The 53,147-nt window shown below is 57.5% G+C and carries 63 protein-coding genes (2 of these 63 cut by a window edge); 31 read left to right on the top strand and 32 right to left on the bottom strand.

Annotation, left to right across the window (positions count from 1 at the left end; genetic code table 11):
- Positions 1-369, top strand: the 3' portion of a protein-coding gene (locus QUE89_RS13550) for a DnaJ domain-containing protein (RefSeq protein ID WP_434784112.1). Its footprint begins 315 nt before the window's first position; only the last 369 of its 684 coding nucleotides appear in the window; the start codon falls outside the window, past its left edge; it ends in the stop codon at positions 367-369.
- Between the two features lie 24 nt (positions 370-393).
- Here the strand turns inward: QUE89_RS13550 and QUE89_RS13545 are convergent, their stop codons facing one another.
- A complete protein-coding gene (locus QUE89_RS13545; protein ID WP_286220603.1) occupies positions 394-885 on the bottom strand; it encodes an MOSC domain-containing protein in 492 nt (163 codons plus the stop codon).
- The gene (locus QUE89_RS13540) at positions 878-1,720 is read right to left on the bottom strand and encodes an alpha/beta hydrolase (protein WP_353506793.1); all 843 of its coding nucleotides are present in this window, start codon (positions 1,718-1,720) and stop codon (positions 878-880) included. Before QUE89_RS13540 ends, QUE89_RS13545 begins: the two co-directional genes overlap by 8 nt.
- A gap of 33 nt (positions 1,721-1,753) precedes the next feature.
- Here QUE89_RS13540 and QUE89_RS17390 point away from each other — a divergent pair, with 33 nt between their 5' ends.
- Both QUE89_RS17390 and QUE89_RS13535 read left to right on the top strand, forming a co-directional pair.
- Complete coding sequence (locus QUE89_RS17390; protein ID WP_353506792.1) at positions 1,754-2,113, top strand: hypothetical protein; 360 nt, start codon at positions 1,754-1,756, stop codon at positions 2,111-2,113.
- 41 nt (positions 2,114-2,154) lie between these two features.
- Entirely contained in the window at positions 2,155-2,787 is a 633-nt protein-coding gene (locus QUE89_RS13535; RefSeq protein WP_286220601.1) for a cold shock and DUF1294 domain-containing protein, read from the top strand.
- 30 nt (positions 2,788-2,817) lie between these two features.
- On the opposite strand, the gene QUE89_RS13530 is transcribed toward QUE89_RS13535, so the two are convergent.
- Positions 2,818-3,246 (bottom strand): VOC family protein, encoded by a 429-nt coding sequence (locus QUE89_RS13530; protein WP_286220600.1) that lies wholly within the window; start codon positions 3,244-3,246, stop codon positions 2,818-2,820.
- A 49-nt stretch (positions 3,247-3,295) separates the two neighbouring features.
- Positions 3,296-3,739 (bottom strand): YtoQ family protein, encoded by a 444-nt coding sequence (locus QUE89_RS13525; RefSeq protein WP_286220599.1) that lies wholly within the window; start codon positions 3,737-3,739, stop codon positions 3,296-3,298.
- Positions 3,740-3,990: 251 nt separating this feature from the next.
- Between QUE89_RS13525 and QUE89_RS13520 the strand changes: the two genes are divergently transcribed.
- Entirely contained in the window at positions 3,991-4,986 is a 996-nt protein-coding gene (locus QUE89_RS13520; protein ID WP_286220598.1) for an NADP-dependent oxidoreductase, read from the top strand.
- Here the strand turns inward: QUE89_RS13520 and QUE89_RS13515 are convergent.
- The 6 genes from QUE89_RS13515 to QUE89_RS13490 form a co-directional block, all read right to left on the bottom strand.
- Entirely contained in the window at positions 4,976-5,599 is a 624-nt protein-coding gene (locus tag QUE89_RS13515; RefSeq protein WP_286220597.1) for an HPP family protein, read from the bottom strand. The genes QUE89_RS13520 and QUE89_RS13515 overlap by 11 nt on opposite strands.
- Positions 5,600-5,720: 121 nt before the next feature.
- Entirely contained in the window at positions 5,721-6,389 is a 669-nt protein-coding gene (gene tenA, locus QUE89_RS13510) for a thiaminase II (RefSeq protein WP_286220596.1), read from the bottom strand.
- 30 nt (positions 6,390-6,419) lie between these two features.
- Entirely contained in the window at positions 6,420-6,632 is a 213-nt protein-coding gene (locus tag QUE89_RS13505) for a penicillin-binding protein (protein WP_286220595.1), read from the bottom strand.
- A gap of 77 nt (positions 6,633-6,709) precedes the next feature.
- Positions 6,710-8,605: a PHA/PHB synthase family protein gene (locus tag QUE89_RS13500; RefSeq protein ID WP_286220594.1), complete on the bottom strand. Its 1,896-nt coding sequence runs from the start codon at positions 8,603-8,605 to the stop codon at positions 6,710-6,712.
- Between the two features lie 24 nt (positions 8,606-8,629).
- Positions 8,630-9,373, bottom strand: a complete 744-nt coding sequence (gene fabG / locus QUE89_RS13495; RefSeq protein ID WP_286220593.1) for a 3-oxoacyl-[acyl-carrier-protein] reductase — start codon at positions 9,371-9,373, stop codon at positions 8,630-8,632.
- A 120-nt stretch (positions 9,374-9,493) separates the two neighbouring features.
- The gene (locus QUE89_RS13490) at positions 9,494-10,711 is read right to left on the bottom strand and encodes a polyhydroxyalkanoate depolymerase (protein WP_286220592.1); all 1,218 of its coding nucleotides are present in this window, start codon (positions 10,709-10,711) and stop codon (positions 9,494-9,496) included.
- 163 nt (positions 10,712-10,874) lie between these two features.
- Here QUE89_RS13490 and QUE89_RS13485 point away from each other — a divergent pair, with 163 nt between their 5' ends.
- Positions 10,875-11,309 (top strand): SRPBCC family protein, encoded by a 435-nt coding sequence (locus tag QUE89_RS13485; RefSeq protein WP_286220591.1) that lies wholly within the window; start codon positions 10,875-10,877, stop codon positions 11,307-11,309.
- Between the two features lie 32 nt (positions 11,310-11,341).
- Here the strand turns inward: QUE89_RS13485 and QUE89_RS13480 are convergent, their stop codons facing one another.
- Complete coding sequence (locus QUE89_RS13480) at positions 11,342-11,794, bottom strand: MgtC/SapB family protein (protein WP_286220590.1); 453 nt, start codon at positions 11,792-11,794, stop codon at positions 11,342-11,344.
- Positions 11,795-11,949: 155 nt separating this feature from the next.
- Between QUE89_RS13480 and QUE89_RS13475 the strand changes: the two genes are divergently transcribed.
- The 3 genes from QUE89_RS13475 to QUE89_RS13465 all read left to right on the top strand — a co-directional run bounded on the left by QUE89_RS13475 (position 11,950) and on the right by QUE89_RS13465 (position 14,306).
- Complete coding sequence (locus QUE89_RS13475; protein WP_286220589.1) at positions 11,950-12,477, top strand: Crp/Fnr family transcriptional regulator; 528 nt, start codon at positions 11,950-11,952, stop codon at positions 12,475-12,477.
- A 93-nt stretch (positions 12,478-12,570) separates the two neighbouring features.
- Positions 12,571-13,854 carry an MFS transporter gene (locus tag QUE89_RS13470; RefSeq protein WP_286220588.1) on the top strand — a complete coding sequence of 428 codons (1,284 nt, stop codon included), beginning with the start codon at positions 12,571-12,573 and terminating at the stop codon, positions 13,852-13,854.
- Positions 13,851-14,306, top strand: coding sequence for a DUF4112 domain-containing protein (locus QUE89_RS13465; protein WP_286220587.1), 456 nt, complete (start codon positions 13,851-13,853; stop codon positions 14,304-14,306). The genes QUE89_RS13470 and QUE89_RS13465 overlap by 4 nt, the downstream gene beginning before the upstream one ends.
- 12 nt (positions 14,307-14,318) lie before the next feature.
- On the opposite strand, the gene QUE89_RS13460 is transcribed toward QUE89_RS13465, so the two are convergent.
- On the bottom strand, positions 14,319-15,056 hold the full coding sequence (locus QUE89_RS13460; protein WP_286220586.1) for a maleate cis-trans isomerase family protein: 738 nt from the start codon (positions 15,054-15,056) through the stop codon (positions 14,319-14,321).
- Between the two features lie 82 nt (positions 15,057-15,138).
- A complete protein-coding gene (locus tag QUE89_RS13455; RefSeq protein WP_286220585.1) occupies positions 15,139-16,089 on the bottom strand; it encodes a DMT family transporter in 951 nt (316 codons plus the stop codon).
- 125 nt (positions 16,090-16,214) lie between these two features.
- On the opposite strand from QUE89_RS13455, the gene QUE89_RS13450 reads away from it, so the two are divergent.
- The 3 genes from QUE89_RS13450 to QUE89_RS13440 all read left to right on the top strand — a co-directional run bounded on the left by QUE89_RS13450 (position 16,215) and on the right by QUE89_RS13440 (position 18,327).
- On the top strand, positions 16,215-17,111 hold the full coding sequence (locus QUE89_RS13450) for a LysR family transcriptional regulator (protein ID WP_286220584.1): 897 nt from the start codon (positions 16,215-16,217) through the stop codon (positions 17,109-17,111).
- 137 nt (positions 17,112-17,248) lie between these two features.
- Positions 17,249-17,947 (top strand): nitroreductase family protein, encoded by a 699-nt coding sequence (locus tag QUE89_RS13445; protein ID WP_286220583.1) that lies wholly within the window; start codon positions 17,249-17,251, stop codon positions 17,945-17,947.
- An 83-nt stretch (positions 17,948-18,030) separates the two neighbouring features.
- Positions 18,031-18,327 carry an antibiotic biosynthesis monooxygenase family protein gene (locus QUE89_RS13440; RefSeq protein WP_286220582.1) on the top strand — a complete coding sequence of 99 codons (297 nt, stop codon included), beginning with the start codon at positions 18,031-18,033 and terminating at the stop codon, positions 18,325-18,327.
- Positions 18,328-18,516: 189 nt separating this feature from the next.
- Here QUE89_RS13440 and QUE89_RS13435 read toward each other — a convergent pair whose 3' ends face one another.
- Together QUE89_RS13435 and QUE89_RS13430 are read right to left on the bottom strand one after the other, a co-directional pair.
- Positions 18,517-19,188 carry a DVUA0089 family protein gene (locus tag QUE89_RS13435; protein WP_286220581.1) on the bottom strand — a complete coding sequence of 224 codons (672 nt, stop codon included), beginning with the start codon at positions 19,186-19,188 and terminating at the stop codon, positions 18,517-18,519.
- Positions 19,189-19,543: 355 nt separating this feature from the next.
- Positions 19,544-20,107, bottom strand: a complete 564-nt coding sequence (locus QUE89_RS13430; RefSeq protein WP_286220580.1) for a nucleoside 2-deoxyribosyltransferase — start codon at positions 20,105-20,107, stop codon at positions 19,544-19,546.
- A gap of 158 nt (positions 20,108-20,265) precedes the next feature.
- Between QUE89_RS13430 and QUE89_RS13425 the strand changes: the two genes are divergently transcribed.
- Positions 20,266-21,426, top strand: a complete 1,161-nt coding sequence (locus QUE89_RS13425) for a sterol desaturase family protein (protein ID WP_286220579.1) — start codon at positions 20,266-20,268, stop codon at positions 21,424-21,426.
- A gap of 78 nt (positions 21,427-21,504) precedes the next feature.
- The gene (locus tag QUE89_RS17385; protein WP_353506791.1) at positions 21,505-21,654 is read left to right on the top strand and encodes a universal stress protein; all 150 of its coding nucleotides are present in this window, start codon (positions 21,505-21,507) and stop codon (positions 21,652-21,654) included.
- Between the two features lie 71 nt (positions 21,655-21,725).
- Here the strand turns inward: QUE89_RS17385 and QUE89_RS13420 are convergent, their stop codons facing one another.
- Genes QUE89_RS13420 through QUE89_RS13410 form a run of 3 tightly spaced genes read right to left on the bottom strand, consistent with a single transcriptional unit; the run spans position 21,726 to position 24,851 of the window.
- On the bottom strand, positions 21,726-22,784 hold the full coding sequence (locus QUE89_RS13420) for an ABC transporter substrate-binding protein (RefSeq protein ID WP_286220578.1): 1,059 nt from the start codon (positions 22,782-22,784) through the stop codon (positions 21,726-21,728).
- 1 nt (position 22,785) lies between these two features.
- On the bottom strand, positions 22,786-24,186 hold the full coding sequence (locus tag QUE89_RS13415) for a sensor histidine kinase (protein ID WP_286220577.1): 1,401 nt from the start codon (positions 24,184-24,186) through the stop codon (positions 22,786-22,788).
- Positions 24,183-24,851, bottom strand: a complete 669-nt coding sequence (locus QUE89_RS13410) for a response regulator transcription factor (RefSeq protein ID WP_286220576.1) — start codon at positions 24,849-24,851, stop codon at positions 24,183-24,185. The genes QUE89_RS13415 and QUE89_RS13410 overlap by 4 nt, the downstream gene beginning before the upstream one ends.
- 152 nt (positions 24,852-25,003) lie before the next feature.
- On the opposite strand from QUE89_RS13410, the gene QUE89_RS13405 reads away from it, so the two are divergent.
- From QUE89_RS13405 to QUE89_RS13390, 4 genes are read left to right on the top strand one after another with little or no spacing between them, the layout of a single operon-like run.
- Positions 25,004-25,990 carry a Bug family tripartite tricarboxylate transporter substrate binding protein gene (locus QUE89_RS13405; protein WP_286220575.1) on the top strand — a complete coding sequence of 329 codons (987 nt, stop codon included), beginning with the start codon at positions 25,004-25,006 and terminating at the stop codon, positions 25,988-25,990.
- Positions 25,987-26,436 (top strand): tripartite tricarboxylate transporter TctB family protein, encoded by a 450-nt coding sequence (locus tag QUE89_RS13400; protein WP_286220574.1) that lies wholly within the window; start codon positions 25,987-25,989, stop codon positions 26,434-26,436. Before QUE89_RS13405 ends, QUE89_RS13400 begins: the two co-directional genes overlap by 4 nt.
- 10 nt (positions 26,437-26,446) lie before the next feature.
- On the top strand, positions 26,447-27,952 hold the full coding sequence (locus tag QUE89_RS13395) for a tripartite tricarboxylate transporter permease (protein WP_286220573.1): 1,506 nt from the start codon (positions 26,447-26,449) through the stop codon (positions 27,950-27,952).
- 19 nt (positions 27,953-27,971) lie between these two features.
- Entirely contained in the window at positions 27,972-29,039 is a 1,068-nt protein-coding gene (locus QUE89_RS13390) for an AbrB family transcriptional regulator (protein ID WP_286220572.1), read from the top strand.
- A 63-nt stretch (positions 29,040-29,102) separates the two neighbouring features.
- On the opposite strand, the gene QUE89_RS13385 is transcribed toward QUE89_RS13390, so the two are convergent.
- Positions 29,103-30,845, bottom strand: a complete 1,743-nt coding sequence (locus QUE89_RS13385) for an extracellular catalytic domain type 1 short-chain-length polyhydroxyalkanoate depolymerase (RefSeq protein ID WP_286220571.1) — start codon at positions 30,843-30,845, stop codon at positions 29,103-29,105.
- Positions 30,846-31,108: 263 nt separating this feature from the next.
- Here QUE89_RS13385 and QUE89_RS13380 point away from each other — a divergent pair, with 263 nt between their 5' ends.
- From QUE89_RS13380 to QUE89_RS13365, 4 genes are all read left to right on the top strand, one after another.
- Positions 31,109-31,453: a PBPRA1643 family SWIM/SEC-C metal-binding motif protein gene (locus QUE89_RS13380; protein WP_286220570.1), complete on the top strand. Its 345-nt coding sequence runs from the start codon at positions 31,109-31,111 to the stop codon at positions 31,451-31,453.
- Positions 31,454-31,472: 19 nt separating this feature from the next.
- Positions 31,473-31,904 (top strand): DUF3010 family protein, encoded by a 432-nt coding sequence (locus QUE89_RS13375; protein ID WP_286220569.1) that lies wholly within the window; start codon positions 31,473-31,475, stop codon positions 31,902-31,904.
- 58 nt (positions 31,905-31,962) lie between these two features.
- A complete protein-coding gene (locus QUE89_RS13370) occupies positions 31,963-32,271 on the top strand; it encodes a hypothetical protein (RefSeq protein WP_286220568.1) in 309 nt (102 codons plus the stop codon).
- Positions 32,272-32,444: 173 nt separating this feature from the next.
- Positions 32,445-33,089, top strand: coding sequence for a hypothetical protein (locus QUE89_RS13365; RefSeq protein ID WP_286220567.1), 645 nt, complete (start codon positions 32,445-32,447; stop codon positions 33,087-33,089).
- A gap of 63 nt (positions 33,090-33,152) precedes the next feature.
- On the opposite strand, the gene QUE89_RS13360 is transcribed toward QUE89_RS13365, so the two are convergent.
- A complete protein-coding gene (locus QUE89_RS13360) occupies positions 33,153-33,350 on the bottom strand; it encodes a hypothetical protein (protein WP_286222893.1) in 198 nt (65 codons plus the stop codon).
- 146 nt (positions 33,351-33,496) lie between these two features.
- On the opposite strand from QUE89_RS13360, the gene QUE89_RS13355 reads away from it, so the two are divergent.
- The gene (locus QUE89_RS13355; protein ID WP_286220566.1) at positions 33,497-34,405 is read left to right on the top strand and encodes a homocysteine S-methyltransferase family protein; all 909 of its coding nucleotides are present in this window, start codon (positions 33,497-33,499) and stop codon (positions 34,403-34,405) included.
- A 3-nt stretch (positions 34,406-34,408) separates the two neighbouring features.
- On the opposite strand, the gene QUE89_RS13350 is transcribed toward QUE89_RS13355, so the two are convergent.
- A complete protein-coding gene (locus tag QUE89_RS13350) occupies positions 34,409-34,663 on the bottom strand; it encodes a hypothetical protein (RefSeq protein ID WP_286220565.1) in 255 nt (84 codons plus the stop codon).
- A gap of 193 nt (positions 34,664-34,856) precedes the next feature.
- On the opposite strand from QUE89_RS13350, the gene QUE89_RS13345 reads away from it, so the two are divergent.
- Positions 34,857-35,711 (top strand): LysR substrate-binding domain-containing protein, encoded by an 855-nt coding sequence (locus QUE89_RS13345; RefSeq protein ID WP_286222892.1) that lies wholly within the window; start codon positions 34,857-34,859, stop codon positions 35,709-35,711.
- A 31-nt stretch (positions 35,712-35,742) separates the two neighbouring features.
- On the opposite strand, the gene QUE89_RS13340 is transcribed toward QUE89_RS13345, so the two are convergent.
- From QUE89_RS13340 to QUE89_RS13325, 5 genes are all read right to left on the bottom strand, one after another.
- Positions 35,743-36,498 carry a sterol desaturase family protein gene (locus tag QUE89_RS13340; RefSeq protein ID WP_286220564.1) on the bottom strand — a complete coding sequence of 252 codons (756 nt, stop codon included), beginning with the start codon at positions 36,496-36,498 and terminating at the stop codon, positions 35,743-35,745.
- 74 nt (positions 36,499-36,572) lie between these two features.
- On the bottom strand, positions 36,573-36,650 hold the full coding sequence (locus tag QUE89_RS17380; protein WP_353506809.1) for a PEP-CTERM sorting domain-containing protein: 78 nt from the start codon (positions 36,648-36,650) through the stop codon (positions 36,573-36,575).
- Between the two features lie 292 nt (positions 36,651-36,942).
- A complete protein-coding gene (locus tag QUE89_RS13335; RefSeq protein WP_286220563.1) occupies positions 36,943-37,146 on the bottom strand; it encodes a DUF3185 family protein in 204 nt (67 codons plus the stop codon).
- A gap of 260 nt (positions 37,147-37,406) precedes the next feature.
- Positions 37,407-38,429 carry a low-specificity L-threonine aldolase gene (gene ltaE, locus QUE89_RS13330; RefSeq protein ID WP_286220562.1) on the bottom strand — a complete coding sequence of 341 codons (1,023 nt, stop codon included), beginning with the start codon at positions 38,427-38,429 and terminating at the stop codon, positions 37,407-37,409.
- A gap of 123 nt (positions 38,430-38,552) precedes the next feature.
- Entirely contained in the window at positions 38,553-39,851 is a 1,299-nt protein-coding gene (locus tag QUE89_RS13325; protein WP_286220561.1) for a methyl-accepting chemotaxis protein, read from the bottom strand.
- Between the two features lie 247 nt (positions 39,852-40,098).
- On the opposite strand from QUE89_RS13325, the gene QUE89_RS13320 reads away from it, so the two are divergent.
- The 5 genes from QUE89_RS13320 to QUE89_RS13300 all read left to right on the top strand — a co-directional run bounded on the left by QUE89_RS13320 (position 40,099) and on the right by QUE89_RS13300 (position 43,119).
- The gene (locus tag QUE89_RS13320) at positions 40,099-40,473 is read left to right on the top strand and encodes a hypothetical protein (RefSeq protein WP_286220560.1); all 375 of its coding nucleotides are present in this window, start codon (positions 40,099-40,101) and stop codon (positions 40,471-40,473) included.
- Between the two features lie 42 nt (positions 40,474-40,515).
- A complete protein-coding gene (locus tag QUE89_RS13315) occupies positions 40,516-40,839 on the top strand; it encodes a hypothetical protein (RefSeq protein WP_286220559.1) in 324 nt (107 codons plus the stop codon).
- 30 nt (positions 40,840-40,869) lie between these two features.
- On the top strand, positions 40,870-41,997 hold the full coding sequence (locus QUE89_RS13310; RefSeq protein WP_286220558.1) for an endonuclease/exonuclease/phosphatase family protein: 1,128 nt from the start codon (positions 40,870-40,872) through the stop codon (positions 41,995-41,997).
- Between the two features lie 232 nt (positions 41,998-42,229).
- A complete protein-coding gene (locus QUE89_RS13305) occupies positions 42,230-42,553 on the top strand; it encodes an ElaB/YgaM/YqjD family protein (protein WP_286220557.1) in 324 nt (107 codons plus the stop codon).
- A 2-nt stretch (positions 42,554-42,555) separates the two neighbouring features.
- Positions 42,556-43,119: a hypothetical protein gene (locus QUE89_RS13300; RefSeq protein WP_286220556.1), complete on the top strand. Its 564-nt coding sequence runs from the start codon at positions 42,556-42,558 to the stop codon at positions 43,117-43,119.
- Here the strand turns inward: QUE89_RS13300 and QUE89_RS13295 are convergent.
- Together QUE89_RS13295 and QUE89_RS13290 are read right to left on the bottom strand one after the other, a co-directional pair.
- Positions 43,092-43,889 carry a DUF1206 domain-containing protein gene (locus tag QUE89_RS13295; protein WP_286220555.1) on the bottom strand — a complete coding sequence of 266 codons (798 nt, stop codon included), beginning with the start codon at positions 43,887-43,889 and terminating at the stop codon, positions 43,092-43,094. The genes QUE89_RS13300 and QUE89_RS13295 overlap by 28 nt on opposite strands.
- Positions 43,890-43,908: 19 nt before the next feature.
- Positions 43,909-45,084, bottom strand: coding sequence for an AI-2E family transporter (locus QUE89_RS13290; RefSeq protein WP_286220554.1), 1,176 nt, complete (start codon positions 45,082-45,084; stop codon positions 43,909-43,911).
- Between the two features lie 222 nt (positions 45,085-45,306).
- Between QUE89_RS13290 and QUE89_RS13285 the strand changes: the two genes are divergently transcribed.
- On the top strand, positions 45,307-45,861 hold the full coding sequence (locus QUE89_RS13285) for a fasciclin domain-containing protein (RefSeq protein WP_286220553.1): 555 nt from the start codon (positions 45,307-45,309) through the stop codon (positions 45,859-45,861).
- A gap of 66 nt (positions 45,862-45,927) precedes the next feature.
- Here the strand turns inward: QUE89_RS13285 and QUE89_RS13280 are convergent, their stop codons facing one another.
- Entirely contained in the window at positions 45,928-47,550 is a 1,623-nt protein-coding gene (locus QUE89_RS13280) for a M28 family metallopeptidase (RefSeq protein WP_286220552.1), read from the bottom strand.
- Between the two features lie 234 nt (positions 47,551-47,784).
- Between QUE89_RS13280 and QUE89_RS13275 the strand changes: the two genes are divergently transcribed.
- Both QUE89_RS13275 and QUE89_RS13270 read left to right on the top strand, forming a co-directional pair.
- Positions 47,785-48,168, top strand: a complete 384-nt coding sequence (locus tag QUE89_RS13275) for a DUF2750 domain-containing protein (RefSeq protein ID WP_286220551.1) — start codon at positions 47,785-47,787, stop codon at positions 48,166-48,168.
- Positions 48,169-48,213: 45 nt separating this feature from the next.
- A complete protein-coding gene (locus tag QUE89_RS13270; RefSeq protein ID WP_286220550.1) occupies positions 48,214-49,179 on the top strand; it encodes a zinc-binding metallopeptidase family protein in 966 nt (321 codons plus the stop codon).
- Positions 49,180-49,330: 151 nt separating this feature from the next.
- Here the strand turns inward: QUE89_RS13270 and QUE89_RS13265 are convergent, their stop codons facing one another.
- The 3 genes from QUE89_RS13265 to QUE89_RS13255 all read right to left on the bottom strand — a co-directional run.
- Entirely contained in the window at positions 49,331-50,338 is a 1,008-nt protein-coding gene (locus tag QUE89_RS13265; RefSeq protein ID WP_286220549.1) for a zinc-dependent alcohol dehydrogenase family protein, read from the bottom strand.
- A gap of 86 nt (positions 50,339-50,424) precedes the next feature.
- Positions 50,425-51,672: a cation:proton antiporter gene (locus tag QUE89_RS13260; protein ID WP_286220548.1), complete on the bottom strand. Its 1,248-nt coding sequence runs from the start codon at positions 51,670-51,672 to the stop codon at positions 50,425-50,427.
- Between the two features lie 28 nt (positions 51,673-51,700).
- Positions 51,701-53,147 carry the 3' portion of a M17 family metallopeptidase gene (locus QUE89_RS13255; protein ID WP_286220547.1) on the bottom strand. Its footprint extends 41 nt past the window's final position, so 1,447 of the gene's 1,488 nt are visible here — the last part of the coding sequence; its start codon lies beyond the right edge, outside the window — the gene reads right to left on this strand; the stop codon is at positions 51,701-51,703.

The raw sequence follows: 53,147 nt of genomic DNA, 5'->3' as shown, positions 1-53,147 counted from the left end.
CCCATGGCGGGCCGGACACTGTCGGACCTGGGCGAAAGCGAGTTCCTTGAGCTGTTACGCTATTGTCGGGCGCAGGATGAGGACTCGGCCCGGTTGCTGGAATCCTACCTTGATCGACGGTTTGGTGACTCCTGGCGCGCGGATGACGAGGCTGGTCCTGAAAGCGGAGAATCCGCTGGGGGCGGCAATGCCAGTGGCCCGCTGACCGAGAGCGAAGCCCTGGACATTCTGGGCCTGGAACCCGGTGCCAGTCGGGAAGAAATTATTCAGGCGCACCGCCGGATGATGCAGAAATTGCACCCGGATCATGGTGGCAGTAACTACCTGGCCGCGCGCATCAATGAAGCGAAAGAGTGCCTGTTGAGGTGATGTTGCTGAGTTGATTCATTCTGTTCAAAGGCAGGCCTGCACTGAATCCCCAAGCGCCAGTTTCCCGCCTTCCACCACCCGAGTGGTGATGCCCCCATGCCCGCGCATGGCGTTGTAGCCGCCTGGCCCGAGCGTGGTTTCCATCTTGCTGCAGGGATGGCACAGGCCGGTGTATTCCAGAACCACGTCGCCAATGCGGAAGGTTTTACCTTTCAGTGCCAGCAGGTTCAGGCCGGAAATCACGATGTTGCGCCGGAACACCTCCGGCGCGATGGCCTCGCGCTGCAGGCAGGAGGCAATAGCATGCAGGTGCTCCTGCTGAATCAGCGTTACTTGTCGCTTGCTCGTTTCGCGGCCCTTGAAGCGGTCCCCCTCCAGGCCTGTGCCGGGGCTGACAGTCACTCGCTCAAGCATTTCCATAGCCTGGCCTCGGGCAGGGCGAATGCCTATCCATTCCACCCGGCCGGTTTGTGGCAGGGTGTCCAGCAGGATTTGCATGGGGGTTGGTTCAGCCATGGGCTCTCTCCACTCGATTCAGAAATGCGCCGATGTGCTCGAACGCCTCTTCCGCTTCTGGCAACAACGGCGTGAACAGATGCCAGACATGCACCATGTCTGGCCAGGTTTTCAGTTCTACCGGCGAGCCAGCAGCCCGCGCTTTCTCAACGTAGCGCTGCGCGTTCTCCAGTAACAGTTCCGATTCGCTGACGTGAATCAGCGTGGGCGGCAGCCCGTGTAATCGTCCCCGCAGGGGTGATGCTATCGGGCTGGTGGGCAGTACCCGCATGCCCAGCACGGTTCCCCACCACAGCAGTGGCATGGGTATTCGGGCCATTTTTTTCACGGTCGGCCCCAGCATGACATCGGATTCCAGATTGGCCCGGCTGCCCAGGGAAGTCAGCATCAGCTCGGTGGACGGTGACAGGGCAATCGCGGCGGTCGGTGCTTGCAGGCCCTGGTCCCGTATCCAGGCGATAAGGCCCAGGGTATGGCTGCCACCGGCAGAGTCGCCCGCAACCACCAGGAAATCGGCTGAAGCCTTACCATCCGGACCGTTGTCCAGTAGCCAGCGATAGGCCCGCTGGCAATCGATGATGCCGTCCAGGTAGCGGTTTTCTGGCATCAGCCGGTAATCGATTGCGAATACGCAGGCCTGGGTTAGCCGGGACAACCGGTCGGTAATGGCGCGATGGCTTTTGGGGCTGCCAGCAATCCAGGAACCACCGTGAATGTAGAGAATGCGCCGCTCGGGTTTTGCCCCGGGTGCGATAACCCACTCGCCTCTGGGTGAACCACTGGCCGGTGAACGGTTGTCCGAGGCCAGTTCCAGGCCATCGCTCATGCTGTCCATGTACCTCCGCAACGCTTTGACTCGGGCAAGCCCATGCAGGCCGTCAGCGGCTGCGTGCATGCCCTGAACTATTTCCAGAACCTGTTGGCGAGCGTCATCGTGTTGCTGGGGAGGAGGTGCCTCAGTTTGATCCCTAGTGCTTCGCTTCCGGCGAATGAAAAACACCACGGCAGCGATCAGCGCGACCATGAACAGGCCAAACCACATCATTGCGAACCAGGCCATTCCGAATATCATAGTCAGTCCTTAATTGGCGGCATCCCGGAGATGGGCTACTTTGCCATACTAATTCAGTTGCTCAGTATCGCATCAATGCAATACTCAGGCCTGTCTGGATTTCGATGCGTGGCATCTGCAAAATACGCTTCTTTGTTAACAGTTTTGCCAGAATAGCTGAGTGGCGGGACCGATTTTATCAGTAGGGATTAGAGACATTGGATCATCGAGGATTGCTTGCCGCCTGGAGCGACGATAAGGGCTTCGGCTTCATAACCCCTGCTATCGGCGGCGAGCGCGTTTTCGCCCATATCAGCGCCTATGCCGGGCGTGGCCGGCCATCGGCAAACCGGGAAGTGAGGTACTCGCTCACGGAAGACTCTCAGGGCCGAATACGGGCTGGGCAGTTTCAGTACACAGGTATTGGAAAACTCGGTGCGAGTGTCGCGCCAGGTTTCTGGCTGGCTCTGCTGGTGGCTGTCGGCGTGATTGGTGGCCTGAGCAGCGCGTATGAGTTCGGCTATGTGCCCGTGATCGTGCCGGCGGCTTACGCGGCAATGAGTCTGCTCGCATTGATCATGTACGCGATCGACAAAGCGGCTGCCGTGAAAGGCCGACGGCGTGTGCCGGAGAATCGCCTGCACCTGTTCGAATTGCTCGGTGGTTGGCCTGGAGCCTTGATCGGCCAGCAGCTATTTCGCCACAAAACCCGTAAGGGGTCGTTTCAGCTCGGCTTCTGGCTGTGTGTCATCCTGAACGTTGGTGTGCTTGGCTGGCTACTCCTTTGCCCGGAGGCGGCGCTTGCTCGGGGGACGCTCGGAATCAATCCTTTGGAATTGGGTTGGTGGTGACATCCCTGTCCGCCAACCCGCCAATGAGCCCTAGTTTTTGGCGAACAACTGGCCCATGTCCTTGAAGGCTTTGAACTCAAGGGCATTGCCGCAGGGGTCGAACAGGAACATGGTGGCCTGTTCGCCCACCTGTCCCTGGAACCGCACATAGGGCTCGATCACGAACTTTGTGCCCCTGGCCTTCAATCGCTCGGCCAGCGCCTCCCACCTGTCCCAGTCCAGCACCACGCCAAAATGCGGCACCGGTACGTCGTGCCCGTCCACGGAGTTGCTTTGGGCGTTCTCCTGGGACGCGGTTTTCGGGTGTTCGTGGATGACCAGCTGGTGGCCGTAAAAGTTGAAGTCTACCCAATGGTCGCTGGAGCGCCCTTCTTCAAGGCCAAACACCTCGCCGTAAAAGGTCCGGGCAGCAGCCAGGTCGTACACGGGAATTGCCAGGTGGAACGGTGACAGGCTCATGGATAACTCCTTCAGACCTGGTTGTTTAGGCCTGGTTGTTTAGACCCAGTTACTTGGCGCTGGTAACGTATTTCAGGACTTCAACCACTTGCTCAGGTGTTTGCGCCCAGGCCATGGCCGCAGCGTCTACTTCCTTGAGCGGGTGGATGATGTCGTCGTTGTGCAGGGTGACATAGGGCGTGCCCATGGCCGCGCAGTAGCCTGCATCAAAGGCGGCATTCCATTGCTTGTACTTGTCGCCAAAACGAATGATGGCCAGGTCGCATTGCTCCAGCATGGTCTTGGTGCGAATGCTGTTCACCTTTGAGGACTGGTGGTCGCGCCAGAAGGACACGTCTGGCTTGCCCAGGACATCACCGGCGGCATCGCTGGCCTCGTGATTGGTAACCGGGGCGGTGAATTCCACCGGCAGTCCGGCGGCCTCTGCGCCGGCCTGAATCTGCTCGCGCCAGTCGGTGTGGATTTCGCCGGAAAGATAAACGGTCCAGATCATGGAGGTTTCCTCAGTTGGTGTCGGAACGGGTCGGTCTGCGACCCGGGAAAAGTGGGGCCCTATCATACGTGAGCCGGAGACCGGATGCCCATGCCGGGGTTAACCTCCACCCAACACTAATCAAATCGTGCCTACGGCCATGAGCGCTTTAAGTCGCGGCGCGAGCCGTCCATAGTGAGAGGTGTTGGAAATACCATTGATCACTACGTATCCCCCCTATCACCGTCTATCACGAAAGGAGACATGTGCCGATGAGTACCTACAAAGCGATAAACCTTGTGAAGCGGCCTGCCGGGAAGATTGGTCCGGAGCTGTTCGAAGTAGTGGAAAAGACCGTCCCGGAACCCACTGATGGCGAGATCTTGGTTCGGCAGACTTACATGTCCCTGGATCCGGCCATGATGGGCTGGATGAGCGAAGACACCGACAGCTACATTCCACGGGTGGAACTCGGCGATGTAATGCGCTCATCGGGCATTGGTGAAGTGGTGGCCTCCCGCCATCCGGATTTTGCCGAGGGTGATCAGGTTATCGGGATGTTTGGCTGGCAGGAAATGGCCCTGATGGATGGTGCGGGTGTGAATAAGGTGGACAAAAACCTGCCGCCGGAAATGGCGCTGTCGGTGTTTGCCCTGCCAGGTCTGACGGCTACTCAGGGGCTGTACGGTTATGGCCACCCCAAGAAGGGTGAGACCCTTGTGGTGTCCGGCGCGGCCGGCTCCGTTGGTTCAATCGTGGGCCAGCTGGCCAAAGCCGATGGTCTGCGAGTGATTGGCGTGGTTGGCAGCGACGAGAAGGCCGACTGGATCGTCAACGAGCTTGGTTTTGACGGCGCGGTGAACTACAAGACCGACGATTTGGGTGCGAAACTGGACGAATTGACGCCGCAAGGAATCGACGTCTACTTCGAGAACACCGGTGGCCCGATCCAGGACTATGTGTTCGAGCGGATGAATGCCCATGGCCGTGTGGTGGTGTGTGGCATGATCGCCGACTACACCGCGGCTACTCCGCGCCCGGGCCCGAACTGGATGCGCATCATCAAGAAGCGCCTGTCGATTCAGGGCTTCACCATGCCCGATCACCGGGACAAGACCAAAGAGCTTCACGCCAAGCTCACGCCCTATGTTCAGAATGGCCAGATCAAGTACCGGACTCACGTTCTGGAAGGCCTGGAATCGGCCATGAGTGGTCTGTCGCTGTTCCTGACCGGCGACAACAAGGGCAAGCTGATGGTTAAGTTCTAGCGTGCATCGATTTGGCCCCCTGGTGTCTGGATGACCAAAGGGGGTAAGCGATCCCGGCCAGGCGGTTGATCGCAAAGGCGTGTGCAAGCAGTAGAAATACGCCAGCCATCAACACCGGGAGTTGTTCAAGGTGAGGCATGAGACCCAAGGACACGATCAGGGCCGTTGCGCCGGCTGGTGGATGCACCATGTCGAGCGCCACCATCAAGCACCCCGTCAGGCCCATTGCCATCGCAACAGCGCCGACACGGGCAACATCCACACCGGTTAGGAACGCTGATGGAGCATCATGCAATCCGAATGTATAAAGGCTGGCAAGCCCCATGACGGCGCCGATAAAGTGCCCGCACAAAACATTGCGCGGTGATGCGGCCTGGGCCATCGGTACATGAAACAGGATGAACGCCGTGGCGCCGAGCGACGGGAAGATGAAGGCTTCCTGCGTTACCAGAGCCAACACGGCGACTAGTGCGATACTGAAGCCACTGTTCACCAGGTTGAACACAGCCATGACCGCGGTGGCGCTATATTTTGCCGTCAATCGCTCAAGGTGAAGCGTTTGAAGCACGCCGCTGACGAGTTGCCAACGTAGTTTCTCGTTCCTTCGACTCATACAGCCTCTTTTGCACCAAAAGAGTGCGAGAGGCTAGGTCAGGCCTTGCGTTAAAGCAACCCGTAATTGTCGATATCGTTTATCGATTCGATGCCCAATACCGTTTCTGGCCAGTGCCGCGTCAATCGCTCTGTTTCAACCCCATCTCCCAGAAGTCGATCTCAAGCCGGGTGGCGTCGCTGAAGATACGGGTGAGTTGCTGGAACCGGGTGTCGGAGACATCGGCGAGTCGCGAATCCAACCACTGAACCTCCGCCTGCATGGCGTCCTGAAAGTCTTCACTTTCGTACATGGCAATCCAGGCATCGTAGGGATTGTTGTTGCCCCGAACGGTAGTGGCCCGGCTGTTTAGCCAGTTGGCGATTTCACCATAACCGACCATGCAAGGCGAGAGCGCCACGTGCAGGTCCAGCAGATCGCCCCGGTTGCCGGTGTCGAGCACATACCGTGTGTAGGCGAGGGTGGCGCGGGCTTCTGGCAGGTTGGCCAGCTCTTCCTCAGAAATTCCCCACTCCTGGCAGTAGCTGATGTGTAGATCCAGCTCTACGTCCACGATGGCTTGCAGTCCTTCCTTGGCATGTTTCAGGTCCGACAGGGTCGGGCTTTTGTAAGCCGCCAGGGCATAGGCGCGGGCGAACTGGATCAGGAACAGGTAGTCTTGCTTGAGGTAATGCTGGAACGCCTCCGGGGCCAGTGAGGCATCGCCCAGCTGCTTTACAAAACTGTGTTCGATGTAGTCACGCCATTCGGCCTGGCAAGTTTTCTTGAGGTCTTCAAACTGGTAGGGCATTGGGGCTCCTGAGTAGGGGGCTGGCGAGTGTCAGTAGCAGGAATTGGGTGACGAATCCGGATTGATGTCGCCGGCCACCTCTTCCGGATCGATGCCGTGGCTGATAAGGACTTCCCGCACAAAGTTAACCTGGGCCAGGATGCGGTCGGCATCGTCGCTGTACTCGAATCGATTGATCTCTACCGGTTGCGGCATGAAGGTAAAGGCGGTTTTCAGTGCAGTGAGAGTGTCTTCGTCGGCCATTGGGAATACTCCTTGTCATGCTGTTTGTGTGGCTGCATGGAAGGAGTATACCCAAGCCTGTGGTCTGGATCAGGGGGTCAATGGGTGACTTTGGTATCAGCCGTTGCCCGTTTGCGTGGAGCGGAGTTTTTACGTGAAGAGGCGCGGCGTTTCTGCCTGATCGGGGTCGGAGGTGCTGGCTCGTTGCGCACGTAGGCTCCGGGCGCCGGCTCGATTACCGGTAGTTCGCCATCCTCGACGGTGCGGGCGGGCACTTTGCCATCACCAAACTGTTCAGCCCAGGCGACCCAATCCGGCCACCAGGAACCTTCGCTCTGCTTGGCACCCCGCAACCATACCTCTGGATCCGGATCGTTGTCATCGTTGAGCCGGTAGCCATACTTTTTCTTCTCCGGCGGATTGATGATGCCTGCGATGTGTCCGGAGCCGCCCAGTACAAACCGTACGGGGCCGCCGAGATTGCGTGAACCCTTGTAACAGGACGTCCAGGGGGCGATGTGGTCCTCAATGGCCGAGGCAAAGTAGGTTGGGATTTTTACCTTGCCCAGATCAATCGGTGTGCCCGCCAGTTCAATCGCGCCGGGTTCCCGCATCCGGTTGTTCTGGTACATGTTGCGCAGGTAGAAGCTGTGCATGGCAGCCGGCATTCGGGTGGCGTCGGCGTTCCAGTACAACAGGTCAAATGGTGCGCTATCACGGCCCATTAGGTAGTTGTTGACGAAGAACGACCAGATCAGGCTGTTGGCCCGAAGCATGTTGAAGGCGGTCGCCATCGAAGCACCATCGAGATAGCCCTGCTTGTTCATGACCTTCTCGAGTTTGTTGATGGCGTCTTCATCAATGAACACTTCCAGGTCGCCCACGTCTGAGAAGTCCATCAGGCAGTTCAGGAAGGTGGCGCTCTTGACACGGTTGTCGCCGCGGGCCGCCATCCAGGCCAGGGTGCAGCCGAGCAGGGTGCCGCCGATGCAATAGCCAACCGTATTCAGCTCACGCTCGCCAGTGGTTTCTTCGATGGCGTTCATGGCGGCGATGGGGCCTTCGAGCATGTAGTCTTCGAAGCTCTTGTGGGCCAGCTCCGGCCCGGGGTTCACCCAGGACACCACGAATACCGTGTGGCCTTGTTCTACCCAATAGCGGATGAAGGATTTTTTCTCGCCCAGATCGAGGATGTAGTACTTGTTGATCCACGGTGGGATCACCAGCAGCGGCCGGCGGTGCACGGTGTCGGTGGTTGGCTTGTATTGGATCAGCTGCATCAGCTCGTTCTGGAAAATCACATCGCCCGGTGTGTTGGCCAGATTTTCTCCCACCGTAAAGGCGTCCGGGTCGGACATACGGAAGGGCATGGGGCCTGAGCCCTCATCCAGATCTCGTAGCAGGTTGGCCAGGCCTCGCAACAGGTTTCTGCCTCGCGTGCGAATGGTTGCCTGCAGCACTTCAGGGTTGCTCAGGATGAAGTTGCTTGGGGCCAGAGCGTCGGTCATCTGGCCGGTGAAGAACTTCAGTTTGCGCCGGGTGTGGTCGTCCATGCCGCGGACATCATCAAGGGTGTCTATGATCCAGCGATTGGACAACAGGTAGGCCTGTTTGATGACGTTGAACGCCATAACCTCATTCCAGGCCTGGTCGCGAAAGCGTCCGTCACCCGGTTCCGGCTCCACTACGCTCAGCGGCTTATTGCCTATGCTGCTGGCCAACAGGCCCGACCAGAATTCGGTGGAGTCTTTGATCAGTCGGATCTGGGCAAAGAGCAGCGTGTCGGGCTGGGTGGCTAGCCGGCCAGTCAGGGACAAAAACGGCTTGGCCATGCTCTTGATGCTGGCCGGGTTGGGCTCGCCGCCGCGTAATCGCCGCAGGATTGAGCGTTTCAGCAGTCGGCCGCCGTGCTTGCCGGCCCGCACCAGGGACCGGCTTACAACGTTGGGTTCGAACTCTGACGGCGATGGTGTCTTGATCGGTTTATCTGCCATGGTTCTGCTCTTAACCTCTCGTTGTTACATGTACACGCCGCCGTTCACATTGATCTGTTGGCCGGTGATGTAGTCCCCTTCCGCTGCCAGGAAGACCACCGCGCGGGCGATTTCCTCGGGCTTGCCAAAGCGGCCCATGGGCACTCGCGAAATAATGTGTTGGCGAATGTTCTCGGGCACCTGGGCCAGCATTTCGGTTTCGGTGAAGCCCGGAGCAATGGCGTTAACGGTGATGTTGTACTTGGCCATTTCCAGCGCCAGAGTCTTTGTGAACGCGATGATGCCGCCTTTACTGGCAGCGTAGTTGGCCTGACCGAAGTTGCCGGCCTGGCCGACGAAGGAGGTGATGTTGATGATGCGGCCGTACTCCTGGTCCATCATGATTTTCAGTACTTCAGAGCAAGTGGCGTAGACACTCCCGAGGTTGGTATCGAGGACGTCATTCCAGTCCTCGTCGGTGAGTTTTTTCATCGACTTGTCTTTGGTGATGCCGGCGTTGTTCACCAGTATGTCGATACGCCCCCATTTCTCATGGACCTGGCGTATCAGGTTTCGGGCCTCTGGCATTTGGGATAGGTCGGCCTGGAAGGCCAGGGACCGAACGCCGTTCGCCTCGATTTCTTTGACGACCTCATCGGCCTCGGACTGACGTGAACGGTAATTGATGGCGACATCGGCGCCGCGCTGGGCTAGCTGAAGTGCAATGTGCCGACCGATGCCGCGAGAGGCACCGGTGACGATGGCAACCTTGCCTTTAAGGTCTTGCATGAGGCGCTCCTTGCGATCTTCTTGTGGGCTGGCTTGAGTGGTTTTTGAACATTCAAAAACCCCTATTTCAAGCTAGCAGAGCGCCCATGAGGCCACAAGAAATCAGCGCAAAGAGCGCACTCAGGCGCTGCGGATGAAGCCCTTCAACTGTGGCGCAATTTCCTCGCGCCAGCGGCTGCCATTGAATACTCCATAATGGCCAGCATTCGGCTGCAGGTGATGCAGGCGCCGGGAGTCAGGCACGTTGACGCACAGATCGTGGGCGGCCCGGGTTTGACCTGGGCTGGAAATGTCGTCTTTCTCACCTTCGATGGTCATCAGGGCGGTATCGCGGATGGCGGCCGGATTCACCAGCCGGCCACGGTGTTTGAAGCAACCGCGGGCCAGGTGAAATTCCTGGAAGACACGCTGGATAGTATCCAGATAGTAGGTTGCCGGCAGATCCATCACCGCCAGGTACTCGTCGTAGAATTCGCGGTGGCGATCGACCTTTTCGGCTTCGTCATCGCGAATGGATCGGTACAGCCCGCGATACGCATCCACGTGGCGATCGAAGTTCATGTTCACAAACCCGGTCAGTTGCAGGAACCCCGGATATACCTGACGCATCACGCCAGGGTAGGGCGCGGGCACCGGGTGTACCAGATTGCGTTTGAACCAGGCCAGGTTGTGTTTGGTGGCCAGTTTGCACGGTGCGGTGGGATCAACACGTCCGTCGATTGGGCCACTCATCAGCGCCAGCGAGCGCGGTGACGACGGATGGTTGTCCTCGGCCATGATGGCGGTGGCGGCGAGTACTGGAACTACTGGCTGGCAGACCGCCAGTACGTGAGTGTCCGGCCCCAGGTGGTCAATGAAATCAATGACGTAATCGATGTAGTCGTCGAGGCCAAAATCGCCCGCCGACAGCGGAACCTTACAGGCATCGCGCCAATCGGTGATGTACACGTCGTGATCGGGCAGCATGGCTTCAACGGTGCCGCGCAGCAGTGAGGCAAAGTGCCCGGACAGCGGCGCAACAATCAGCAGCTTAGGATCATCGGGCCGCTCTACATTGCGCTCAAAATGCTTCAACTGGGCAAAAGATTTGCGTTTGACGATGGCTTCATTAACTTCGACCTGCTGACCGTCGCAGGTCGTGAATGGCAGATCGAACGCTGGCTTGGGGTAGCGGCGGGTGAGGTCGTTGAACACCTCGTAGGCCGAGGCAACGCTGCGGGCGCCGGGAAGCCGGGAAAAGGGGCTTAGCCGGTGTTGTAGCAAGGTGCTCTGGGTGGCGCTCATCATGCGCATGGGCATCAGCGCTGCGCGGCTCATCTCGTGGGCAAAGTACATCATAGTCTTGTCCTGCTTGAGTTCTGGATTGCGGTATCTTCGAGCCGATCCCTTGCCTCATGCACCACCTGATGATCTATCAGGGTATTACCCGTGATCAGCAGATTATCATACTTTGGTCGCTGTGCGTTTGGTAAGCTTTTGACTTCACCCAAGAGGAGTCTCCATGTTTCGCATTCAGGTTGAACGCACGCTCGCCAAGGACATCGATGCTGTTTTTGAGGCCATTACCGACCATGCCCGCTACGAGCGGTTTCCCGGTGTTGATAAGTCAGTACTGGTAGAGCATGGCTCGCAGGAGAAGAATGGCGCCGGTGCGCTGCGGATTATTGGCGCTGGGCCGTTGGAGCTGTACGAACGCATTACCCGGTTTGAACGGCCGACGCTGATGCACTACCGCATTGAGCAATCGAGCCCGTTCTCGGTACAGCATGATAAGGGCGAGATTCAGTTGCAGCCGGTGGGCGAGCATACCAGGGTGACTTGGATATCCGAGGGCCGAGTGCGGGTTCCGGTACTGGGCCGGCTGTTGGATCGGTTTGCCGAGCGCACGTTTATCAAGGCGTTCAATTCCTTGCTGAAGGCGGTTGAGCGGCTGTAGGTGAGGCCGCTCAACCGATCGTGCCCGATGCGCTAACCCTCGATGACTTCGCGCTCGAATCGGCCAAGTACGGTCACGATGATGAGGGCTAGCAAAGTCACCATGCCCGCCAGTGCCAGGGTGCCGATGCCGCAGGCCACACCGATGGCACCCGCGATCCAGATGGAAGCTCCAGTGGTGATGCCCTGAACATTGCCACGGCTCTGGATAATGCAGCCCGCACCCAGAAAACCGATGCCGCCGATGATGCCTTCCACGATGCGGGTGGGGTCGATACGGGCGGATGGGTCGCCCTCAGCGGTGGCAAGCAGGATGTGCATGCCCATGATGATGAATGAGGCAGCGCCCAGCGATACCAGCATGTGAGAGCGCAGGCCCGCCGGTTTACCCCGCAGTTCTCGCTCTAGCCCCAGCAGCAGGGCTAAACCGGCCGCTGCCAGAAGCCGGATGGCCATCTGCATAAACGGAATTTCGCTCTCAAACACTGCCTACCTCCTGTTTTCTTGTAATGGTGTCCATATGGCCGCGACATCCGCAGACCTGGGGTCATGGGCCAGTTGAGGAGATTAGCACCTCCAAGCCGCATGATGGGATTCCGCGCTATAATTAGAGAGCAATAACACGGTCAGGTGGCAATTCCATGCGCGAGAATGACGCCCTCGACTATTGGCACGGCCAGGGCCCCGACTATTTCCGTGAGCTTTCCACTTTCGGTGCATTACCGGACGAAGCGGTGTTGCGCATGCTCCAGAAAGGCCGCGTTATCAGCCTTGAGGCCGGCGAGCGCCTCTACTCCAAGGGTGAGAGCAGTGAAGAGTTCTACATTGTTCTCAGTGGCAGGATGAATTCCTGGATGCCGAGGCGAGACGGCGGCTGGACGCTTGCCCGTTGCCATGAGCCCGGCGACGATATGGGCTTTGTACCGATGATTGCGCTGGTTGATCGGCCAGCCAGCACCCAGGCCGAAGTTAATTCGGTTGTCCTCGAAATCAGTTGCGGCCAGTTCCTGGACTTGCAGCAAAAAGAGCCGGACGTTTTTGGCCTGATGTTGCTAAACCTGGTCCGGGGTATGGCCAGAACCGTTATCACCATGGTGTCGATCATGGCTGAGCGGGATTCCCAATTGCACAAGGTATATTCCAAGGCACCCAAGCCCATACAAAAGTGACCTGATCCCCTGGTCAGTATGGGGCTGGTTGCGCGCCGACATTGTCATGTTACGCTGACCGAGACTGATGTTAGAGCTGTCGGAGAGGTCGTTTTGACGTCCATATCGAGCACAAAATTTGCTCTTTTTGGCGCTGCACTGATTGCGATCAGCTACGGGCTTGCGCGCTTTGCTTTCGGCTTGTTTGTCCCACCTATCCGCGCCGACTTGGCGTTGTCCCCGGATTTGATCGGTGTTATCGGTGCCCTGCCGCTGATTAGTTTCGTGTTGTCGACCTTGATTGCGCCTTTGGCAGCTGTGCGTCTTGGTGCCCGCAATACTGCCGTGTTATCGGGCGCTTTCGGTGCGGCCGGGCTGGCCTTGATAAGTCAGGCTGCTGGGGCTTGGTCGTTGGGCATCGGTGTTTTCGCTTGCGGTATCTGTACGGGCTTGATGATGCCTGCCCTGACCGCGGCCATGCAGGTACTTGTGGACCGAAGCGTACACGGGCGGGTCAGTTCTGTGATGAATGCGGGCACCAGTATTGGTGTCGCCTGTGCAGTGCCTGCGGTCCTGTTTCTGGCCGGAATCTGGCGGTACGCGTACATGGTGTTCGCTATTCTGGCGGTGATAGGAATGGTTGGTGCCTGGTATGTAATTCCCTCGGTGTCTCGGGTTACACCATCGGATGCGGCGCCGCCTGCGCCCATCACCACCGTGCAATGGTGGCGGCTATTCAGGCTTTCGCTGTTTGCGTTTGCGATGGGCTTTGTCTCGGCCGCGTACTGGATCTTTGCTCCGGATCTGGTAGTCAGCCTAGGCGAGATGCCTCCCAGCGCGACCGGGTGGTTATGGCTGGCAGTAGGCATCGCCGGACTTGGCGGTGCCGTGATAGCTGACCTTGCAGATCGCAACAACCCGCCTATTACACAGGCGCTGATGCTGATGATGCTGGCGACGAGCCTCGCGCTGCTGGCAGCCAGTCCCGACCAACTGATTCTGTCTGCTTTTTCCGCGATGGTTTTCGGATTGGCCTATATGAGTCTGACTGGCCTGTACCTGATGACCGGCATCCGGCTGTTGCCGGGCCGGTTGTCGATGGGCCCCGTATTGCCTTTCCTGGCCGTCTCCCTTGGCCAAGCCGTCGGTTCGCCTATTGTGGGCGTGTTGGTAAACAATTTCGGTTACAGTGACGCGTTTGCCATCTTCTGTGTGATTGGCATTCTGGTGGCGCTGCTGTCGCCCCTGTATCCGGATTACATTGCTGAGGAGACTGGAGAGGCTGTGGAGGAAGAAACTGGCTTGCAAGCGGCGTATGACTATCAGCTTCAAGATGATGAGGGTGAACCCTACAGCTACGACACTCCGGCCGACGGCCCCGAAAAGGAACCACAATGACGAAGCCAAGTGAAGCCAGGCAGCGGGCGATCCTTGAGCGATTGGACAAGTTCAGTCGCTTTACCGACAGCAGCATTGGCATTCCCTTCACCAAATTCAAGATTGGCGCCGAAGCCGTCATCGGCCTGTTGCCGGTAGTGGGTGACATGGCCGGACTGGTGTTGTCTGGGTACGTGCTGGTTGAGGCGCAACGAGCGGGAGCCAGCAAGGACGTGAAGCTGCGGATGCTGCGCAACATGGGCATCGATTTTCTCGGCGGCCTGCTGCCTGTGGTAGGCGACGCCTTTGATGCCATCTTCAAGGCCAATACCCGCAACACCCGCTTGCTGAGAAACTATCTGGAAGAACAGTTGGCGGTGGAGCCGCCTCCGCCGCCGTTCCCCTGGATGACTTTGATCTGGCTGTCGGTTCTGTTTGCCATCGTCACCGGCGGGCTGTCGCTGGTCCTTTGATCGTTTTCCCCTTTACTCAACCACTTTGAATAGCTTGCCCAGACCGGTTTGTGGCTTCAATTTTCCGCACAGTCGCAAGGCTTCCCAAAAACTGACCTGATTGGCGGTCAGAACGGGTTTACCAATGGCCTGCTCCAACTCCGTCAGCCAGGCGGCGGAATGCAGCGCGGTGTCGGGAATGAGTAAGGCGTCTGCCTTCTCGCGTGTGTTGGTGATGGCGAAATCAATCACATCTTGCCTGCCCAAGGTGCCCACCTCGGCGGCAGTGGCAATGCCCTGGCTGGATAGGTGCACCACGTCGATGTCGAAATGATTCAGGAACTGGTGGAACCGTTGCGCCACATCCTCGGGGTAGGTCGCTGCAATGGCCACGGTTTTCGCATCGATTGCCTTCACAGCCCGGGCGAATGCCATAGCGGTGGTTGATGCAGGTACGCCGAGGAGTTTCTCCAGGGTGTCGATCTGCTGGCGAATGCCGTCCAGGCCAAGCACGAAGCTGGCACTGGTAGAGGTCCATAGCACCGACTCAATGCCGGAGCCTGCAAGCGCCCCAGCCCCGGCTGTCAGCCTCCCGACACTGCCCATTTCACTGAGCGCTTCCACTGTGTGGGCATCTTCCTGAAACTCCGTGTGAACGAGATGAATCTCGGCATGCGGCTCTGTCATGGAGCCCATCCGTGGGTAGTCGTCTTCGGCGGCGTGGCCGGGGTAGAGGAAGCCGAGTCTGGCCGGTGGTGATGTGTGGGTCATGTTCAGCTATGCCCTCGTTTCTTCTCTGCTAAGTGACTGGAATGAGCCTAGCCCAGTCCAGTCACTTACGCCTGTGATCGTCTTAGCTATTTCTCAGTTTGACCGAGGTAACCCGGTTTCGCGAACTCTCAGGCTGACGTTCACGGTTACTCATACGAAGACCTGCAATGACCGTCAGTGCCCCCAGCCAGATGGCCATGGAATAGCGTTCGTCAAACCAGACGACGCCGATGGCCAGCCCAAACATCGCCGCGACGGCGCCAAGCTGGCTATAGAACACAGGGTTGGAACGTTTTTGTAGCTCGAATGCGCAGTAGTAAGTCAGAGCGGTCAGCAGGCCTTGAGGAATAATGATGGTAAGAAACTGTGTCCCGTACTCTGTTGAGACCAAAGGCGTTCTGAGTGCCACAGCCAGCGCACCCAGAGTCACGGCAGAGGCGAGCAGAGTGCCGGCGGCCAACGTCATGGGCATGGTGTCGGTTGGCCACGCCACTGAACGATAGACATTACCGATGGATAGTGAGACTGGAATCAAAAGGCCGAGGGCGAACCAGAGCCCACTAGGTTGATGCATCTCCGTATGTCGCTGGAGCACAATCCAGGCGCAAGCAGAGACCGCAATTGCCAGACCTGTGAGCTTTGCCCAGTTCCGGGATTCCAATCCCATTGTAGTCGCAATGAGGAATGTGAATATGGGCGGCAGGGCATACATGATGCCGGTGAAGCCGGCGCCCAGTTTGGTCACCAGATAAAACGCGATGGCGTTGGGAATGGCTATGCCGGTCAGACCGCTAATCAGAAAATACTTGGTCAGCCGCCGCTTGAAAATAGCGCAAGGCCGCCCGGGCCAAAGAAGCAGAACCGCGCCTGCTATGAGTGTTTGCCAGAACGCATAGGTGATAGCTGGAACCCCCTGAGCTGTAGCCGCTTTTGCCAAGGCCAGCATCAGTGCAATGAGGAAACCATTAGCCAGCAGTAAACCCCAGATAATTGCCTTGGGTGGCAACGGTCGGTTCGCGATCAGGGCAGTCATGGTCCGCCTCCTAAAGTGTGCGGGGGTGAAATATCTGATGCTCAGTCTGCCTGATACTATTCATTTGATAACTGGGTCTATTCGAATAATACTTGTTCCACTTTGGAAACTATTCAGGAGCAACTATGGCCACTGACAAACTGGTTGCCATGAAGGTTTTTCGGCGTGTTGCGGAAGTGGGCAGTTTCACCCGAGCGGCAGACGATCTGGGTGTAACCGCTGCGACGGTCAGCAAGCACATCGCTTTCCTGGAACAAGACGTAGGTACTCGACTAATCAGCCGGACGACACGGCGCATGCATTTGACCGATGCGGGGCTGGCGTTTCTGAAGCGAACCCAGGCCATTCTGGACGATCTTGAGGAAGCGGAGTTGGAGGCCAGAGGATTTCAGGCTGAGCCCAAGGGGATCATCCGGATCAACGTGCCTATGTCATTCGGTCTGACTCACATTACCGAGGCCATCGATAGTTTTCTCATTCGTTACCCGGAAATAGAAGTGGACCTTCAGCTCAGCGATCAGATGGTTGATCTTGTCGAGCAGGGTGTTGATATCGCGATTCGGGTCCGTAGTGCGCTCCCTGACTCGAGCATGCTCGCCAAGCCTTTGCGGCAGTCGCGGAATATTGTCTGCGCGTCACCGGGGTATCTTGCAAATGCCGCGGAGATCAAACGCCCTACTGATCTTGTCCAGCACAATTGCCTGGCTTTTACCCATCATGATCGTCCCAGAGTCTGGGAGCTGGGAGAGAAACAAGTCACGGTTAATGGCAATTTCAGAACTGATAGCAGCCTGGCCATTCGTCAGAGCCTGTTGCGAGGTTTGGGGGTGGGGTTTCTCCCGCGCTTTCTGGTACAGACGGATATAGAAAACGGGACGCTGGTTCCGTTGCTTGAGGAATTTCCTCCCAAGCCTTACACCGTGTTTGCCATCTTCCCTCCTGGGCGGAAACAGCCAACGAAAGTCCGCCTTTTGCTGGAGCATGTGGATCAGCATTTGGGGGAAAAGCCCTATTGGGAGTAGCGTCTTGATGGCAAGGCGTTAATCGGTTTCGGCCTGATTGTTTCAAAAATGGAAAGTATAAAGTTCCATACTGTCCGTTTATTAGTGTTGGCCTGTTTCATAGAGTGAAAACCTCCTATCCAAACGAGGTGAGATCCATGAAACGTTATTCAGTAGTGCCCCAGATCACGATGCCGTCCGGTCACCATCCCTTTAAAGGGGGAGAAATAATGGATATCCACTCCGCTCTGGATTGGCGCTACGCCGTCCGTGAGTTTTCTCCGGAGAAACTGGATACCAAAATCGTTGAAAACCTACTGGACGCCACGCGCAAAAGTGCTTCCTCCTACGGCCTTCAGCCTTACAAAGTAATCATGATCGAATCTCAGGATCTGCGCAGGGATTTGCTGCCGCACTCCTATGGACAGCATAAGGTTCTGAACTGTTCTCATTTGATCGTCTTTGCCGTAGAGACTCGCGTTGGTGACCACACCGTTGATCGTTACATCACGAAGTACCAGAACGTCAGGGATGTTTCTTATTCAGATATTGCGGGTTACGCCGATCATATGAAAAAGGCTTTAGCCGCAAAATCGGAAGCGGAACAGACGGGTTGGGCGCATCAACAAGCCTACATTGCGCTCGGGACGCTGCTTGCGGCAGCGGCTTCTATGAGAATTGACAGTTGTCCCATGACCGGGATTGACGCCCGTGCCTATAACCAGATTCTGGGGCTCAACGATCTAGGGCTGGAAACCAGCGCCATTGTCGCGCTGGGGCTCCGGAGCCCGAGAGACCATAGCTCGGATTTACCCAAGGTCCGCTTCGATTTTGACGACTTCGTGATTCGACGCTAGGAATTGTGAACCGGAACCCATACCGCTGAAACCGGGAAGCAGTGATCGCGTCGGTGAGCATCAGGACGATATAAGGGGGAAATGTGATCAGGGTCATTTATCGCTGGCGAGTGTCGTCGGAGAACTTTGAGGCCTTCAAGGTCGCCTGGCGTCATACAACCAACCAAATTCATGAGCAAGTTCCCGGCGCTTTGGGCAGTTTCATGCTTAAGGCCTCAGAGGCCGAGGAAGAAATTCTAACGATCGCAAAGTGGGAATCGCTGGAGGCCTGGCAGGCGTTCTGGGGGGCTCAAAACCCGGAGCAGATGGAGGGCATGCGAAAGCTGGGTACGCAGCTTTCCGTTCAGGCCTATGATGAGATCGAGGATTTTACGCGTTAATCGCTAGCTTCGGGCCCACGGAAGGAATCGTACACAACGTAACAGCGCTGTGCGGGGTTGGTGGACAAGTCGAAGCCGACGCGTGTGTAGCGGTTGTACAGACGAGTTTCAAGCCGGGTGTTGCAAGGAGTCGGCGAAAAAATGAAGCAGGCCGATACTGGGTCTCAGTGGCGACCTGTTGTGTGAAGGTTATCGAGTGTTCTGACTGCGCTTAATTTTGCGGGAAAGGCCGACACTCAGAAGCCCCAGCGACAGCAAAGCCAAGGTCCCTGGTTCGGGAGCGCTGATTACCACCCCGGGATTCTGGGTGAGCGAAACATCGCCGGTCCAGGTGATTCGGTAGTCGCCGTGGTCCGATCGAACTCTGTCGCATTCCTCGCCAATTCCATCGGCACAGGAGTCAGGGTAGAAAGCCGACTCATTGATTCCGGCCAGTATCTCGTTCATAGAGAGACCAAACGCACCGACAGCAAGAAAGTAATCGCCGGCGGTCAGATTGGATGACATGAAAGAGTCGTAGTAGTGAATTGAACCGTCGGAGCCGAGAGTGGTTGGGGAGTCGTCATTGCGATTGATCTTGTCGTCTTGGGTTAGAACGCCATCGTTTTTCAAAAGGTAAATATAGGTGTCGAGGAACGCCAGCTCGCCGTCGCCATTTACATCCCGGGCCAAGCCGGTAGTTGCCTCGATTTCCCATGAGAGAAGGTCAAACGTGACATCGCCACCTGAGGTCGAAAATCCCCATAGATCGATGGAGGATTGAGTTTCACCGAGCCGTTGGATGGTGCCTTCGGTTATCAGCCCGGCCTTCGCCAAGCTCGCACACATAATACTAGCCACTAAGAAGGTTATTATTTTCATACTCTTTCCCTAGAGTTATTTGTTTTCTCGCACGGCTGCATGTGAGCAAGATACAGACCAATAATTAATGCATTGTTTTTATTGGCATTAATTAAGGTTGTAAGTTTTTTGCAATAGAAAAGTAAAAGAACCTGACGTCAATCTGCGTGACCCCGTTCAAAAAACATTTGCAGCTAACAACTGGCGTGGAATATCAATTGCTCCCGTTGTTCGCTCGGGGCCTGCAGTGGGAGCAGACTGTATGGTTATTTCTGAAGTGGAATGCGACTTGTAAGAAATATGGACACTGCGATGAATCGAGGGTGGGCCGTGTGTAGACGCCTTACCTTGCGGCGTACCCCAGAGTCAGGCAACGCTAGGCGGTTGCGGTGGTCGGACAACACGCCAAAGCGCTCACGCAGTCACTGAAGACTTCACTGGAAAAATGGCTGTGATCCTCTGGGCCCTTCGCAATAAATAAGCCGCCGCCGGATTCGGTAATGCCACAGTCAATCATCAGGTTGTCGCTGAGCTCGAAGTCCTCAATGGCGTGGCCAAGCTCGTCCCGGCTGCCGGAACCGGCGCGCTCGTGATAGCTCTGGCTGTTCATGGTAAACCCGAACGCGGGCTTGCCCTGGCCGATCATATAGCCCACTTCGAACACCGTACCCGGGTCCGCGCTAATGCCCCTGAACGGAGTCAGGTTGGCGATAATGGCATCGCAGCTGTCCATTAGCTCCCGGTTTGCCCGGTAGATTCGCAGGCCTTGATCCTGCTTCGATTCGTGCTCGGGGAACGCCAGATCAGTATCCAGTGGGTCGACACCCTCAAATCCATGCTCCCGGAGCAGTCGCTTTTTCTCGGCCACGATGGCCCGGTGTTCCTGTTTCGGAAAAAAGACCTCCGGGCCGGCGAGGTAGATGCGGTGTGGGGAAGTCATCGGTGCTCCTTGGCAGTCTATCTTTTCAGGCCTCGATCAGTGCAGGACGGAACATATTCGAGGCCTCATGCGTTGCTCTTTGTTAGGCTCTTAATGAAATAACAAGGACAACATCAAATGTCTCATTTTAATTCGTGCCCAGTGGTCGAGGCGACAGTATGAGCGACTACAACATCAATGGCCTGGCCATTCCGCTATTCCTCATACTGATGCTGGTGGAGTACGGCGTGTTGCGGCTGCAGGGTCGCAGTTTGCACCGCTTTAACGACAGTGTGAACAGCCTGTCCATGGGCCTTTTGTTGCTCATTTCCGATGCCTTGCTGAAAGCCTATACCTTCGCGGTATTTATCTGGCTGTGGCAGAACCATCGGTTGATCGATTTTCAGGTGGAGAATCCGATCACCTGGCTGGTGTTCTTTCTGGGCGTCGACTTCTGTTACTACTGGTTTCATCGCATCGCCCACCAGATCAACCTCCTGTGGGGCGCGCACGTGGGTCATCACCAGGGTGAGGAATACAACTTCACCACGGCGTTGCGCCAGAGTGCATTCCAGTACGCTTTTTCCTGGGTGTTCTACTTGCCTCTGGCGGTGCTGGGCTGTCCGCCGGTGGTCTTCGTGGTTCAGTTCGTGGTGCTCAAGATGTACCAGTTCTGGTTGCATACCCAGTCCATTAACCGCATTCCGATAATTGAAGGGGTGATGTCTACGCCGTCTAGCCACCGTGTACATCATGCCAAGAACCCGATCTACATTGATCGCAATTACGGCGGCACCCTGGTGATCTGGGACCGTCTGTTTGGCACCTGGCAGCCGGAGCTGGCGGACGAGCCGTGCCATTACGGGACAACCCGTCCGCTGGATACCCTGAACCCGGTTCGCGCCAACCTGCAGCACTGGTCGATGCTGGCCCGCGACACCATCAACACCGCGCGCTGGCAGGACAAGGTATCGCTGTGGTTTCGGCCCACTGGCTGGCGCCCGGCGGATTGCCTGGCTATGGACGCCGCTGATCCGGGCATGCAGAAAACCGGTTGCAGCGACCGGCCCAAGTACGACCCACAGACCACTCCTGGCAAAAAGCTCTATGTGGGCTGCTCCATGATGCTGACATTTATCGTCTGCACCGCGTTTATCTTCTTCTCGCCACAACTGCCCGGGTGGCAGGTAGCTACGGGAACGGTGCTGGTGATCGGCGGGCTGGTCATTGCCGGGGATCTGTTGGAAAACCGGACCCGCTTTCAGTGGCTCGAGTGGGTGAGAGTGCCACTTCTGGTCTGGTTCGCCGCAAGCCTTTGGGGCGCAACGGCTCTGGGCTGAAAGCCAATGCCTCCGTCGATCCGGGTCAACCCTCCAGATCTGGCGGAGGGGATAATGAGGTGACGCATTGTAACGCTTATGAGGTGTCACCGTGGACAAAGACTCCCCCTGCAGTTGCTAACGGTGTACCCCTACGAGAAATCTTCGGTGGGCACTCTGCTGCTTGGCAGTGTCAGTGAAAAAGTGGTCCGGCATGCCACAGGGCCGGTGACTGTGGTCGGACAATAAGGCCCGCTTGCGATTTCCGTTCGGGATACTGAGGTCAGCCCGCCTCTTTCACCCTGTCCAGCGTGAGACCTTTACGGACTTAGAATCTGTATTTCCCGCCGCCACCGGTTCATGAACACATCGCGACGCATGGGATCCACGAATGCCAGGAGTGAGGCATCAATGGGAATTGGGTATAGGCGCTCGCCAACCTGATCCCGCAGCCGCTGCGAGGTGTAGGGACCGACCACATCCGGCAGCACACTGAACAACGGCGTTTCGCCGGCGAGAATCTGTTGGCCGTCGGCGCTCAGCAAGAAATTCATGAATGTACGGGCGGCCTCGGGGTTGGGCGCATCGCGATGGATGAACGCCATGCGCATCATCACCAATGAATAGTCTTGAGGGATCTGCACAATAAGCTCGGGATGGCTGCGGGCCCACTGGATAGCGTAAGAGCCCAGCAGGTTGTAGCCGACCCAATAGCGCCCATCGGTGAGCCCCTCGAGCATCTTCTGAGTGGAATTTTCAAGGTGCACGTCGGCCGCGCCCAGGGCGGCAACCAGATCCCAGAATCGAGGGGAATAGCGGGCATCTTGCTGGAACAGGGTATAGCCGATGCCGCTTCCGGAGGGGGAATAGGTTGTGACCCGGCCACGGAGCATATCCTTATGGGTGTTCAGGATGGTGTGGAGGTCGGCATGGGTCTGGGGTGGCAGCATGTGGCGGGCCAGATCGAGCCGGTACACGGTCACGATGGGTTCGAAGGTAAACCCAAACACTTCGTTGCGCCATTTGGCCCAGCTTGGCCACTCTCGGGCGGCGCTGCTGTCCAGTGGTTGGGCGAGGCCGTCATTTACCCGGGCCATCTGCCAGGGCATGGCCGAGCTGATGACCACATCGGGGGCTGGTGAGGCGTTTCGGGCCCGTTCATCCACCTCAAGGGTGGACTGGTCCTGGAAGGACACCTCAATTTCCGGATGGGCCTGTTCAAATGCTGCAAGCAATGGCGCCACCACGGGCAGATCCAGGGCGGCATCAACTTCGAGCGTGGTTTTATTCTGTGCCATTGCCGCGGATGGCAGTAGGCCCGCCGCCAATAGCAGTGTTATCAAAGGTGCCGAAAAGTGCGCCCACAACCAGCGTTTCATGTCAGGTTTCCTCGGCCAGAACTGGGAATATAATGCATATGCACAGACCGTGGCCCGGCTCGCTGTGAATTTCGAATGTTGCCTGATGCCGTTGCACGATGGAGTTGACGATAGCAAGGCCGAGCCCGGACCCCTCGGTGTCCTGGCGCCCGCCGCGCTCGAAAGGCTGGTGCAGACGGTCCAGCAACTCTGAGTCTACGCCAGGGCCGTTGTCCTGAATCCGCAGTTCCACCGTGCTTTCCTGCTTGGTCAGGCTCAGGGTGATCTCGCTGCCAGCCGGGGTATAGCGCAGAGCGTTGTCAATAAGGTTGCCGATCAATTCGTGCAGAGACCAGGGTTCGCCCTGAATATAAACTGGGGCGTCGGGCAGGGCAGCCATGCCTAAATCGTGATGTTTTGCGACGTTGCGATCGGCCCACTCGGTGATCGTTTCGCGCAACAGGTCCGACAGATCGATCTGCGTCTTTGGTCTGGCCTCGGCGTGGCGCAGGCGTGACAGGCTGAGCAGTTGCCCGGCAAGGCGGCTGGTGCGTGCGCTGCTGTCATGAACGGTTTGAAGCGCCTTACGCCAGTCCTCCGGCTGGTTGCTTTGCAGTGCCAGTTCGCTCGTGCTTTGCAGCCCTGCAAGAGGTGTTTTCAGCTGGTGGCTGGCATCGGCGCTGAAGCGCAGTAGCGCATTGCGGCCTTCCCTCTGTCGTTCGAAAAGAGCGTTCAGAGTTTCCGCCATGTCGTACAGCTCGCCCGGCACTTCCGCGTTCAGGGGGCTGACGTCATCAGCTTTGCGCTGGCGGATGAGCTGTCGCAGGCGCCGGACCGGGCCCAATGCCGTTCGAATGGCCACCAACATTAGCAGCCCGGTCAGCATAACCATGACAACAAACCGGATCAGAGCCTTGGTGAACAGGTCTTGAGTCAGGGATTCCCGGCCGGAAAGGGTGTGGCCGACCCAGATCTGCAAGGGCTCTACGGATTCCCAGCCAGCGGATTTCAATTGGCGGCCGTGAACCCTGATGGGTGCGCCGGCATACTGAAGGAAGCTCCAAACCGGCTCAGACTGACGTGACGCATGGTGATGCAGTGTCTCCAAAGTCGCCGCATCCAGATTGCCCGTCACCGACTGGCCGTCGTTGTCCACAACCGCATAAAACACCCGCTCCTGCTGCCCGGTTGCGAGCATCTGAAAGGCGGCGGCGGGTATCTCCACCACTGGCTGGCCGCCCTGCCACTGGACCGCTTCGCCGATTGTCAGGCTGGCCGCCTTTAGCAAACTGTCATAAGCACGATCTGCTGCCCGCTCCGCGCTGGTGTATGCCTCAATCAGCAGAAATGTGCCAAGAACGCCAAACGCTGCGAGCAGCCAGGCACCTAGCCGCTGTTTCAGGGTGCCCTTAACAACGATCACTCCGGATCATCCTCGAGGCGATATCCCAGGCCGCGCAGAGTGCGGATGCGCACGCCGCTGCCTTGCAAGCGTTTGCGCAGTCGGCTGACGTAGACCTCTAAGGCATTGGGGCCGGCCTCACCAAAGCCGAACAGCCGGTTAATCAGGTGCTCACGCGGGGCAATACGCCCTGCGTACAGGAGCAAACCCTCTATCAATCCCAGCTCCCGGGGCGGTAGGTCCAGATGCTCACCGAACAAAGTGGCGTGGCCGGAGGCGGGATCAAAGCACAGGGGGCCAAAGCGGAGATGATTGTCGATGCGCTGCTGGCTCCGGCGAAGCAAGGCCCGCACCCGGGCCTGGAGTTCCGGTAGGGAAAATGGTTTGGTCAGGTAATCGTCGGCACCCAGGTCCAAGCCTTTAACCCGCTCTGCTACGCCGTCGCGGGCCGTCAGGATCATGATCGGTGTGGTATCGCGTCGCTCGCGAATTTCCTCCAGTAACGAAAGCCCACTGCCATCCGGCAGACCCAGGTCCAGTACCACCAGGTCGAACTGGTTGTGCGCCAGTGCAGCGCGCGCCTCCTTAAGGCTGGTGAATACCTCCACCGTGTTGCCCAGGGGTGCCAGGCCCTGATGCAGAGAGTCGGCAATTAACGGGTCATCTTCAACGATCAGCAGACGCATGGCGGGTTTCTTGAAAGTGGCGGACAGCGATTATCGATGGCTGACAGGTTAATGACAGGTTGTGTCCATAGGATAACTCTGGCCATCGATACGATGGGTGGCGGAGGCGCGTCGCTGCGCTCCGCTCAAAACAAATACAACAGGAGTTCGACATGAAATTCAACACCGCATTCCTTCGCCGGTCTGCAGCCGCTGTTATGGGCGCTGCCTTGATGACCGGATCCGTTCAGGCCTTCGCCAAACCCACCGAATGTATCGCACCTGCCAAACCAGGCGGTGGTTATGACCTCACGTGCCGTCTTGCCGCCAATGCCCTGCAGGAAACAGGGTTGATCGACCAGCCCATGATGGTCAGCTACATGCCTGGCGGTATCGGAGCCGTCGCCTACAACCACGTCAACGGTGTTCGTAAGGACGACCCCAACCTCATCGTTGCCGCCAGTACCGGCGCTGCCGTTAATCTGGCACTGGGCAAATTTGGCCAGTATGACGCCGACGAAGTGCGCTGGTTGGGTGCCCTGGGTGTGGATTATGGCGCCATCGTGGTGAAAGCTGATGCCCCCTGGCAGAACCTGAAAGAGCTGGCCCAGGATCTGAAGACACAGCCTGGCAAGATCGTCTTTGGTGCCGGTGGTACTGTTGGCAGTCAGGACTGGATGAAGGCAGCGCTTACCGCCAAGGCAGCCGATGTTTCACCCCGGGATTTGCGCTATGTGGCCTTTGAAGGTGGCGGTGAATCTCTGGCGGCACTTCTGGGCGAGCACATCCATGTGTTCACCGGCGACCTCTCTGAACTTCGCCCACACCTGGATTCCGGCAAAGTGCGCGTGCTGGCTGCGTTGGCCGAAGAACGTGTGGGTGGCCCTTACGCCGATATTCCTACCGCGGAAGAGCAGGGTTACGACGTGCAATGGCCGATCTGGCGTGGTTACTACATGGGGCCGAACGTGAGTGATGAGGCATACAACGCCTGGGTGGCGCGACTGGAAGAATTGGCGGGTACCGAGAAGTTTGCCGAGATGCGTGACGCGCGTGGCCTGTTTCCCATGGAGCGCTATGGCGACAACTTCGACACATACGTGAAAGAGATGGTTGTCCAGTTCAAGGAATTGGCTAAAGAAGTTGGGCTGACACAATGAGAATTGCCGCCGACCGTATTCTGGGGCTTGCCTTGATCGGTTTGGCGGCATTCGCCGCCTTTAATGCCTCACAGTTTCAGGTGAACTTCAGCTACGAGCCCGTTGGGCCGAAAGCATTCCCTATCCTGCTATCGGCCATTCTGGCCACCTTGTCACTGGTGCTGGTGTTCCGGCCCGGCGAGAACGGTGACTGGCCCGACAAGCGAGTAACCCTGAAGCTGTTAGCCGTTCTGGGAGTGCTCCTGGTTTATGCCTTGCTGTTTACCCGTCTGGGCTATGTCGTCATGACCTTCCTGACCGTGCTGTCCCTGGCCCGCCTTTTTGAGGCCTCCTGGAAAAAAGCCGTGATCGCTGGAGTGCTGATGACCCTGGGGAGCTATTACCTGTTTACCCTCGGGTTGGGTATTGCTTTGCCAGGCGGCCACTGGCTGCCCGACTTCAACTGAGGTGCCTGGTATGTTCGATTTTCTGATTCAAGGTTTTGACGTTGCCCTCAGCCCCATGAATCTGGGGCTGGCTTTTCTTGGGGCACTACTTGGTACGTTGTTTGGCGCGCTGCCAGGCATCGGCCCTATCAATGGCATTGCCATTCTGATGCCGCTGGCCTACACCCTCGGGTTGCCTGCGGAGTCCGCGCTGATCCTGCTGGCGGGTGTTTACACGGGGGCAGAATATGGCGGACGTATGTCCAGCATTCTGCTAAATGTGCCGGGCGACGCCGGCGCGGTGATGACTACCCTTGATGGCCATCCGTTGGCCAAGAAGGGACTGGCTGGGCCGGCGTTGGGACTCTCTGCGGTCAGTTCGTTCGTGGGCGCAACCATTGCCATCATTGGCCTGACGTTGTTCGCACCGCTGCTGGCGGAAGTGGCCGTAATGTTTGGCCCGGCCGAGTTCTTCGCACTCATGGTTTTTGCCTTTGCATCCATGTCGGTGATGATGGGTAACGACCCGATCAAAACCGGCATTGGAGCCGTGCTCGGTGTGCTGATTGCCATGGTCGGCGTCGACTCCGGTACTGGGGTGATGCGGTTCACCTTCGGCATGGCTGAGCTGTACGACGGCATCGACTTTGTGGTGATGATCATCGGCCTGTTCGCTATCAGCGAGATCCTGCTGATGCTGGAGCATGCCCACGGCAAGAACGCGAACCAGGAAATACCGCCACTGGGCCGTGTGATGGTCAGCGCCAAAGAATTGCTTTACTGCAAGTGGGCGATGCTGCGCAGCGGTGTGATCGGTTTCATCGTGGGTGTGTTGCCAGGCACAGGGGCCTCTGTAGCAGGTGCCGTCACGTACACCACTGAGAAGCGTCTGTCCGATAAGCACAACACCTTCGGTACCGGCGATATGCGCGGCCTGGCCGCCCCCGAGGCAGGTAATAATGCCTCCGCTGCTGGCTCTTTTGTACCGATGCTGACGCTCGGCATTCCGGGCTCAGGAACCACTGCGGTTCTGCTTGGCGCGCTCATGCTCTACAACATCACGCCCGGCCCCATGCTGTTTACCGAGCGCCCTGAAGTGGCCGGTGGCCTGATTGCCTCACTCTATATCGGCAACCTGGTGCTGTTGGCGCTCAACCTTCCGCTTGCGGGCCTGTTTGCCAAGACCCTCACCATGCCACGCTGGGTACTGGTGCCGGGAATTGCGATTCTGGCGTTTGTTGGTGTGTATCAGCTGCATTCCGATCTGATGGCCATTTACCTGATGCTGATCATTGGTGTTTTCGGTTATGCCTTGCGCAAACTCGGCTTCTCACTGGCGCCCGTGATTCTGGGGTACGTGCTGGGCGGACTGATGGAAGATAATCTGCGCCGGGCGCTTTCCATCAGCGGCGGGGAAGTTGGCATTCTGTGGAATTCAGCGATCTCTGTTGGCTTGTGGATTGCCGCCGTGATGCTGTTGGTGTTGCCATGGATGCTGTCTCGGGCATTTTCCCGCAAGTCGCCGGTAACGGCATGATGGGCCTGGGGATTCAGCGTTGATCGCCCTGATCAAAGAGCGTTGCATCGCGGGTGGCAGACTGCTGCCCGCGCTCGCGATTGGCGGCGTAGGCGGAGGTCTGGCCTACGCCGTTCACATGCCCTTGCCCTGGTTGCTGGGTGCCTTGATTGCGACCACGGTGCTCAGCCTCGCTGGCGTTCGGCTGCAGGCGCCCACCAACTCACGCAAAGCAGTATTGGTGGTAATTGGTGTCATGCTGGGCGGTGCCTTCACGCCAGATCTGGCCGCGAACCTTGCGCTCTGGAGTATCAGCCTGTCCATCATGTTCATGGCTACGGCAGTCATGATCGTGGTCTCGGTTTGGCTTAGCCGCCGAGTTGCCGGAAACTCCATTGAAACCGCTATCTATTCCGGCGTTCCCGGTGGTATCTCCTCCGTCACCCTGATGGCCGCCGACAGCAGTGCCGATTTGCGGATCGTCGGACTGACCCACGGGGTTCGCATTCTGGTGGTGTTGCTGGTGATTCCGCCCTTAATGCAGTGGTCTGAGCACGTTAGCCTTCAGCAGCCCAGCATGACACTTACGCAGTGGCTGGCGTTTCCAGGCTTTGACGAAGCGCTGATGCTGGTGATCGCGGGTGTTGCGGGCGCCTGGCTCGGCCAGTGCCTGCGGCTGCCAAATCCGTTGCTGTTCGGGCCCGTGCTGTTATCTGGCGCGCTGCATGTGAGTGGTCTTAGTGAAGCGACAATTCCGCCGGTGATCATTGCTCTGGCCCAGATTGTAATTGGGGTGTCAGTTGGCGCCCGGTTTGTTGGGGTGTCGTTGGCGTCGGTAGGCTCTAGCGTCGTGATTGCCCTGGTTCAGGCTGTGGTGCTGCTGGTTATTGCCATCGTCGCCGCCTGGATTGCACACGTGACGACCGGGTTCTCACTGGCAGCGGCACTGCTGGCGTATATGCCGGGTGGCGCTCCCGAGCTGAGTCTGGTCGCACTTTCCCTGGGAATTGAGCCGGCTTTTGTCACTTCGCATCACTTGGCGCGCATCACCATTTTAATTCTGTTGATGCCGGCGCTCGTGGCGTTTTTGAGGCGTGTTGGGGACTGAATGATTTTGGGAGCCCGCCGATCATTCGCGGCGGGCTCGTTATCTCCTTGGAATTCTCTCAGCTCAGTTACACTGACCTGCCTCATAGAACCCTTCGCCGGTTTCCTTTACCCAGGTATAGATCCCGGATACGGAGCCGAGGAAGTCATCCCCTCCCGTCGAATAGTAGCCACCGGCGTAGTAAGCGCGGCCTGCGTTGTCGTGGTTGAGGTTGGTGTCGTTCCAGTCCTGACAGGCAGGGGGCTCACCGCCACCTCCGTTTCCACCATCGCCACCACCACTGCACGCGGTCGGTTCGCTGGCGTACCAGAGCCCCGGATCCCCTTCGTACAGAGTGACGCTGTTCCAGGTGTCATAGGACGCGCCGATGTCGACGTCGTCGCCATTGGCGAACGTGCGGTAGTTGTAGGCACCGCCGGCATAAGCGCGGCCTGCGGAGATGTGCGCGTTGGGCGAGGCCGTGGCTTGCTCACAGGTTTCGGTCGGGGCATTAGGGTCATAGACCACCACCTCGCGGTCTTTCAAAGTGGTATTGCTGTCACTGTCGGTGGCTGAGTAGGTGCAGGTGTAGGACCCGATGGTAGAGGTATCCACCGCACTGCAATCGGCCGTGACAGTGACCGAACCGTCCTCCGCGTCGTCAGCGGTGGCGCCCGGGTCGGTGAAGGTGGTGTTAACGGCCACGTTCATCGGGTTGTCGCCAATCAACGTGATGACCGGAAAACCCTCGGGCTGGGAGCCATCACGGCTATGGCGGTCAAAGAAGTCCCAGATGAGGTCCGGGTAGCTGGGGCCGACTTTCACAGACCATTTGCCGTTGTTGCCATTGGCGCCGCCAACCCAGTAGTGCCCGTGATTCGTGTCCTGGGTATTGGGGGTGGATAAAGGGCCATCGAGGTAAATGGTCTCCACCACCGAGCGGGTGCCGACAGTACCGTCTTCGGTATATCGGATGTGTTGGCAGCTGTAGTTGTTCTGGTAGTAGGGCGCACACGCGGTGGATGACGCCTGGGCCTCGCTGGTGGTGTCATAGGCGGGCGTGCCGAAAACCTTGAGATGTGCATCGCGAGTGTTATCCGCTGCCGTTTTCAGCACGGTGCAGTCATTCTCGTTTTGCAGCACCATCAGCGGAATGGGGTAACTGTCATCCAGTTCGTTCTGCATATCCGAGACCACTCGGGAAACACTGTGAAAATTGGCGCTCCCCGGACACTGGCCGGACAGCGACACCGATCCGGCATCTTCGCCGTAAGGCAAACCGGCCGCGGGTGCAGCAGCAGCCCAGTATTCGTTATGAGTTACCGCGGCAACAATGGTCATGGCGCCGCCGGAGGATAAGCCGGTGATGAATCGGCGGTTGGGATCGATGTTGTAGTTGGCCTCAACGGCAAGGCCGATCTGGTGCAGGTCCTCCGTCTCGCCGGCGCCTTCGTGACGATGGTGGTCGAACCAGAATCCCCAACAGTTCTCGTTTCGTAGACCGTCGTAAGTGGTGATAAACGGAGCCACCAGAATGAATCCGTAGTTGTCGGCAGCGGCGGTCAGGCCCCAGTCGTTAAGCACATCATTGTTGGTCTGTTTGCAGCCATGCAGCGCCATCACCATTGGGGCGGGTGAGGCGACATTATCCGGCACATACACTTTGTAGTCCCGGGCGCGGGACTGGCTGTAGGGTTGTTGTGGCAGGGAATAGGAGTAGGTTTGGCCCGCAGAGGAGGGCGCAGCTGGAGCCATCAGCAGGGCTGACAGCATGAGTGTCGACAGCGCGGTGCCAACGCGCAGTGATAGGGATGAACGTGTGATCATCGAATGCTCCTTTTATTGGATTTATTTTTCGGCGGGTAATGCCAAGGAAGTTTCGTGCCAGCTATGTAACTATCTGAATTTATTGGTTTTGGTTTGTGGCCGGTTGGGCGAAGTGGCCGGGATGTCGGACGGGGTGTCTGGATTTCCTGACTAAAAAGCATTAACAGAAACTCCGGGAAGCGTGCTAAAACTCGCGGCCTCGACAGCGGCCTGCGCAGATCTTCGTGAGCCTTGTGTCTTTCTCAACCAATCGGGATGACGATATGTCAGACAAATTTTTCTACAAAGGCCGTCAGGATGCGCGTCAGCATCACACCCGTTACGGCGGTTTTCAGACCAACGCAAGCCAGAAGAGCGGAACCCGGAAGTTCCCGCTGTCGCTGGTGGTTACCAGTGAAGCGCGCAAACAAGAGATCGAGACACAGGTGGCCGAGGCCGGGCTGTACGCAAACGTAGCTCTTGATACCCGCGAAGGCGCCACTGAATCCATCAGCGAGCTGACTGTCATTCTGAACAAAGGCAATACGGTCACCGCGGAGAAATTGCCGTCTCGTAACGACCCATGCACGTGCGGTAGCGGGCTTAAATTCAAGAAATGCTGCGGCTGACAGCAATTGAGGTGAATTGATGATTATTTGCGGTGTTGAACTGAGCGGCAGCGATGCGGTGGTGTGTTTGCTGAACCTGGATCAGGGGCAGTTCAGTCTTCCTGAGTGCAAGGTGCGCAAGCTTACGCTTAAGAAGAATCACACCAGAGCAGACCTGCAGGAATTTCAGGCCTCGTTCGCGAAGCTGCTTTCCGACTATAACGTGCAAAAAGTCGCGATCAAGGAGCGGATGCCGAAGGGGAAGTTTGCGGGCGGTGCCATCAGTTTCAAACTGGAAGCAACCATTCAGCTGATTTCGGAGGTCGACGTGGAAGTGACACTGTTGTCGCCAGCGCAGATCAAATCCACGCTGGCTGCAAATCCGCTGCCGATCACCTTTTCGGAGACCGGCTTGAAGGTGTTTCAGGAGTCCGCGTTTGTCGTCGCGTTTGCGGCACACATGGCGAAGTAGCATCTGTTAGTATGCGGGCAAGTTTAAATCACCCGTCTAATCGTGGAGTCTCTTGCCTGTGAAGCGTTCTTTCCTGTTTGCCATCGCCGCCATCACGCTGTTGTCTGGCTGCCAAACCTCGACCTATATGTCGTCTGCGGCGACTGATGGCGATGGTGTTACCTGCAGTGAAATCTACCAGGCTTTCAATGCCTACGATCGTGACCGCCAGTCCGCAGAGGCTCTGGCGCAGCTAAGTACTCTCGTCAGCCCGGAAGCGGGTAGTTACGCCGAGATGGGCGTTAATTCCGCCTCCAAGTACTACGAACAGATTGAAGCCAGCGCCAATATTGCGTTGGCTATTCGAGGGTGTCAGCCGGTTGGATGAAGCCTGATTGCGAAGCCTGCCCCCTATTCCGAAAAACCTGCCGTCGTCGCTCGAATAGCGTCAGCTTTTTAAACACTATCGGCGCGTAGGCTGAGCTAACTGCTTGTCTGCAAAGCGTCGGCATTAATAATGCTTGAGCACTCTTTTCTTCGCCTCAAAAGGAACTTGGTGCCATGCGCTTTTTCATTTTGGTTTTCCTGTCAATGGCCTGCTCGATAGGGTGGGCCGCACCCATCACGTATATCTTTGAAGGTCACACGACGGGAATTCTTTCTAACGTCGGTGATTTAGATCCACGGAGCGCCTTAATTCGAGATGATGGTTTGGTGATAACCAACGGCAATGCGTTCATGAGTGGTCAAATCGTGTTTGATCCGATGGCGACGCGCAGCGGGGCCGGAGGCACTGGCCGGGGTGAGGTTCTATCCTGGGCGTTTTCGACGCTCGGTCTGACTTACCACAATGCAGGCGGCGCCTTCCACTATCTGAACTTTTTAAGTAACTCATTTGTATACGCTGACGAAGTCCCCCTGGGAGGATACGGCCCTGACGTAGTAAGCATGGATCTCGATTTTAGCGGCTCGCCGTTCGCTTTCGGGCCAGATCATTTTCCAATTGAAGATTTTATCGGGGGACGCTTTTCTACTGCCATCGACTTGGCCTGGGTTAACGACAGTATCACCATGTATGGTTTGACTGGGGTGATTACTTCGATGCGCGCTTCGGTCGTACCTGGCCCCTCATCGGTAGTGACGCTGTTAACCGGGCTGCTCTTTGTGTGGGTGAGGCGTCCCTCTAAGAAAGTGTTGCCCAGCTAATAGCTGCAAGATTCAGTTTTCTGTGAAGCATTCTTCACGGGATGCGGGTTCGTCTATGCCGCCTCAAACTGTTAGCGCGAAGCTCAGCAGCCAGCGGTTTCCGCGTTGAATTTTCTCGACGCGATGCTGGTGAAGGTCTGGGCGAAACAGAACGATCCGCCCTGCCAGATTAAACAAATTCCGATCACAGATGAACTCCCCGCCCACCTTTGGTTTAACCAGTACGCAATTGAGTTTATATAGGCGCCCCTTGGCAATCATGTCCAGGTGGGGGCCCACCTTATGGCCTTCCGGGTAGCGCACAAGATAAATATTCAGTCGTTTCGACCGAAGGAGGATTCGGGTTTTCACATTCGCTGTCATAATGACAATAGTCTCACAATGAATTTTAAGGAACCAAACGTCTTATGCGATCTGTTGCTCTTCTTGATGGTGGTCTTGGCCAGGAAATATACCGGCGCGCCCGCGAGCTGAGCTCTCCGCTGTGGTCGGTCGCCGTCATGCTGGAACAGCCGGAGGTGGTGACCAGTGTGCATGAGGATTTCATCCGGGCCGGGGCCCGAACCTTGTCGCTCAATACCTATGCGGCCACGCCAACCCGGTTGCGAGAGCAGGGGATGCTGGATCGTCTGGAAACGATTCATCAGCAGGCCTTCAATGTGCTGGAAAAGGCGATTAAGGCTGCCGGCGTCGACGTGGACATTGCCGGTTGTTTGGGGCCTTTGGTTGGCAGTTATAAGGTTCAGCCAGATCGCACTTTCGACGATCTGAAAGCCGAATACGATACCCTCGCCCGACTCCAGTCTCGTGCCGACGTTCTTCTCATCGAAACGATGACCAATACACTGGAAGCGAAGGCCGCCTGCGCTGCGGCTCAGGCTTCAGGCAAGCCCTATGGCGTGGCCTTTCGCCTGGAGGGCAATGGCAAACTGAAGTCTGGCGAAAGTCTTTCAGAGGCCATTGCTGCCGTCGCAGCTTATACCCCCACGGCGGTCATGTTGAACTGCTGTGACCCCGAACTGGTCACCGCTGCCATGCCAGAGCTCGTAGGCCTGTATCCCCACGTTGGCGGTTACGCCAACGCCTTCAAGTCGGTGGAGGCTATGGCGCGTGGCGGCTCAGTTGATGCCTTGGAGGCCAGGCCTGACGTTTCCCCGGGCAGTTATACCGAAGAGGTTCGTCATTGGCTGGCGGATGGTGCCAGTGTGGTCGGTGGCTGCTGCGAAATCACACCTGCCCACATCCGTCACATTGCGGATTCTCTGGCCGACGAGTTCACTCTTGTTCGGTTTTCACAACTGCCTGGGCAGGACTGACAGTCAGTCCGTCCGGTTCTGCTGCTTCCGCCTTGACCGTCGGGCCTCGATATACTGCATCGCATCGCTATGAAGGGGCAGGTGTAAAGCGTCGAGCAGGTCGTAACGGTTATATCCCAGGTCAGACAATATCTCGTCCCGCTCCGCCAGCAGTGACCGAGCCATGCGCCGGAAATTCTGGCGCCGCGAATAACTCTCCATCCAGGCGGTAAACGGCTGATACGGGGCAGATTGATGATGGTTCTTGAATGCCAGCATGGTCGTCACCTGTCGGTTAGCAGTTAGCCCTTGGTACGCGCTTGGTTTTTCGCGTCTTACAGTCTTACCAGCGCTTCGAAACACTAGGATGGCTGTCATGATGCGTTCAATCAAACGAAAAGAATTTAAGTTTGCCTTCAGTTATGCTTAAGTGAGATTTCACCCTTCACCACGGGAGGCGAGGCACGTGAACATGCCCTTGCTCGATAATGACGTACTCCGAACCTTCGTAGCTATCTCGGAATGCGGCACCTTCACCGAAGCCGCCAAGATGGTCCACCGCACTCCTTCTGCACTGAGCATGCAGATCAAGCAGCTTGAACGGAACCTTGGCAAAAGCCTGTTTATCCGGGCGCCCCGACAGGTCACTCTGACGGCAGAGGGCGAGGTGCTGTTGGATTACAGCCGACGATTGCTCCGCTTGAATCAGGAGGCGGTACAGCACTTTATTGCCCCCTCGCTGGAGGGCAAAGTGGGAATCGGCACATCGGATGATGTGGGAACCCGGATTCTGCCGGAGGTCCTAGCTCAGTTCGCTCGTTCCTATCCGGCAGTTCTGGTGGATGTGGTGGTCGGCTCCAGCAAGCAGAACTTGGCCCGCCTGGATTCCGGGGACTTGGACATGGTGCTGGTTACGGTCGCCAATGAGGGGCGGGAAAGCCGTGGCGAGGTGGTTCACGATGAGCCGTTAGTCTGGGCCGGCCGGGAAGGCAGTTCTGCATTTCTTCGGACGCCGCTTCCCATTGCCCTGGCGCACGAGGGTTGTGCCTGGCGCCAGATGACGCTCCGGGCTCTGGACCGTGTCGGTAAACCCTACCGCATTGCCTATACCTGTGAACATTGCTCCGGGCAGGAGGCGGCCATGGTGGCTGATCTGGCGGTGGCGCCGTTCCCCAAGAGCCTGGTTCGGCCTCCTTTGAAGCAGATAGTCAGCGATGACTTACCGGATATCGGTTCCTACCAATTGGCCCTGGTTCGCCGTGGGTCCAACCCTCTAAACGATGCCCTTGCCAGCCATGTAAAAGGCGCGTTTCAGAGTCTCAGGTAAATCGGCAGAGCCTGTTGGGCTAATGAAGGGGCTAACGAATGGGCTGGGCGAAGAGTGCGCTCAGGCGTTGGTCTTCATCCGAGCGAAAGTCATCCAGGCCAAAGCGTGCCGGGCAGGGCACTTGATTCGGTGAGAGGTAGGTTTTGAACAGGCGATCCCAAAGGGTAAGAACCTGCCCGTAATTGCTGTCAGTCTCCGGCTGACAGGCCGAGTGGTGAATCTGGTGCACTCTTGGGGTGACCAGCACTTTCGCGAGTTGCTTTTCCAGGCTTTCAGGCATGCGGACATTTGAATGCGACCAGAGCGCAAAGCACCGGTGTAAAAGCACGTACGTCAGCAGGTGAGCGGGAGTGAAACCCAATAGGCCAATAAACCCAGTCATCAGGATGAGTTTCAAGCCAACCTCGCCAGGGTGGTGCCGGAAAGACGTGGTGACGTCCATGTCCAGGTCGCTGTGATGGGTGCGATGCAAACGCCACAACCAATGCAGTTCATGACTGAAACGGTGCACCCAGTACAGACTGAAGTCCATGATGATAAAGGCCAGCAGTGTGCCCCACAGTAGTCCAAGGGAGCTGGCATTAAAGGCCTGCCAAGGCCCGTCGACTGCGACCAGTGCTAACGCCAGCGGCAAACAGAAGCGAATCACCTCGTTGGTAAAGGCAAGCCCAATGTTATTGCACCAGCGGTCGAGACGGGAATAATGTAGAGAATTTCTGGCAAGGATGGGCTCAAGCGCCAGCAGCAGAACGACTCCGACCAGTGTTACCAGCCCATAAATTCCCATGAAGCCCCTCGCCGAACAGTCTCATCGACCCGCGGAATGCGATACAGCCAAAGCTCGCACCCCGCAGCGCTGACCTACTTACGAAACTTTCTTGCAAGAAACAGCATGACACCTGCGGTGGCAAACAGGCCGAGAACACCTGGCTCAGGCACCGACGTCGGTGGTGGGACATAAACATCACCGGCGATTGCTGAGGTAGCGACCAGTGATAAGAGCACTAAGGTTGTTAGGATTTTCACAGTAAGAACTCCCTTTCGTGGGTTCCCCGATACCTAAGCAACATCCGCACCCAGATTATAAAGCACGGAAAATCAGTAAATTAAATTCTGTTGGGAGAGGTGGTGTAAAAGAAGTTGACGGTTTTGCTCCTAACAGATTGCTAGGAAAGGGCAGGAGTGGGGGAGCCCATGCCAGTGTGCTCCCCCCATACAACAAGCGAGGCCCTTATTTCCTGAAAAACGTCAGGAACGCGCCAGCGGCAGCGGCAGCGGCACCGCCAATCAGGAACAACATGGTTTCATCTGTGTATTGGCCCGTAAGGGTTTCGGAAATTTCTCCGCCAACCGACTGAGTGGACTGGTAGCCGAAGAAGAGTAGGGCAATACCGACCACGAGCAAAACTACACCAACGAGTTTCGAGCTTCCCATATCGAGTTCCTTATCTGGAGTTTGTGGAATGTGTCCCTTGGAAAACCCTTGGAGCTTGTCATCTCAGTGATTTTGCAGCAAGAACATTGTAGTAAGTTCTTACGATTCGGCTTTTTCGATCAATTTGCCATCAGATTCTGGCAGTGCCCGGTTTCAGGGGCTCCCGGCCACCTATCCTTCATGTGCTAACACAGTTATCCACAGATGTTGTGAGTAATTTGGCGCGTCGAAGGGGAGTTATGAACACAGGCGGGAAAGGCCTACGACGCTTGTTTGGCCTGATAAAACTGCCGAACGGCCGTTAGCAACCGGTCCACATCCTGGCGGTTAACATCCCGGTGGGTGACAAAGCGCAGTGGATTGCCGGCGTTGATCAGGATGCCTTGCTCAGCCAGGTGATCGCGCAAGTCGGTGGCTTGGCCAACTCGACAGCGAGCATAGACGATGTTGGTTTGGGTGCCAGATGGGTCAACATCCAACTGACGAATATCGGCGAGCCCGGCGGTCAGAGCCTGGGCGTTATCATGGTCTTCCTGCAGCCGTCGCGGCCCTTGGCCCAGTGCGATCTTGCCGGCTGCGGCCAGGATGCCGGCCTGGCGCATGCCGCCACCAACCATCTTGCGCAACCGTCTGGCGCGCTGAATGAAGTCCTCCGAACCCAATAGCAGTGAGCCTACTGGAGCGCCCAGTCCCTTCGATAAACAAACGCTGACTGAGTGGTAGTGCCGGGTAATCTCCGTAATGTCGCAGTGGCAAGCGGCCGCGGCGTTGAATACCCGGGCTCCGTCCAGGTGCAGTTGCAGCCCATGCTCATCACAAAAGGCGCGCGCCTGGCGCTGGTATTCCAGGGAAAGTACCTTGCCGCCGATGGTGTTTTCCAGTGATAGCAGGCGGGTCATGGCGAAATGAAAATCGTCAGCCTTGATCGCGGCTCGGGCCTTGTCCAGATCGATACTGCCGTCCGGCTCATTCTCTATGGGCTGGGGCTGAACGCTTCCAAGCACGGCTGCTCCGCCGCCCTCGTAGCGATAGTTATGGGCAGCCTGACCGCACAGGTACTCATCGCCTCGACCACAGTGGCTCATGATGGCCAGCAGGTTGGCCTGGGTACCGCTGGCGGTGAAGAGAGCCGCCTCAAAGCCGAGCCGGTCGGCGGCGTAGGCTTCGAGGCTGTTGATGGTGGGGTCGTCTCCGTAGACATCGTCTCCGACCTCGGCACGCGCCATTGCTTCGCGCATCTCAGGGGTTGGTTTGGTCACGGTATCACTACGGAAATCGATCAAGGTGCCAGCTCCCAGGCTCTTCGTTAGATAGTGGCCAGATAGCTTCTCCAGCCTACGAGCGATGTTATCGCCTTGGTGCCCTTCAGGCCAATCTGCTGCGAAGTTGGGCGCTTACCTCTGCGGTCAGCGATGTTGGCTGTCGCGGATGATTTCGGACAATGACACCGCGCCATCCCGGACATCATGGAACGCACTGGATGCTTGTTCCACTTGGCCGGCGCCCGATTCGGCGTGTTGTTGCACCTGATCCATCTGGCTCGTCATCTGGCCAGTGAGGTCATGATTGGTTTCTACCAGATTGCCAATCTCAACGGTCGACTGCTGCGCCCGGGCAGCAAGCTGACGGACTTCATCAGCCACCACCGCAAATCCGCGCCCGTGTTCGCCTGCTCGGGCCGCCTCAATGGCAGCATTAAGAGCCAGCAGGTTGGTTTGTTCGGCAATGCTACTGATAGTCCCGACGATATCGGTGATGTTTTTAGACTGTGACATCAACTGTTCCGCCAGCGCAGCACACGTGGTTACTGCCGAGGAGCATTGATTGGCAGCCTCCACAGCGGCCTGCAGGGTTTCGGTACCTGATTCTGCCTTGGCGATGGTGTTGTCAGCGGCCTGAGTAACGGCTTCGGTGATGGCCCGCAAGGACTCTGTTTGTCGTACTTTTGCAGTGATATCACTGGCGAATTTAATGACCTTGATGACCTTGCCAGCGGTGTCGAAAACCGGGTTGTAAGTGGCTTCCAGCCAGATTTCGTTGCCATTCTGGTGGCGCCGCTGAAACTGCCCCGAGCGGAAGTTGCCTTTGGCCAGCTCCTCCCAGAATTTGGGATTTTCCCGGTAGAAGTCCTCGTAACAGAACATCCGGTGGTGTTGGTCCTTGATGTCTCTGAGCGCATAGCCGGTGGCGGCCAGGAAATTGTCGTTGGCGCTGAGGATGTGGCCTTCGGGGGTAAACTCGATCACGGCGAGGGAGCGGTTCAGTGCGTCGAAGACAGCCGCGTCTGCTATGCGTTTGTTGGTGGATTCGGTGATATCCGAGGCAAATTTCACAATCCGAACCACGGTACTGGCCTGCATTACCGGAAAGTAGTTGGCCTGCAGCCACACCTTGTCGCCAGCCTTGGTAAAGCGCGCGAATTCTCCATTTTGGGGTTCGCCGCGGCGCAGGGCTTCCCAGAAGGAACGATACTCGCTGCCTTTAACGTAATCACTGTCGCAGAACATGGCATGGTGGCGACCGACCACTTCTTCTTTGGTGTAGCCGACGACATCAAGGAAGTTCTGGTTCACATCGGCAATGGTTCCGTCTGGGGTGAACTCAATCACTGCATTGCAGTTCTTGATTGCCTGGATGTAGTGGTCCTGGTTGGAGAGGGTTTCGGTGAGGCGGGTTTCGTCCTGGCGTCGTTTGACAACAAACATAGCGAAAGTCCTTTTCGTGATTGTCCATCGTTGGAATTCGAGAGTAGAAAATAAGTAGCCGCTGCGCTAGCTCACGACACTAAAAACTACAAAACGCTACTAAGTCCTCGGATGACCCTATAATTCGAAACGGCCCGCACTTTTTCTCCGGACCAGAATTCATTCGCGTTAGCGAGTGCGGCCGGGTTGGCAGGGTGCGGCAGAGTCTTTAACATCCAGTGCTCATTTTTCCGATACGGACGCGCCCATGAAGTTTCCTGTGGTTACTGTCACGCTGGTCACAGCGGCACTGATTTACGTGGTCTGGGACCAATCACAGGAAAAGCCGGGGCCGGTTGATCCCAGTCGGTTTACCAATCTTGCAGCCAATCCGGTCGAGCGCGGTACGGTGGTGGATTGGGCTGCCGATCAGGTTCCGCAGCTGTGCGAAGACGCCTTCGACGCCGCCCTGGGTTCCGATGCCCACACTGACTGCACGAAACGCAGCGAAAAGCGGGAGCCCACTTGTCGCCGAGCCATGGCCGACCGGTTTCCCGGTATGATCACCTCAGAGCCGGTATTTCGCGATCTTGCTATCTCCGCCATGAATTGCCTCGTGCCGCAGTCTGCTAGACTTCAATGACCGTCTCACCCACTCCATTCAGCCGATTCCAGGCCAGCCTCAATGTCTGAAGATCCCCTGAAAGCATTATCCGATATGGCCAGTGATGCCCATGCGCGAATCCAGGCCGCCCATGAACACATCAATCCGGTGGTGGAAGTGCGTCGCGGCATGCGTGACGCCGGTATTCCGGCCGATGTCATGACCATCGACTGCCTGCGCACCCGCCGGCGGATCACCCTGATTCTCCATGACGAGCAGCCGGGCACCCTGTTGTACCAGTTCGTGACCATTGAGGATGAGGTGGGGGACAGTTTCCAGAGTATGGCCCTGACCGATGTGACGGTTCAGACCCTGGTTGCCTGGATTCAGGACTACTTCGACTGACAACGGCCGCGCCGTAAAGGATGCAATGTCATGGCGACAGTGGACGTTTTCATACTTTGGGGATTGGCGTTACTCACGGTGCTCGTGGTTTTGGCGACGCTGTTGCCGATGCTACGCCACCCGCACTGGGTCATTCGGGGCTTCGATTTTCCCCGGCTGCAGTTAGCTGCGGTCGCACTGGTAACTCTGGTGCTGCAGCTTGCCCTGCTGGACTTGGATCGTTCTTTGAGTTGGTTTTTGGCCACGGCAACTGCGTTCAGCCTTGGCTGCCAGTTGTGGTGGATTCTGCCCTATACAATGCTCTGGCCCCGAGAGGTTAAAGCCGCCCGTCGTGGTGATCCGGAGCGCACAATCACCATCCTGACGTCGAATGTGCTGACATCAAATCGCAACGTCGGCGCCCTGATCAGCCTTGTGGAGAAGCACCAGCCGGATGTGCTGGTCACTCTGGAGTCGGATCAGTGGTGGGAGGATCAGCTGGCGGTGCTGATATCCCGCATGCCCTATACCATCCAGTGTCCGCTGGACAATCTTTACGGCATGCACGTGTTCTCACGCTTGCCGCTGATTGAGGCAGAGTGTCGTTTCCTGATCGAAGACGATGTGCCATCAATGCACGCTCTGGTGGAGCTGCGTTCTGGTGAAAAGGTCCGGATTCATTTCCTGCATCCGGCACCTCCAAGCCCGACCGAAAATCCGGAATCGGCAGAACGGGACGCGGAACTGGTGATTGTCGGTCGCAGTGTTGCCGACACTGACGAGCCGGTGATTGTCACCGGAGATCTTAACGACGTGGCCTGGTCGCCGACCACGCGCCTGTTTCGCAAGGTCAGTGGCCTGCTGGATCCGCGTGTGGGGCGGGGGTTTCACAGTACCTTTCATGCGGACTATCCGGTGCTGCGCTGGCCCTTGGATCATCTGTTCCACAGTGAGCATTTCACCCTGGTGTCGATCCAGCGTCTGCCATCCATCGGTTCTGATCATTTTCCATTGCTCACCAGCCTGCGCTATGCCCCAGTGCGGGGTCAGGATCAGGAGCCGCTGAAAGGCAACACAGATGATGATCAATGGGCGAAGGAGCTGGCCCGCGAGCAAGGTGCCAGCAAACACGACGTGCCGGAACCCGGGCAGGGGCCTGAAGAGATCAATCGTAAATAAGGAGCGCCGGATACGACCCGGAAGACCTGCCCATGGGTGCCGAGCGCAGCTTCACTCAGCCCCCCAAACGTTACAGGAATCTAACTGAGCACAGCCAAAATCGTGGTTTTGGCTCCAATCGAGTGTGCTACGCTTATTTTCTAGCGCCAGCCGAATGACAGGCTCCACAGTGACTGTCGTCCTGTTAGGTGTTTACGATGATCGAAAAACCAATGGTTCAGGAGGCCTCACAATGGAAGCGAAATCCAGTCAGGACGAATACAACCAGGTTAAGAAAGATCTGCAGCAGCTGCGTGAAGATTTGGCGACTCTCACCAAGGCAGTATCTGAAGGTCAAAAGAGCAACATCAGCAGTCTCCGGGACGAGATCCGGCGGGAAAGCCGCGAGGCGTTTGATCAGGTTCGACAGAAGGGCAACGACGCCTTTAATCGGGCCCGGGATGCCGGCGACAAAGCCGTGCACGACGTTGAGCACAAGATAGAAGAGCGCCCCTTCCTGAGCGTTGTTCTCATGTTTCTGGCCGGGGTTCTGGTTGGTAAGTTGCTTGATCGCTAACCATGCTTGACTCCGCCCAAGCGAAACTGCAGGGGGCCGTACGCAAGGCAATTGCTGCGCTGACAGCATTTGTGCTGTCGATGGTATTGTTGACGGCCCTGCTCATCACCGGGTTTTACCTGTTGATTCAGGCCGCCATCCTGGCACTGTCGCCATTCATTGGCGAGGCTGGGGCAATGGCCACGGTCGGAGTCTTGTGCATGTTTTTGCTGGGGGTGTTCTTCTGGCGTATGACCAGCACCCCCAGTGCCTCCGCGAAAAAGGAAGGCACGGACTCGCGCGGCGAATCCTCAGTTGAGGCTTTGCGGGGGTTGATTCGCAATAACCCTCTGGAGGCGGCATTGACTGCCTTTGTGGTTGGTGTTGCCCAGCAAGGCGATCCACGCCTCCGGTCCCTGTTAATGAAGGGTGGTATGGAACTGATGAAAGAAGCGGAAGCCGATGCACATTCTCAGTCCGAGCCAAAATCTCAGTCCGAGCCAACTCAGCCCGAGTCAGAACCCGAAGATACAGCGGCCGCTGCACCCGGCACGGCCGATCAGGAATCTGGCTCCACCCTCCGATAAATAGCCTCCAGCAGGCTGTAGGTACCGAAGGCCACTAGCCCAAGTGCCACAAAACCAATCAGCCACGTGCCAAACGGGCTGCTGCGGAAGGCGTCAAACATCTCGGTCATGCCGCCCGCCTCATCGGGGTCGATCTGGTAAGCGGCGATCACAAAGAAGGTTCCGGTGATCAGGAACACCAGCCCACGTATCGCCAGGCCGAACCGGCAGATCGGATAGGCCCAAACCTGCACCAGCGATGGCATGTCGAAATGCTGGTGGAACTGCGCCGTGGCGCCTTTCTTGGCATGGCCGAATCCCGCACCCAGCATGACCGCTCCGATAGCAGCCACCATCCATCGGCCAAACGGCTGTTGCATAAGCCAGTTGGCAAGGCTTCGAGAGTTGTCGCTCGAGGAATCATCGCCAATGGATATGGTCAGGCTGATGGCAAATACCGCGAGCAGTGTGTGGGTGATGGCACTCACCAGCAGGCTTAGCCGAATGGTGACGCCTTTCGGCCCGAGGCCGTGATCATCGGTGTCTTTGATCGCCTGAACACAACGCCATAGGGCGTACCCGATGAGCCCCAGTGCCAGTGCAGCCAACAGCACGTGCCCCAGAGGCGCGGCCAAGAGCCGTTCCAGGGCACCTCGGCTTCCGGTGGTCTGACCGCCCTGGCCAACCGCCGCAACGGCTGCCAGGCCGCCCACCAGCAGGTAAACAATGCCACGGGCGGCATAACCCATCCTCGCCATAATGGAGATGGCGTGTCCGGCCGCTGTAGTCATAAAGCTCCTCTCGGTCGAGTTACTTACCCAGCAATTCGCCGATCGCGCGTAGATTGACAACGTGATCACACAGGGACTTGGTGATCATCAGAATCGGGGTGGCCACAATCAGACCAACGGGGCCCCAAAGCCAGCCCCAGAACAGCAAGCCGATAAAGATGGCGACCGCGTTAAGACTGGAAATGTAACTGGTCAGCCAGGGCGTAAGCAGGTTGCCCTGAATGCTGGTAATCAGCAGCGAGGTGCCTGCGATAATGATGGCGTTATCTAACGCACCAAACTGGATGAATCCGGCGACACCGGTGCCAATGAATACCAGGAATGGTCCTAAGTAGGGTACCCCGCTGGCGATACCGGCCACCACACCCCACAGGGCCGCCTGTTCGACGCCCAGGCCGAGAAACGCCAGCCAGGTCAAAATCCCAACAAACAGAGCACCGATCACCATCACGAACAGGAACCGGCGGATCTGGTGGTGCAGGTCATCCATGATTCTTGCCGCCTTGCGCATACGGCCAAATGAGGGGCCCGATATCCGCACCACCTTGCGCCGGTACAGTGAGCCAACGGCAAGTAGGAAATACACCAGCAGCAACACTGAGAAAAACTGCGAGATGAGAATCAGGGCGGCAGGCGAGCCCCTGATGACGTAAGCCTGGATATCCATGGGCTTGTCCACCACCCGCACTGGCGTGATGCCGGGCTGATTTGAGATGGCATTTTGTTGGTCCTCGGCCGCGGTTTCTTCGATCTGCTTGGCGGCCGTTTGCGCTTTTTCCATGATGCTTTCTTCAGTGTCGCCGCTGCGGGCTTCTTTGCGCTGGAACTCCTGAATGGCGACCGGAACCTTATCCAGCATGGCCATGGCTTCCTGTTTCAGGGGCGCGCCTGCGGCCGCAATGATGCCAATTAGAGATGCCATGACGATGGCAGCGCCGAGAGGACGAGGAACACGAATCCGATCAAGCAGTGAAACTACCGGATCCAGTGCATAACTGATCAAAACTGCTACGACCAGGGGCAGCAGGACAGGTTGGGCCCAGTCGATGAAATAGAGTGTGGCAATACTGGCCAGCACGATAAGCGCCACGCTTCGAATGCTGATGGCGCCGATCAATGGTGCTTGCGACCGCTGAGCATCGGGTTCTATCTTGCCGTTGCCATTGCTCTGATCCGTGCTTCTCCCATCGTTCATTTCTGAATCCTTTCCCTGCTTGCTGGATCTGAGTTTAGCGCGCTTTGAGAGGTGCGTATGTTAGTGGGTAAGTTCAGCATGGCTCAACGTGGATGCCATCGATGCGCACAAGTGTGTACAAAATTTAATCAGGTCGCGGCTAAAGCAAGCATCTGTGCGTCAGGTCCCCGCGTAAAAGACTCTTACCACCCATTACGGGGATCACTGAGAGAGGTGAACACGATGAAATCTTCAGGACTAATCAAATCAATGCTGGTCTCCATGTTGTTTGTGTTTTGTGCCGCTTCTGCGCTCCCAGCGCTGGCCGGGCATCACGAGGCTGGCGAAAAAGAGATGATGACGGTCGTTGATGCTGCTGCCAAAGCCGACAATCTGAGTACCCTGGTGACCGCAGTAAAAGCCGCAGGCCTGGTTGAAACGCTATCGGGGTCAGGCCCCTTCACGGTGTTCGCGCCCACCAATGGGGCCTTCGCGAAACTGCCTGATGGCACTGTGGAAGCTCTGCTGAAGCCGGAAAACCAGGATCAGCTGAAGTCGATCCTGACCTACCACGTGGTGGCAGCAAAGGCCACGTCCTCGGCCGCCATGCAGATGGTTGAAGACGATGGTGGTATGCACGAAGTAACCACAGTACAAGGCGGCACCTTTACGCTGATGATGGAAGGTGGCTCGTTGATGATCGAAGATGCCAAAGGTAATAAGGCCAAGGTGATCAAGGCCGACATGATGCAGTCGAATGGTGTCGTTCACGTCATCGACACGGTATTGATGCCGTAACGCCAAGCATTGACCCAACAAAAAAGACGGCCGCGAGCGGCCGTCTTTTTTATGCGAGAAACCGTCCTACTTAATCCACTTGTCTCCCCAATGTGTGATATCACGCTCCTTCTCCGCCTGGATGGAGCGAAGGCCAATGGTGGATTCCGGGGCTTCCGCCGCCGCAATCTGTTCATCAATAACCCGAGTTGATAGCGAGAGCCAGCTGGTTACAAAGGCAGCAGCATCGCCGTTGATTTCCAGGGCGACTTCGTCGACGTTAGTAATGTCGTCACACCCGGAGTGATAGCACGGGTCGTAGGCCACACCGGCGTCGCCGCCAAACTTGGCCGCCTGTTCCTCGGTTTTGATGCCTTCGGCACCAGTGAACAGCCCGCCAAAGGCAATGCCATCCTCGAAGAACTGAGCGTAGTCCGACCGGAAGCTGATTTCGGTGCCCTCGTACGCAATGTCTCTCAGTTCAAAGTACTTTTCGAACAGCGCTTCGGTGGCCGCAGAGCCGGGAGGCCCTTCCAGATCAAAGTCAGAGCCATCGCCGTCGTAGATGAAGTTGCCGAAGTTCGGTGAACCAATCATGTCGTAGTTCAGGTACACCTTGATCTTGGCTTTCTCTTCTTCGCTCAGATTGTTGACGTAGTACGTCGAGCCAACCAGACCCGCTTCTTCGGCACCCCACCAGGCGAATCGAACCTGATTGCGGGGTCGGGCCTTCTTCATTTGCAGGGCCAGCTCAATCAGAGCGGCGCTACCCGACCCATTGTCGTTAACCCCAGCACCCTCGAATACGGAGTCCAGGTGCGCGCCGGTCATCACGACATTGTCCGGATTGCCGCGTTGCGTTTGCGCAATCACGTTGAAGGTTTCGGTCTGCTCTCGGACCACATCAACAACCACGCGGAGCTGCAGGTCGTTTTGATCAACCCAGCCGGCACCAATGCCATAGGTGGTGAAGACCACGGGAACACCGCCGGCATAGTCACCGCCCAGCGTGGCGTTGAGCAGGCCTTTGCGATCCTCGGTGTTGCCCTGGTTGAAAATAACCACACCCGAGGCGCCCGCGTCGGCCGCATTGGTGGCTTTCTGGCCAAAGGCACAGGCTCCGCGCTGGACCACGGCGATGGCACCGGCCGGGAAGCCGGCAAAGTCCTCCGGTTCGCAGCCACTTGTGGAAGCATTGTCCGGCCCCAGGTCAACATCTACAGCAATAGCCGAACCGGATACGTCACCTGGCTCGGTTTGCGACAAATAGGTGAAGTCCTCTTCCCACTGGTAGTCCACGGGGGTGGGCGCCAGAGCCTGAAGGGTGCCGTCGCCGATGGGATAGAAGGCGTTGAATGGGAAGGGCTGTACAGTAACTTCGTACCCGGCGCTTTCCAGTGTCGACCGAATATAGTCTACGGAGGCATCGTAGCCTGGCCGTCCGGCGGCACGATTGCCGTCGTTCGCCTGGGCAATGCCATAGAATCTGTCGAGGTGATACTGGATGTTGCTGGCCTGCATGCAGCGAGGAAGTCCGAGCGGCGAGCTGTTCAGAATGCCAAACCTGCATTCGTAGCTGCGCAAACGATCTGGGCTCCAGAATTCGTTGAGCAGGTCGGCGGTGGATTGCTGGCCAGGTGAGGCCTGTGCAGTTATCGTGAAGCAAAGAGATCCCAAAGCCAGCATGTGGCTTGCGGTGTTGAGTCGCATTGATATTCTCCAATCCTGGGAGTTTATTGTTGGTTTCAATGGGGGCAACACAGCTTCCATAGATGCCCACTGCTAGCCTAGTTGTGGAATTTAAAAGGTCGAGCGGGAAAAGATTAAGAATTATAAAGGTGCAGCCAGCTTGTAGGCATTGTCCCAGACGTGATTGGCGGAGATACGTGATAGGCTCCGCCGCATACGCATTCCTACCTAACGTCCCGGAGTTAAAAGACGATCATGAGCAGCGATCCGTTAGAGCAAGTTCTCGAAATGAATGGCGAAGAACGTTACGACTACTTCCTGAATGAAGTGCTCGAAGAGCGCGAGATCTGGATTCTGGTCAATGGTGACAGCCACTTCCTGAAGCTGGAGTCAGAAGACGAAGGTGTGGCGTATTTGCCGGTTTGGCCCAGCGCGGTTTTTGCAGCGGCGTACGGCAATGATTCCGACGACCTGTCGCCTAAAAGCATCTCCCTGCCTGACTTCTTCAAGAAGTGGGTGCCGGGCCTGACCAAAGACGGCTTGGAAATCGGGGTGTTCCCAGGTGCAGATGACACCCTGTGGATCACCGAGCCGGAAGAGTTGAAGCGCGACCTCCAGGACGAGTTGTCGAACTTCTAAAGCCGCCTACACTGGGATCAGTCCCTATTCAGGAGTAATGGCAGCATGCTGGTTTTCTCCAATCCCGTGGGTTCCGGCTCACTCTGGTTCGATAATCTGGCCACGGCCGAGGGTACGCCCGTTGGCTACGATCCCCAGGCCAGGGCCTTCCTGCCGGTACGGCCGTTCTGTGCGAACCGGGAGGTCATCGGCTGCAACTGGATTGCGCCGGAAGAGGGCGCTTTCTGCCGCTCCTGTGCCATGACGGCGCTGGCGCCGGATCCGAGCATTCCCAACGCCATGCATAACTGGGCGGAAACCGAAGCCGCCAAACGCTGGGTGCTCGACAACCTGGGCCGTTGGCATTGGTTCCGCCCGGAAGATCCCGGAACTCGCCCGATCTTCCACATGTTGGCCGAAGGCCTGACCCCGGTCGCCATGGGCCATGCCAATGGTGTGGTGACGATCGGCGTAGCCGAGGCAGATCCGGTGGTGCGAACCAGCCGGAGGGAGGCCCTGCAGGAACCCTACCGAACGATGGTGGGCCACATGCGCCATGAGATTGCACACATGCTCTGGTGGCGGCTCAGTCTGCGGGAGGACTTCCTGGAGTCATTCCGCGCGGAGTTTGGTGATGAACGTGCTGACTATACAGCGGCACTACAGCGTCATTACCACGATGGCGCACCGCCGGATTGGCGGACGTCCTACCTGACCTCCTATGCCTCTGCCCATCCGCACGAAGATTGGGCTGAAACCGCAGCCCATTTACTGCACCTGACCGACATTACGGACAGTGCCGTTGCCTCGGGCCTATCGTCCGAGGAGATGCCCGCTTCCCAATGGGACCCGTATTCGGAACCGGACACTGCACGCTTGATCAATGTGGCTGCGTCACTGGCCATACGGGTTAATCACATCAACCGCTCCATGGGGCTGTCGGATCTGTATCCCTTCGTTTTGTCGCAAGCGGCCCAACGAAAACTGGCGTTTGTTCACGGTTGGTTGCGCCGAGGTGCTCAGGGTCGGTGAAGTGTGGACAAAAACTTGCCCACAAAAACTGTGGATAACTATGTTGGCAACGCAAGGATAGGTAGCTTGGAGCGCCTGATACCAGGCGCTCTGGAAATGTGACCGTTAATTGACCGGTGTTGGCAAAGCTGCCGGCCACCCTGGTTTCCCGTCAGAACTCAAGACATATTTTGCCAAAGTGACGCCCGGATTCTTCGTGTCGGAAAGCGTCGGCAATATCCTCAAGCCCAAAGGATTGATCGAGGATCGGGTGCATGTCATTGGCCTCGATCGCCCGGATCATTTCCTGCTGATGAGCGCGGCTGCCCACGATCAATCCCTGCAGGCGAGCCTGTTTGGCCATCAGCTTAGCGGTAGGCACCTCGCCCTCACGGCCGGTCAATACACCAATCAGTGAGATATGCCCGCCAATGCGCACGGCATCGATGGATTCCGGCAGGGTGCCCGGACCACCGACTTCAATGACATGGTCTACACCTTCACCGTTGGTGAGTTCCTGCACCTTCGCACCCCAGGCCGGAGTAGTCTTGTAGTTGATGGTGTGGTCTGCACCCAGCTCACGCAAGCGCGCCAGCTTGTCATCCGACGACGACGTCGAGATCACCGTGGCGCCCATCATCTTGGCGAACTGCAAGGCAAAGATGGAGACACCTCCGGTGCCCAGAGTCAGCACGGTATCACCGGCTTTCAGGCCACCGTTCACCACCAGTGCGCGCCAGGCGGTCAAGCCGGCGGTGGTCAGAGTTGCCGCTTCGGCGTGGCTGTGGCCTTTGGGCGCGTGGGTAAACCAGTTGGCGGGACGGACAACCAGCTCGCGGGCATAGCCGTCCTGACCATCCCCGGGTGTGGTGGAGAAGTTATCGATGGGGGCTGGGCCATCCAGCCACTGGGGGAAAAAGGTTGATACCACGTTATCGCCGGTTTTGAATTCGGTGACGCCTTCGCCCACGGCCTCAACGGTACCTGCGCCATCGGCCATGGGAATGCGATCGTCTTCGGTTGGGATAGCACCGACCACCACGGCGTAATCGTGGAAGTTGAGTGAGCTGGCACGGACGCGAACGCGAATCTCGCCCGGTCCGGGTTGGCCTGGCTCTGGAGCCTCACTCAGCTGCAGTTGGTCCAGTCCGCCCGGTTTGCTCAGTGTTATGCGTTTCATTCCAGGGTGCTCCCGTTTGGTCGGTTTAATGTCGGTTAATCAGTCGCTAGCTCCATGACTACAGATTGTGGGGGTAACCGGATCATTCAACCCTGCTCCTCCAAATTCTGGCGCTTCAGGAACGCCTGTAAGATCAGCGGGTGAATCACCAGGGTATACAGACACAGCACCAGTGCCAGGCACAGCATGTATTCGCGATAGATGTAGTCCTCAGGCAGCATCAGTAGCAGGGCCACAGAGACGGCACCGCGCAGGCCGCCCAACACGAGAACGTGCTGCCAGGCCATGGGTACGTGATCCTTGCTCAGCTTCAGCAGCAGACTGCCGCCGTAGATGACCAACATTCGGGCGATCAGGAGTACGGCAATGCTGCCTGGGATCAACCAGGTGAAGGGGAAGTCGTGCCGGCCCACGGTGACCCCCAGGGCAAAGAACAGGATGCCGCCGGCCAGCTGGCTGATGTAATCCCAAAAGCCGACGAAAAATTCCGGGTGGCCCGCTATAGGCGTCACGGGCTTGGTGTCTTCGGAAGCGGCGGGCCGGCGCTGAAACACGAACATCCAGGCGGCGAACATCACCGTGATCACACCCGACACGTGCAGTAGCTCTTCGGCCACCAGAAAGCCGCCGTAAACCAGCGCCAGGGTGATCGAGATGCCCGAAAACTGATTCTGTACCGACCAATAGCGGATCAGGCGCCCAGCACACCAACCCAGGGCCGAGCCGAGCAACACAGCCACCAGAACCATCCAGCCGAAGGTCAGGGCGGTGTTGGTGAGGCTGAAGGTTTCCATTCCGATCACCAGTGAGGCCATGGTAAAGAACAGCAAAATGGCGGTGCCGTCGTTGAACAGGGATTCGCCTTCAATCAGCGCTGCAAGCTTATGAGGCACGTGGAAGCGCTGGAAAATGGCGGAGACCGCCGAGGGGTCGGTGGCGGCGACTGCTGCAGCGAACAGAAGCGCATCGCCGAGGGGCAGCACGGTTACGGCATACAGAGGTACCCCAATCAGGAACAGGGTGCAGACCACGCCCACGGTAGCGAACAGCAGGATTGGTCGGCCCTCCGATTTCAGGTGCTGGGGTGACAGCTCCCGGGCGCTGGAAAAAATCAGCGCTGGTAACAGCAACAGGATCACCAGGTCCGGAGATAGCTCGAGTATCGGCAGCGAAGGGAACGATTTCAGGGTCAGGCCATACAGCAGGCCAGAAATCAGAATCCAGGATTCCGCCGGCAGGCGGGAAGACCGTGCGAACACCCGAAGCGCCGCCAGCACCAGCAGCAACACCGCAAACCCGCCGAGTGTTTCGGGGAAACTCGCGTGGGTTTCCATCAGCTCTGATCTCCCTGTCCTGGGCTAATTACTCCGCGATGACTCGCTTGAACCACTCCACGCCGAACCGAACTCCGAAACCCTGGATGTCCGAGGGGATGTGCCCCAGCCCGCCCTTGTGAGTGCCTGTGGACGCCATGTCGACGTGGAGCCAGCCCACGTCTTTATCCACAAAACGCCCTAGAAACCGCGCGGCGTATATGTGATCGCCTGCGCCGGCGGTCCGGCACTGTAAGGTGTCGGCGACCTCGGATTTCAGATCGTCGTCATAATCGTCCTCGTACGGAAATGGCCACACCCGCTCGCCACAATGTTCACCGGCCTGAATGATGGGTTCTACCCAGTGGCGTCGATTGGTGAGGGCGCCGGCCATGCGATTGCCAAGGCTTGAGACCACGGCCCCGGTGAGGGTGGCGTAATCGAGAATGGCGCGTGGTGGTTTCCGGCAGGCCAGGGCCAGGGTGTCGGCCAGAACCATGCGGCCCTCGGCATCGGTATTGATCAATTCAATGGTGGTGCCATTGAGGGCGGTTACTACATCGTTGCATTTCACGGCCCTTGAGCCGATGTGGTTCTCGGCCAGCGCCAGCCAGCAGTCCACCGGTGCCGGGAAATTAAGCCGGGTGAGGGCCAGCAGGGTACCCAGCGCGACCGCACTGCCCTGCATATCTCCGTGCATTCCCAGCATACTGCCGCCGGTCTTGAGATTACTGCCGCCGGTGTCGAAACAGATACCTTTGCCTACCAGGGCCAGTGGCCGTTCCTCGGCGCCGGTCATGCGATACCTCAGTTGCAGGATGCCCGCATCCCGGTTGGGGCTGGCCTGAACCACGGATAAAAAGGCACCCGCTTTCATCTGTTCCAACTGGTCGCAATCGTAGAACTCCGCCTCCCAGCCTTCCTGGTGGGCCAGAGCTTCCGCGTATTCCCGGTAGATCGTCGGGGTAAGGTAGTTGCCCGGCAACTGAGTCAGCCAGCGTGCAAGATTGTTGCCCTCGGCGGTTGCCTTGGCGTAACGGAAGTCGGCGGTTTCAAACTCACCAAAGAAATTCATAGCGGCCAGTTGAGGCTTTTCTTCGGCCTTGTCCGAGAGTCTTGGCAGCTGGAACAGGGCGGCATAGGCGGCCGAAACCAGGGCTTCGGCCAAAATGCAGGCGATCCCGGGCTGCTCGAGCAGTGAGATCACGTTGATCTTGCGGCAGCGTTCTGCCATCAATGGCGCGAGCAGGGCCCGGGCCTGGCTCAGGGCCTTGAAACCGCGGACGTCAGTCGAGACAAAGCCGATACTGGTGCGGGTGCCTCGGGGGCCTGATATCAGTATCGGATTGGTCGCTTTCGGGAAATCGGCCAGGCGCAGTTTCAGGTAATCGGCCCAGGGCGCCTTGTCCATAACCTCCCGGTGGAGGTCAGGAACCAGTAGTATCAATCCCACGCCAGTATCGAAGTCCCAGGAGGCGGGAATGCGGTGGTCCACA

The sequence above is a fragment of the Marinobacter sp. LA51 genome, from assembly GCF_030297175.1.
In the GTDB taxonomy this organism is placed as follows: Bacteria; Pseudomonadota; Gammaproteobacteria; order Pseudomonadales; family Oleiphilaceae; genus Marinobacter; species Marinobacter apostichopi.
Note: the sequence above shows the minus strand (reverse complement) of the source record. Positions and strands in the feature narration are given on the sequence as shown.

What these genes read in the sequence shown, in the direction of transcription:
- QUE89_RS13295 (WP_286220555.1), bottom strand. Translation starts at nt 43,889, where the DNA reads ATGACTACAGCGGCCGGACACGCCATCTCCATTATGGCGAGGATGGGT.
- QUE89_RS13445 (WP_286220583.1), top strand. Translation starts at nt 17,249, where the DNA reads ATGAAACGTTATTCAGTAGTGCCCCAGATCACGATGCCGTCCGGTCAC.
- QUE89_RS13530 (WP_286220600.1), bottom strand. Translation starts at nt 3,246, where the DNA reads ATGAGCCTGTCACCGTTCCACCTGGCAATTCCCGTGTACGACCTGGCT.
- QUE89_RS13410 (WP_286220576.1), bottom strand. Translation starts at nt 24,851, where the DNA reads ATGCGTCTGCTGATCGTTGAAGATGACCCGTTAATTGCCGACTCTCTG.
- QUE89_RS13355 (WP_286220566.1), top strand. Translation starts at nt 33,497, where the DNA reads ATGCGATCTGTTGCTCTTCTTGATGGTGGTCTTGGCCAGGAAATATAC.
- QUE89_RS13360 (WP_286222893.1), bottom strand. Translation starts at nt 33,350, where the DNA reads ATGATTGCCAAGGGGCGCCTATATAAACTCAATTGCGTACTGGTTAAA.
- QUE89_RS17390 (WP_353506792.1), top strand. Translation starts at nt 1,754, where the DNA reads ATGCAGGCCGTCAGCGGCTGCGTGCATGCCCTGAACTATTTCCAGAAC.
- QUE89_RS13525 (WP_286220599.1), bottom strand. Translation starts at nt 3,739, where the DNA reads ATGATCTGGACCGTTTATCTTTCCGGCGAAATCCACACCGACTGGCGC.
- QUE89_RS13465 (WP_286220587.1), top strand. Translation starts at nt 13,851, where the DNA reads ATGACGAAGCCAAGTGAAGCCAGGCAGCGGGCGATCCTTGAGCGATTG.
- QUE89_RS13305 (WP_286220557.1), top strand. Translation starts at nt 42,230, where the DNA reads ATGGAAGCGAAATCCAGTCAGGACGAATACAACCAGGTTAAGAAAGAT.
- QUE89_RS13280 (WP_286220552.1), bottom strand. Translation starts at nt 47,550, where the DNA reads ATGCGACTCAACACCGCAAGCCACATGCTGGCTTTGGGATCTCTTTGC.
- QUE89_RS13485 (WP_286220591.1), top strand. Translation starts at nt 10,875, where the DNA reads ATGTTTCGCATTCAGGTTGAACGCACGCTCGCCAAGGACATCGATGCT.
- QUE89_RS13345 (WP_286222892.1), top strand. Translation starts at nt 34,857, where the DNA reads ATGCCCTTGCTCGATAATGACGTACTCCGAACCTTCGTAGCTATCTCG.
- QUE89_RS13425 (WP_286220579.1), top strand. Translation starts at nt 20,266, where the DNA reads ATGAGCGACTACAACATCAATGGCCTGGCCATTCCGCTATTCCTCATA.
- QUE89_RS13270 (WP_286220550.1), top strand. Translation starts at nt 48,214, where the DNA reads ATGCTGGTTTTCTCCAATCCCGTGGGTTCCGGCTCACTCTGGTTCGAT.
- QUE89_RS13310 (WP_286220558.1), top strand. Translation starts at nt 40,870, where the DNA reads ATGGCGACAGTGGACGTTTTCATACTTTGGGGATTGGCGTTACTCACG.
- QUE89_RS13400 (WP_286220574.1), top strand. Translation starts at nt 25,987, where the DNA reads ATGAGAATTGCCGCCGACCGTATTCTGGGGCTTGCCTTGATCGGTTTG.
- QUE89_RS13405 (WP_286220575.1), top strand. Translation starts at nt 25,004, where the DNA reads ATGAAATTCAACACCGCATTCCTTCGCCGGTCTGCAGCCGCTGTTATG.
- QUE89_RS13500 (WP_286220594.1), bottom strand. Translation starts at nt 8,605, where the DNA reads ATGGCAGATAAACCGATCAAGACACCATCGCCGTCAGAGTTCGAACCC.
- QUE89_RS13320 (WP_286220560.1), top strand. Translation starts at nt 40,099, where the DNA reads ATGAAGTTTCCTGTGGTTACTGTCACGCTGGTCACAGCGGCACTGATT.
- QUE89_RS13430 (WP_286220580.1), bottom strand. Translation starts at nt 20,107, where the DNA reads ATGACTTCCCCACACCGCATCTACCTCGCCGGCCCGGAGGTCTTTTTT.
- QUE89_RS13300 (WP_286220556.1), top strand. Translation starts at nt 42,556, where the DNA reads ATGCTTGACTCCGCCCAAGCGAAACTGCAGGGGGCCGTACGCAAGGCA.
- QUE89_RS13385 (WP_286220571.1), bottom strand. Translation starts at nt 30,845, where the DNA reads ATGATCACACGTTCATCCCTATCACTGCGCGTTGGCACCGCGCTGTCG.
- QUE89_RS13260 (WP_286220548.1), bottom strand. Translation starts at nt 51,672, where the DNA reads ATGGAAACCCACGCGAGTTTCCCCGAAACACTCGGCGGGTTTGCGGTG.
- QUE89_RS13450 (WP_286220584.1), top strand. Translation starts at nt 16,215, where the DNA reads ATGGCCACTGACAAACTGGTTGCCATGAAGGTTTTTCGGCGTGTTGCG.
- QUE89_RS13395 (WP_286220573.1), top strand. Translation starts at nt 26,447, where the DNA reads ATGTTCGATTTTCTGATTCAAGGTTTTGACGTTGCCCTCAGCCCCATG.
- QUE89_RS13285 (WP_286220553.1), top strand. Translation starts at nt 45,307, where the DNA reads ATGAAATCTTCAGGACTAATCAAATCAATGCTGGTCTCCATGTTGTTT.
- QUE89_RS13455 (WP_286220585.1), bottom strand. Translation starts at nt 16,089, where the DNA reads ATGACTGCCCTGATCGCGAACCGACCGTTGCCACCCAAGGCAATTATC.
- fabG (WP_286220593.1), bottom strand. Translation starts at nt 9,373, where the DNA reads ATGCAAGACCTTAAAGGCAAGGTTGCCATCGTCACCGGTGCCTCTCGC.
- QUE89_RS13505 (WP_286220595.1), bottom strand. Translation starts at nt 6,632, where the DNA reads ATGGCCGACGAAGACACTCTCACTGCACTGAAAACCGCCTTTACCTTC.
- QUE89_RS13475 (WP_286220589.1), top strand. Translation starts at nt 11,950, where the DNA reads ATGCGCGAGAATGACGCCCTCGACTATTGGCACGGCCAGGGCCCCGAC.
- QUE89_RS13265 (WP_286220549.1), bottom strand. Translation starts at nt 50,338, where the DNA reads ATGAAACGCATAACACTGAGCAAACCGGGCGGACTGGACCAACTGCAG.
- QUE89_RS13315 (WP_286220559.1), top strand. Translation starts at nt 40,516, where the DNA reads ATGTCTGAAGATCCCCTGAAAGCATTATCCGATATGGCCAGTGATGCC.
- QUE89_RS13515 (WP_286220597.1), bottom strand. Translation starts at nt 5,599, where the DNA reads ATGAGTCGAAGGAACGAGAAACTACGTTGGCAACTCGTCAGCGGCGTG.
- QUE89_RS13545 (WP_286220603.1), bottom strand. Translation starts at nt 885, where the DNA reads ATGGCTGAACCAACCCCCATGCAAATCCTGCTGGACACCCTGCCACAA.
- QUE89_RS13340 (WP_286220564.1), bottom strand. Translation starts at nt 36,498, where the DNA reads ATGGGAATTTATGGGCTGGTAACACTGGTCGGAGTCGTTCTGCTGCTG.
- QUE89_RS13540 (WP_353506793.1), bottom strand. Translation starts at nt 1,720, where the DNA reads ATGGACAGCATGAGCGATGGCCTGGAACTGGCCTCGGACAACCGTTCA.
- QUE89_RS17385 (WP_353506791.1), top strand. Translation starts at nt 21,505, where the DNA reads ATGAGGTGTCACCGTGGACAAAGACTCCCCCTGCAGTTGCTAACGGTG.
- QUE89_RS13365 (WP_286220567.1), top strand. Translation starts at nt 32,445, where the DNA reads ATGCGCTTTTTCATTTTGGTTTTCCTGTCAATGGCCTGCTCGATAGGG.
- QUE89_RS13490 (WP_286220592.1), bottom strand. Translation starts at nt 10,711, where the DNA reads ATGATGTACTTTGCCCACGAGATGAGCCGCGCAGCGCTGATGCCCATG.
- QUE89_RS13435 (WP_286220581.1), bottom strand. Translation starts at nt 19,188, where the DNA reads ATGAAAATAATAACCTTCTTAGTGGCTAGTATTATGTGTGCGAGCTTG.
- tenA (WP_286220596.1), bottom strand. Translation starts at nt 6,389, where the DNA reads ATGCCCTACCAGTTTGAAGACCTCAAGAAAACTTGCCAGGCCGAATGG.
- QUE89_RS13380 (WP_286220570.1), top strand. Translation starts at nt 31,109, where the DNA reads ATGTCAGACAAATTTTTCTACAAAGGCCGTCAGGATGCGCGTCAGCAT.
- QUE89_RS13335 (WP_286220563.1), bottom strand. Translation starts at nt 37,146, where the DNA reads ATGGGAAGCTCGAAACTCGTTGGTGTAGTTTTGCTCGTGGTCGGTATT.
- QUE89_RS13420 (WP_286220578.1), bottom strand. Translation starts at nt 22,784, where the DNA reads ATGAAACGCTGGTTGTGGGCGCACTTTTCGGCACCTTTGATAACACTG.
- QUE89_RS13520 (WP_286220598.1), top strand. Translation starts at nt 3,991, where the DNA reads ATGAGTACCTACAAAGCGATAAACCTTGTGAAGCGGCCTGCCGGGAAG.
- QUE89_RS13275 (WP_286220551.1), top strand. Translation starts at nt 47,785, where the DNA reads ATGAGCAGCGATCCGTTAGAGCAAGTTCTCGAAATGAATGGCGAAGAA.
- QUE89_RS13350 (WP_286220565.1), bottom strand. Translation starts at nt 34,663, where the DNA reads ATGCTGGCATTCAAGAACCATCATCAATCTGCCCCGTATCAGCCGTTT.
- QUE89_RS13375 (WP_286220569.1), top strand. Translation starts at nt 31,473, where the DNA reads ATGATTATTTGCGGTGTTGAACTGAGCGGCAGCGATGCGGTGGTGTGT.
- QUE89_RS13290 (WP_286220554.1), bottom strand. Translation starts at nt 45,084, where the DNA reads ATGAACGATGGGAGAAGCACGGATCAGAGCAATGGCAACGGCAAGATA.
- QUE89_RS13325 (WP_286220561.1), bottom strand. Translation starts at nt 39,851, where the DNA reads ATGTTTGTTGTCAAACGACGCCAGGACGAAACCCGCCTCACCGAAACC.
- QUE89_RS13460 (WP_286220586.1), bottom strand. Translation starts at nt 15,056, where the DNA reads ATGACCCACACATCACCACCGGCCAGACTCGGCTTCCTCTACCCCGGC.